45 protein-coding genes and 1 tRNA gene (1 of these 46 running past the window's edge) are annotated in these 57,671 nt (G+C 66.9%); 18 read left to right on the forward strand and 28 right to left on the reverse strand.

Going from position 1 to position 57,671, the window contains the following annotated elements; all coding sequences use genetic code 11:
* The 3 genes from ABZ552_RS32760 to ABZ552_RS32770 all read right to left on the reverse strand — a co-directional run.
* Positions 1–2,340 (reverse strand): amino acid adenylation domain-containing protein (locus ABZ552_RS32760; RefSeq protein WP_357441741.1); only part of this gene is annotated, 2,340 nt, incomplete at its 3' end.
* A gap of 294 nt (positions 2,341–2,634) precedes the next feature.
* Positions 2,635–3,618 carry a LuxR C-terminal-related transcriptional regulator gene (locus tag ABZ552_RS32765; RefSeq protein WP_281875653.1) on the reverse strand — a complete coding sequence of 328 codons (984 nt, stop codon included), beginning with the start codon at positions 3,616–3,618 and terminating at the stop codon, positions 2,635–2,637.
* A gap of 143 nt (positions 3,619–3,761) precedes the next feature.
* A complete protein-coding gene (locus tag ABZ552_RS32770; RefSeq protein WP_281875654.1) occupies positions 3,762–4,637 on the reverse strand; it encodes a M23 family metallopeptidase in 876 nt (291 codons plus the stop codon).
* Positions 4,638–4,842: 205 nt separating this feature from the next.
* Here ABZ552_RS32770 and ABZ552_RS32775 point away from each other — a divergent pair, with 205 nt between their 5' ends.
* The 3 genes from ABZ552_RS32775 (at position 4,843) to ABZ552_RS32785 (ending at position 7,014) form a co-directional block, all read left to right on the forward strand.
* A complete protein-coding gene (locus ABZ552_RS32775) occupies positions 4,843–5,889 on the forward strand; it encodes a nitronate monooxygenase (protein WP_281875655.1) in 1,047 nt (348 codons plus the stop codon).
* Between the two features lie 59 nt (positions 5,890–5,948).
* Positions 5,949–6,341 carry an SCO5389 family protein gene (locus tag ABZ552_RS32780; protein WP_159849904.1) on the forward strand — a complete coding sequence of 131 codons (393 nt, stop codon included), beginning with the start codon at positions 5,949–5,951 and terminating at the stop codon, positions 6,339–6,341.
* Between the two features lie 124 nt (positions 6,342–6,465).
* Positions 6,466–7,014: an HD domain-containing protein gene (locus ABZ552_RS32785; RefSeq protein WP_357441744.1), complete on the forward strand. Its 549-nt coding sequence runs from the start codon at positions 6,466–6,468 to the stop codon at positions 7,012–7,014.
* 15 nt (positions 7,015–7,029) lie between these two features.
* On the opposite strand, the gene ABZ552_RS32790 is transcribed toward ABZ552_RS32785, so the two are convergent.
* The 4 genes from ABZ552_RS32790 to ABZ552_RS32805 all read right to left on the reverse strand — a co-directional run bounded on the left by ABZ552_RS32790 (position 7,030) and on the right by ABZ552_RS32805 (position 10,815).
* The gene (locus tag ABZ552_RS32790; protein ID WP_357441746.1) at positions 7,030–8,667 is read right to left on the reverse strand and encodes a long-chain fatty acid--CoA ligase; all 1,638 of its coding nucleotides are present in this window, start codon (positions 8,665–8,667) and stop codon (positions 7,030–7,032) included.
* Positions 8,668–8,697: 30 nt separating this feature from the next.
* Entirely contained in the window at positions 8,698–9,201 is a 504-nt protein-coding gene (locus ABZ552_RS32795) for a hypothetical protein (protein WP_357441748.1), read from the reverse strand.
* 217 nt (positions 9,202–9,418) lie between these two features.
* A complete protein-coding gene (locus tag ABZ552_RS32800; protein ID WP_281916560.1) occupies positions 9,419–10,447 on the reverse strand; it encodes a cation diffusion facilitator family transporter in 1,029 nt (342 codons plus the stop codon).
* Positions 10,444–10,815, reverse strand: coding sequence for a metalloregulator ArsR/SmtB family transcription factor (locus tag ABZ552_RS32805; RefSeq protein WP_281881160.1), 372 nt, complete (start codon positions 10,813–10,815; stop codon positions 10,444–10,446). Before ABZ552_RS32805 ends, ABZ552_RS32800 begins: the two co-directional genes overlap by 4 nt.
* Before the next feature lie 557 nt (positions 10,816–11,372).
* Between ABZ552_RS32805 and ABZ552_RS32810 the strand changes: the two genes are divergently transcribed.
* The 4 genes from ABZ552_RS32810 to ABZ552_RS32825 all read left to right on the forward strand — a co-directional run bounded on the left by ABZ552_RS32810 (position 11,373) and on the right by ABZ552_RS32825 (position 15,119).
* Positions 11,373–12,515 carry an acyl-CoA dehydrogenase family protein gene (locus ABZ552_RS32810; RefSeq protein ID WP_357441750.1) on the forward strand — a complete coding sequence of 381 codons (1,143 nt, stop codon included), beginning with the start codon at positions 11,373–11,375 and terminating at the stop codon, positions 12,513–12,515.
* Between the two features lie 81 nt (positions 12,516–12,596).
* A complete protein-coding gene (locus ABZ552_RS32815) occupies positions 12,597–14,066 on the forward strand; it encodes an NAD(P)/FAD-dependent oxidoreductase (RefSeq protein WP_357441752.1) in 1,470 nt (489 codons plus the stop codon).
* A 74-nt stretch (positions 14,067–14,140) separates the two neighbouring features.
* Positions 14,141–14,950: a DUF1542 domain-containing protein gene (locus tag ABZ552_RS32820; RefSeq protein ID WP_357441754.1), complete on the forward strand. Its 810-nt coding sequence runs from the start codon at positions 14,141–14,143 to the stop codon at positions 14,948–14,950.
* Between the two features lie 93 nt (positions 14,951–15,043).
* Positions 15,044–15,119, forward strand: a tRNA-Arg gene (locus ABZ552_RS32825).
* 172 nt (positions 15,120–15,291) lie between these two features.
* Here ABZ552_RS32825 and ABZ552_RS32830 read toward each other — a convergent pair.
* On the reverse strand, positions 15,292–15,597 hold the full coding sequence (locus ABZ552_RS32830) for a hypothetical protein (RefSeq protein WP_357441755.1): 306 nt from the start codon (positions 15,595–15,597) through the stop codon (positions 15,292–15,294).
* A 751-nt stretch (positions 15,598–16,348) separates the two neighbouring features.
* Here ABZ552_RS32830 and ABZ552_RS32835 point away from each other — a divergent pair.
* The 3 genes from ABZ552_RS32835 to dcm all read left to right on the forward strand — a co-directional run bounded on the left by ABZ552_RS32835 (position 16,349) and on the right by dcm (position 19,595).
* Positions 16,349–17,206, forward strand: a complete 858-nt coding sequence (locus tag ABZ552_RS32835; RefSeq protein WP_357441757.1) for an HNH endonuclease — start codon at positions 16,349–16,351, stop codon at positions 17,204–17,206.
* A gap of 635 nt (positions 17,207–17,841) precedes the next feature.
* The gene (locus tag ABZ552_RS32840; protein ID WP_357441806.1) at positions 17,842–18,234 is read left to right on the forward strand and encodes a very short patch repair endonuclease; all 393 of its coding nucleotides are present in this window, start codon (positions 17,842–17,844) and stop codon (positions 18,232–18,234) included.
* A gap of 131 nt (positions 18,235–18,365) precedes the next feature.
* Entirely contained in the window at positions 18,366–19,595 is a 1,230-nt protein-coding gene (dcm, locus tag ABZ552_RS32845; protein WP_357441759.1) for a DNA (cytosine-5-)-methyltransferase, read from the forward strand.
* Here dcm and ABZ552_RS32850 read toward each other — a convergent pair.
* The 4 genes from ABZ552_RS32850 to ABZ552_RS32865 all read right to left on the reverse strand — a co-directional run bounded on the left by ABZ552_RS32850 (position 19,556) and on the right by ABZ552_RS32865 (position 28,341).
* Complete coding sequence (locus ABZ552_RS32850) at positions 19,556–20,416, reverse strand: phospholipase D family protein (RefSeq protein ID WP_357441761.1); 861 nt, start codon at positions 20,414–20,416, stop codon at positions 19,556–19,558. The genes dcm and ABZ552_RS32850 overlap by 40 nt on opposite strands.
* Positions 20,392–22,242: a hypothetical protein gene (locus tag ABZ552_RS32855; RefSeq protein ID WP_357441763.1), complete on the reverse strand. Its 1,851-nt coding sequence runs from the start codon at positions 22,240–22,242 to the stop codon at positions 20,392–20,394. Before ABZ552_RS32855 ends, ABZ552_RS32850 begins: the two co-directional genes overlap by 25 nt.
* Before the next feature lie 66 nt (positions 22,243–22,308).
* Positions 22,309–25,701 carry a helicase-related protein gene (locus tag ABZ552_RS32860; protein WP_357441765.1) on the reverse strand — a complete coding sequence of 1,131 codons (3,393 nt, stop codon included), beginning with the start codon at positions 25,699–25,701 and terminating at the stop codon, positions 22,309–22,311.
* Positions 25,702–25,875: 174 nt separating this feature from the next.
* Positions 25,876–28,341 (reverse strand): hypothetical protein, encoded by a 2,466-nt coding sequence (locus ABZ552_RS32865; RefSeq protein WP_357441767.1) that lies wholly within the window; start codon positions 28,339–28,341, stop codon positions 25,876–25,878.
* Between the two features lie 548 nt (positions 28,342–28,889).
* On the opposite strand from ABZ552_RS32865, the gene ABZ552_RS32870 reads away from it, so the two are divergent.
* Complete coding sequence (locus ABZ552_RS32870) at positions 28,890–30,077, forward strand: FAD-dependent oxidoreductase (RefSeq protein WP_281875662.1); 1,188 nt, start codon at positions 28,890–28,892, stop codon at positions 30,075–30,077.
* A gap of 194 nt (positions 30,078–30,271) precedes the next feature.
* On the opposite strand, the gene ABZ552_RS32875 is transcribed toward ABZ552_RS32870, so the two are convergent.
* The 3 genes from ABZ552_RS32875 to ABZ552_RS32885 are packed head-to-tail and all read right to left on the reverse strand — an operon-like array spanning position 30,272 to position 32,524.
* Positions 30,272–31,084, reverse strand: coding sequence for a class I SAM-dependent methyltransferase (locus tag ABZ552_RS32875; protein ID WP_281875663.1), 813 nt, complete (start codon positions 31,082–31,084; stop codon positions 30,272–30,274).
* Between the two features lie 9 nt (positions 31,085–31,093).
* The gene (locus tag ABZ552_RS32880; protein ID WP_281875664.1) at positions 31,094–31,549 is read right to left on the reverse strand and encodes a hypothetical protein; all 456 of its coding nucleotides are present in this window, start codon (positions 31,547–31,549) and stop codon (positions 31,094–31,096) included.
* A gap of 33 nt (positions 31,550–31,582) precedes the next feature.
* Positions 31,583–32,524 (reverse strand): alpha/beta fold hydrolase, encoded by a 942-nt coding sequence (locus ABZ552_RS32885; RefSeq protein WP_281875666.1) that lies wholly within the window; start codon positions 32,522–32,524, stop codon positions 31,583–31,585.
* Positions 32,525–33,362: 838 nt separating this feature from the next.
* Between ABZ552_RS32885 and ABZ552_RS32890 the strand changes: the two genes are divergently transcribed.
* On the forward strand, positions 33,363–34,442 hold the full coding sequence (locus ABZ552_RS32890) for an acyl-CoA desaturase (RefSeq protein WP_357441770.1): 1,080 nt from the start codon (positions 33,363–33,365) through the stop codon (positions 34,440–34,442).
* Between the two features lie 158 nt (positions 34,443–34,600).
* Here the strand turns inward: ABZ552_RS32890 and ABZ552_RS32895 are convergent, their stop codons facing one another.
* From ABZ552_RS32895 to ABZ552_RS32905, 3 genes are all read right to left on the reverse strand, one after another.
* The gene (locus ABZ552_RS32895; protein ID WP_357441771.1) at positions 34,601–35,824 is read right to left on the reverse strand and encodes an FAD-dependent monooxygenase; all 1,224 of its coding nucleotides are present in this window, start codon (positions 35,822–35,824) and stop codon (positions 34,601–34,603) included.
* Between the two features lie 241 nt (positions 35,825–36,065).
* A complete protein-coding gene (locus ABZ552_RS32900) occupies positions 36,066–36,308 on the reverse strand; it encodes a hypothetical protein (protein ID WP_357441773.1) in 243 nt (80 codons plus the stop codon).
* A gap of 13 nt (positions 36,309–36,321) precedes the next feature.
* Positions 36,322–41,124, reverse strand: a complete 4,803-nt coding sequence (locus ABZ552_RS32905; protein ID WP_357441775.1) for an FHA domain-containing protein — start codon at positions 41,122–41,124, stop codon at positions 36,322–36,324.
* 335 nt (positions 41,125–41,459) lie between these two features.
* Here ABZ552_RS32905 and ABZ552_RS32910 point away from each other — a divergent pair, with 335 nt between their 5' ends.
* Both ABZ552_RS32910 and ABZ552_RS32915 read left to right on the forward strand, forming a co-directional pair.
* Positions 41,460–43,187, forward strand: coding sequence for a WXG100 family type VII secretion target (locus ABZ552_RS32910; protein WP_357441777.1), 1,728 nt, complete (start codon positions 41,460–41,462; stop codon positions 43,185–43,187).
* A gap of 93 nt (positions 43,188–43,280) precedes the next feature.
* Positions 43,281–43,943 (forward strand): hypothetical protein, encoded by a 663-nt coding sequence (locus ABZ552_RS32915; RefSeq protein ID WP_357441779.1) that lies wholly within the window; start codon positions 43,281–43,283, stop codon positions 43,941–43,943.
* Positions 43,944–44,048: 105 nt separating this feature from the next.
* Here the strand turns inward: ABZ552_RS32915 and tuf are convergent, their stop codons facing one another.
* The 7 genes from tuf to hppD all read right to left on the reverse strand — a co-directional run bounded on the left by tuf (position 44,049) and on the right by hppD (position 51,120).
* On the reverse strand, positions 44,049–45,239 hold the full coding sequence (gene tuf / locus ABZ552_RS32920; protein WP_063024777.1) for an elongation factor Tu: 1,191 nt from the start codon (positions 45,237–45,239) through the stop codon (positions 44,049–44,051).
* A 100-nt stretch (positions 45,240–45,339) separates the two neighbouring features.
* Entirely contained in the window at positions 45,340–47,442 is a 2,103-nt protein-coding gene (gene fusA, locus ABZ552_RS32925; protein ID WP_159849877.1) for an elongation factor G, read from the reverse strand.
* A gap of 137 nt (positions 47,443–47,579) precedes the next feature.
* A complete protein-coding gene (rpsG, locus tag ABZ552_RS32930; RefSeq protein WP_014353063.1) occupies positions 47,580–48,050 on the reverse strand; it encodes a 30S ribosomal protein S7 in 471 nt (156 codons plus the stop codon).
* A gap of 1 nt (position 48,051) precedes the next feature.
* Positions 48,052–48,426 (reverse strand): 30S ribosomal protein S12, encoded by a 375-nt coding sequence (gene rpsL / locus ABZ552_RS32935; RefSeq protein WP_039801925.1) that lies wholly within the window; start codon positions 48,424–48,426, stop codon positions 48,052–48,054.
* Between the two features lie 342 nt (positions 48,427–48,768).
* Positions 48,769–49,326 carry a DUF3558 domain-containing protein gene (locus tag ABZ552_RS32940; protein WP_281875676.1) on the reverse strand — a complete coding sequence of 186 codons (558 nt, stop codon included), beginning with the start codon at positions 49,324–49,326 and terminating at the stop codon, positions 48,769–48,771.
* 10 nt (positions 49,327–49,336) lie between these two features.
* A complete protein-coding gene (locus ABZ552_RS32945; protein ID WP_281875678.1) occupies positions 49,337–49,858 on the reverse strand; it encodes a DUF3558 domain-containing protein in 522 nt (173 codons plus the stop codon).
* Between the two features lie 59 nt (positions 49,859–49,917).
* Positions 49,918–51,120, reverse strand: coding sequence for a 4-hydroxyphenylpyruvate dioxygenase (gene hppD, locus ABZ552_RS32950; protein ID WP_357441782.1), 1,203 nt, complete (start codon positions 51,118–51,120; stop codon positions 49,918–49,920).
* A 160-nt stretch (positions 51,121–51,280) separates the two neighbouring features.
* Here hppD and ABZ552_RS32955 point away from each other — a divergent pair, with 160 nt between their 5' ends.
* The gene (locus ABZ552_RS32955) at positions 51,281–51,805 is read left to right on the forward strand and encodes an Lrp/AsnC family transcriptional regulator (protein WP_281875682.1); all 525 of its coding nucleotides are present in this window, start codon (positions 51,281–51,283) and stop codon (positions 51,803–51,805) included.
* A gap of 10 nt (positions 51,806–51,815) precedes the next feature.
* Here ABZ552_RS32955 and ABZ552_RS32960 read toward each other — a convergent pair whose 3' ends face one another.
* Positions 51,816–52,928 carry a winged helix DNA-binding domain-containing protein gene (locus ABZ552_RS32960; protein ID WP_357441784.1) on the reverse strand — a complete coding sequence of 371 codons (1,113 nt, stop codon included), beginning with the start codon at positions 52,926–52,928 and terminating at the stop codon, positions 51,816–51,818.
* A 19-nt stretch (positions 52,929–52,947) separates the two neighbouring features.
* Complete coding sequence (locus ABZ552_RS32965) at positions 52,948–53,922, reverse strand: NADPH:quinone oxidoreductase family protein (protein WP_281916512.1); 975 nt, start codon at positions 53,920–53,922, stop codon at positions 52,948–52,950.
* A 145-nt stretch (positions 53,923–54,067) separates the two neighbouring features.
* Here ABZ552_RS32965 and ABZ552_RS32970 point away from each other — a divergent pair, with 145 nt between their 5' ends.
* The 3 genes from ABZ552_RS32970 (at position 54,068) to ABZ552_RS32980 (ending at position 56,501) form a co-directional block, all read left to right on the forward strand.
* Positions 54,068–54,397: a type VII secretion target gene (locus tag ABZ552_RS32970; protein ID WP_281875687.1), complete on the forward strand. Its 330-nt coding sequence runs from the start codon at positions 54,068–54,070 to the stop codon at positions 54,395–54,397.
* Entirely contained in the window at positions 54,394–55,518 is a 1,125-nt protein-coding gene (locus ABZ552_RS32975; RefSeq protein WP_357441786.1) for a transglycosylase SLT domain-containing protein, read from the forward strand. Before ABZ552_RS32970 ends, ABZ552_RS32975 begins: the two co-directional genes overlap by 4 nt.
* Positions 55,519–55,706: 188 nt before the next feature.
* Complete coding sequence (locus tag ABZ552_RS32980) at positions 55,707–56,501, forward strand: acyl-ACP thioesterase domain-containing protein (protein ID WP_281875689.1); 795 nt, start codon at positions 55,707–55,709, stop codon at positions 56,499–56,501.
* Positions 56,502–56,854: 353 nt separating this feature from the next.
* On the opposite strand, the gene ABZ552_RS32985 is transcribed toward ABZ552_RS32980, so the two are convergent.
* Positions 56,855–57,671, reverse strand: the 3' end of a protein-coding gene (locus ABZ552_RS32985) for an FAD-dependent oxidoreductase (RefSeq protein WP_357441788.1). The gene runs 854 nt beyond the window's last position; the window shows 817 of its 1,671 coding nt (coding positions 855–1,671); its start codon lies off the right edge, out of view; it ends in the stop codon at positions 56,855–56,857.

The following is a 57,671-nucleotide window of genomic DNA, read 5'->3' on the forward strand; positions in this document are numbered from 1 at the left end:
AGCGCTCATCAGATCGCGAGTCAACGGCCCCATGGAGAACCCGTCACCCGCGATGTGATGCACCACGCACACCAGCACGTGCTCGGACTCGCTCAACACGATCAACCGCACCCGCACCGGCGGCGCGACCGTGACATCGAAACCCTCACTCACCGCGGCGGCCACCAACGCCGCCACCTCCGACTCGTGCGCACGGCGCACCAGCACATCCGGCACCGCCCGCGGGTCATCCACGGGCAACACCACCTGCACACCCTCACCGTCCACATCCGGATAGACAGTGCGCAACACCTCGTGCCGCTCGACCACATCCCGCACCGCAGCCCGCAGCGCCGCCACATCCAACTGCCCCGACAACCGCACCGCGACCGGAATATTGTTCACCCCACTCGCGGGATCGAACCGGTTCAAAAACCACATCCGCTGCTGGGCATACGACAACGGCACCCGCTCCGGGCGCGGCCACGCCCGCAACGCCTGCCCCGCCGCGGACCCCGCATGCGCCTCCACCCGCGCCGCCAGCCCAGCCACCGTGCTGACCTCGAACAGCAACTGCACCGGCACCCGCACATCCAACGCCGCACCGATCCGCGCCGCCGCCTGCGCCGCCAGCAGCGAGTTCCCGCCCAATTCGAAGAAGTCGTCATCCGCGCCGACGCGGCCGTCCTCCTCCGGCACCAGCAACGCCGCGAACACCTCCGCGACGATCTCCTCCACCGGGGTCGACGGCGCCCGGAACGCCCGCGCCGCGAACACCGGCTCCGGCAACGCCGCCCGATCCAACTTCCCCACCGGCGTCAACGGAATCTCGTCCAGCACCACCACCGACGCCGGAATCATGTACGCGGGCAAGGACTCCCCGATGAACTCGGTGAGCGCGTCGATGTCCACATCAGCGCCCGGCCGCGGCAGCACATAGGACACGAGCGCGGTCGCGCCCGACGGCAGCGGCTTGCCAAGGGTGGCCGCGAAGTCGATGTCCGGGTGGCTGGTGAGCGCGTTGTCGATCTCCCCCAGTTCGATACGGAAGCCGCGGATCTTCACCTGGAAGTCCGAACGGCCCAGGTATTCGATGACACCGCCGTCCTGGCTCGCGGACTCGGTGCGCCGCACCAGGTCGCCGGTGCGGTAGAGCCGCGCCCCGGGGTTGCCGGTGTCGGCGCCGAACGGGCTGGCGACGAATCGCTCCGCGGTCAGGCCCGGCCGGTTGAGATAGCCCTGCGCCAGCGCGGGGCCGGACAGATACAGCTCGCCGACCACGCCGGCGGGCACCGGCCGCAGCCGCGAGTCCAGCACGAACGCGCCGACTCCCGGGATGGCCGTGCCGATCGTGATGGGCTCGCCCGGCGCCATCGGCGGCGTGCTGGTGGCCAGGATCGTCGCCTCGGTGGGCCCGTAGCCGTTGTAGAACTCGCGCTCGGCCGCCCAGCGGCCGACCAGTTCGGGACCGAACTTGTCCCCGGCCACCACCACGGCCTGCAGGTCGTCCAGGCCGGCCGGGTCCACCGACTCCAGGGCGCCGGGCGTGATGAGCATGTGCGTGACGTGCTCGCGGCGCAACAGATCGGCCAGCTCGAAACCGCCGAATACCGACGGCGGCGCGATGACCAGCGTCGCGCCGGAAGAGAAGGCCAGCAGCAGTTCGAGCACGGAGACGTCGAAGTTCGGCGAGCAGACGTGCAGCACGCGCGACTCCTCCGTCACGCCGTAGTGCTCGCGCTCGGCGGCCACCAGCCCGGCCAGGCCGCTGTGGGTGACCACGACGCCCTTGGGCTTGCCGGTGGAGCCGGAGGTGTAGATGACGTAGGCCGGGTGCCGCTCGTCCAGCGGGCGGACCCGGTCGGTGTAGGAGATGGGGTGCTCCGGGCGCGCGGCGATGCGCGCGGCCTGCACCGGGTCGTCCAGCTCGATCCAGTACACGCCGGTGCCGAGCACCGGGCGGTGCGCCGAGGTGGTCAGGCCCACCGTGGCGCCGGAGTCGGCGACGATGTGGTTGATCCGGTCGGTGGGGTAGGTCGGATCCACCGGCACGTAGGCCGCGCCGGTCTTGGCGATGGCCCAGACGGCGAGCACCGACTCCACGCTGCGCGAGATCCCGATGGCGACCACGTCGCCGGGCCCGACGCCGCGCTCGATCAGCTCCCGGGCCAGCCGCGAGGACGCCGCGTCCAGCTCGGCGTAGGTGAGTTCCCGATCGTCGGCCAATTCTCCCGTGGGGTTGAACCGGATCGCGACCTCGGTGGCGGCGGACTCGACCGCGGCGGTGAGCAGCTGCGCGAAGAGCGGACTGCCCGACCTGCGGCGACGGCTACCGCGAGCAGAGCGACGGGCGGTTTCCATTCGAGTGCATTCACCTCTCGCATCGAGCCAGGACCCGGGCCTAACCCTGCTCAGGGTTCGTTATCCGGGGCCAGCGCGGACCGAGCAATCATATAGGGGCTTGACTGCCCAACCCGCGCGCTGTATCGGATTGCCGCGGCTGCCGTCGGTGCGGTCCGCGTCCCCCTTCGGTGGTGCTGTCCTCTCCTCGGACGCCGCCCACTCCCCCATGGAATCGGTGTCTTGCTTACCGCCTGCCGTTATATCGGCGCCGAGCCCCTCATGTTGCAGGACTCCCTTGATCGGTGAGCTTGCTCACAACCAGCCGCGCCGGGTGGCTTGCACCCCCGCCTGGAACCTGGTGCTCGCCCCGAGCCGCTCCAACAGCCGTGCGGTGCGGCGGACCACCGTGCGCCGGGACATGCCGAGCCTGCGCGCGATCGTGTCGTCGGTGGCGCCCAGCCCCATCAAGGTCAGGATCGCGCGATCGCGTTCGTCCAGCGCTTCGGCGGACGGATTCACCGAGATGGGCGCGGCCATCGTCCACAGTACGTCGAAAGTCTTGATCAGCAGCTCGAGCGTGGGCGAACCGGTGATGCGCAGACCCATCGGGTCGGGCCTGCGTTCGTCGGCGTGCAGCACCAGGCTGGCCCGCTCGTCGTCGCTGATGATCAGTTTGAACGGCGGATCCGGCAGGGTTCTGGCCTGCGCACCGCTGGCGTTGGTGGACAGCGCGTGCCGCAGCCGCTCCGGATCCTGGTAGACGGTGTCCTGGTACAGGGTCTGGTAGCGGATTCCGTCGGCGAGCCTGGCGCGTTTGAGCTCGAACAGCTGGCGTTCACGTTCCGGATCGCTGAGATAGGGGCCGCGCTCGACGAGCTTGACGCAGCTGCGCGCACCGGTCTGCATCTCCTCGAAATCGGCCAGCATCTCCAGGCGCTCGTACACCGGCACGACCGCGCCGTTGCCGCGGGGCGAGCGACGCACCGAACGGAACGTCTCGCTCAACCGGGCTGCGGCGGCGTGCATCTGATTGATCTCCTGTTGCCTGCGCCGCGCCTCGGCTTCGGACAACGATTCCGGCGCGTGCGCGTCCCACAGCGTTTCGCCGTCGGGCGACTCGATGCGGACCGCGGCGCGCACTTCACACAAGACATCCAACGAATCCGCGGCGAGGTCTTCCGAAACGCCCAGGTAATGCGCGATATCGGCGAGACTCGACCGGGGATGGTGCACCAGCACGGCGTAAGCGCGGCCGTGCGGCGACCCAGGCTCGAAGATGTCGCCCAGCTCGATCACGGCCCGAGCCTAGCGACCGACCGGTGCCTATTGGGCGGTTCTCCAAGACCCGGGCGCGAACCGCTTCCCGCGTCACCGGGACGCGGGAAGCTTCGCTGCGTGCAACCATGCACTGCTCGGAATGTCAAGTCGGACAGGGGAAGTCAGTGCGCCGACGGGCCCCACTCCATGGGCACGCCCTTGGCTGCCAGGTACGGCAGCGGGTCGATCTTGGAGCCGGACTGGTCCCAGATCTCCAGGTGCAGGTGCGGACCGGTGGACTGACCCCGGTTGCCCACGGTGGCGATCACATCGCCGGCGTTCACCCGCTGGCCCGCGTGCACGAACATCTCGTTCACGTGGCCGTAGACCGCGGTGGTGCCGTCGTCCTGCAGCACGCGCACCCACAGGCCGAAACCGGAGGCGGGCCCCGCCTCGATCACGGTGCCGTTGCTGACCGAGTGGATCGGCGCGCCCAGCGCGTCGGCGAAGTCGAGGCCGTAGTGCATGGCACCCCAGCGGCTGCCGTAGCCGGAGCTGATGGCGCCGGCCACCGGGCGCACCGCGGGCGCCGGAGCGACCTGCTGCTGCACACCCTTGAGGGCCTCCTCGGCCTGGGCCAAAGGTGCGGCGATCTCCGGGGGAAGATTGGGAATGCCGAACGGAGCGGCGACCGGGGCCGCGATCTCGGCCGCGACCGCGGCGGGTTCCGGCGCGGGCTGCGCGACCGGCTCGGCGGCAGCCTTCGCCTCGGCAACCGGCAGGATGCTCGTACCCTTCACGGTGGCGGGCGCGGCCTGCTGCTCCTCGTCGGCGTCGTGCGAACCGGGCAACAGCGGCGCGGCGTAAGCCAGCGCGGGAGCGACCTGGCTGGCAGCACCGATCAGCGCACCCGCCGCGACCGCGGCGGTGGCGGCGGCCTTCACACGCTCGGTGGCGGACGGCTCGGCGCGGTGCCGCGTCGGACGGCCCGTTTCGCCGCCGTCGCCGAGGAGGCTCTGGACGGTAATGGAACTGGGGCCTACACGGTGCTGCGACAAAACTGAATCCTCGGTCGTACCACTGGGTCAGGGATGCCGGAGCCCGTGCCGAGCCGGTTCTATAACGATCCGGTGTAGCCGGGCGGATAACGGTTTGGCATCCGTCGTGACGGGAACTCTACCGCGTCGTGACCATTCCGCAACCTTCCGGCGGAAAACGCTGGTGAGGTCCGGGTCACACGTCCAAATGCGCGACAATCGGACCGTGATCCTCGACCGCTTGGACGTTCCGATCGTGCTCGCCCCCATGGCGGGCGGCCCCTCCACTCCCGAGCTCACTGCCGCGGTGGCCGAGGCGGGCGGTTTCGGCCAGCTGGCCGCCGGCTATCTCAGCGCCGCCGACACCGCCGCCCGGATCGCGGCGACCCGCGCGCTCACCGGCAAGCGCTTCGGCGTAAACCTCTTCGTACCGGGTCCGCCGACGCCCCTCGCCGATTTGGCGGACTATCTCGCCGAACTCGGCGCCGATCACCAACTCGGGGATCCGCGCTTCGACACCGACGACTGGGAGGCCAAGCTGGACCTGCTCGTCGCCGATCCGGTCGCGGCCGTGTCCTTCACCTTCGGCTGCCCCGACGCCGCGGACATCGAGCGGCTGCACGCCGCCGGGTCCGAGGTCTGGGTCACCGTCACCTCGGTCGACGAGGCGCGCGTCGCGGTCGAGGCGGGCGCCGACGTGCTCATCGCCCAAGGGGCGGAGGCGGGCGGGCACCGCGCGACGTTCGTGGATCGACCGGCCGACGACTCCGCCGACCCGCTCGGCCTGCTCGCGTTGCTGCAACTGCTCACCGCCGCGACCGACCGTCCGCTGGTGGCCACCGGAGGTCTCGCGACGGGCGCCGGCATCGCCGCCGCGCTCGCGGCGGGCGCCGCGGCCGCGCAACTGGGCACAGTGTTTCTGCGCTGTCCCGAAGCGGGCACCAACCAGGCGCACCGCACCGCGTTGACCGCCGACACCCCGACAATGCTCACGCGCGCGTTCACCGGCCGCAGGGCGCGCGGGTTGCGCAACCGATTCCTGCTGCGACACACCGCCACCGCGCCGGCCGGCTACCCGGAGATCCACTACGCCACCGCCCCGCTGCGGGCCGCCGCACGAGCGGCCGGCAACTCCGACGACGTCAACCTCTGGGCGGGTCAGACCCATGCGCTGGCACCCGAGCTACCCGCAGGCGAATTGGTCGCGACGCTGGCAGCCGACACGAAAGCCGCACTGGAAAAAGCACTTTCGCGGCGAATCCAGCATTATTGACAACGACTTTCGATTAGACTCGGACATCGCATCGACGTCCAGCATTGGAGGAGAGCGCCATGTCCCTTGATGTCCCCACCGCACTACTCGAACGCGCCGAGCGCGGCGAGGTCGACGACGCCGACTTCGTCGAGGTCGTGCGCACTTCCCTGCCCTACGCCTGGGAAGTCGTCAGCCGGGTGGCCGGTGAGCTGCGTTCCGGCACGGCGGAATTCGCCGACAACACGATCGCGCCGCCCGACGAGACGGCGCGCGGGCAACTGTTGCGCGCCATGGCCTCCGACGCGATCCGCGGTGGACTGGAGCGGCACTTCGGCGTGAAGCTCGCCTTCCAGAACTGCCACCGGGTCGCCGCGTTCCCGCTCTCCGCGGTGGGCGGCGAGACCTACACCACGTTCATCGGCACCCGGGCGCAGCTGCTCAACCAGAGCCCGGAACTGCGCAACTGCTGATCCACCAGCCGAACACCCGGCGCGGCAAACCGTTTCGCCCGCGCCGGGTGTTCGCGTGTCCAGGGCCGCGCGCCCGCGCGTCGCCGCCGTCCGCGACGGGCCCCTACGCGTAGGGTGAACCGCCATGAGCAGCAACGATCTTCGCGAAGAGGTCGAGGCCCGGCTCGAGCCGTGGCAGCAACAGCTCGGGGCGGACCGCGCCGCCTACACCAATCATGTCCTGCGGGTCCTGACGCTGTGCGACCTCCTGGCCGCCGATCGGCAACCTCCGCCGAGCACCCGTGAGGAATTCCTGACCGCGGCCACCCTGCACGACATCGGCATCTGGTCGGCGGGCAGCTTCGATTACCTCGCCCCCTCCTGCGACCAGGCGCGCGCCTGGTTGGCGAGCATCGACCGCGACGACCTCACCGGGCTGGTGGTGACGATGATCGACCAGCATCACAAGATCCGCCCGGCGGGCCCGCCGCACAACCCGGTGGAGATCTTCCGGCGCGCCGACGCGATCGATGTCGAACTGGGCCTGCTCGGCCGCTTCGGCATCTCTCGCCGGACCTATAGCGAGCTGGCGAAGCGCTATCCGAATCACGGCTTCCACCGCAGGCTGGTGACGCTGACCGCGCGGCGGTTGCGGACCCACCCCGCGTCACCACTGCCGATGCTGAAGTGGTGACGCGGGGCGACGGGGTCAGCCGAGCGTGGTGACTTCCAGGTCGCCGTCGGCGTACTGGCTGCGCAGCCGCTTCTTGTCGAACTTGCCCACGCTGGTCTTGGGGACCTCGGCGATGAACGTCCAGCGTTCCGGCAGCTGCCATTTGGCGAACTTGTCGGCCAGGAAGTCGCGCAATTCCTCGGGTTTCACCTCGGCGCCCTCGGCCAGCACCACCGCCACGAGCGGGCGCTCGTCCCACTTGTCGTCCGGCACGCCGATCACGGCGGCCTCGGCGACCGCCGGGTGCCCGATCACGGCATTCTCCAGATCCACCGACGAGATCCACTCGCCGCCGGACTTGATCACGTCCTTGGAACGGTCCACCAGCGTGAGGTAGCCGTCGGGGCTGATCTTGCCGACGTCGCCGGTGCGCAGCCAGCCGTCGTGGAACTTCTCCGGATCGACCACCGCGCCGTCCGGCGAATAGTACGAGCCGGTGATCCACGGACCACGCACTTCCAGCTCCCCCAGCGACACGCCGTCGTTGGGCACCACGCCGTCGTCACCGACCAGACGCGCCTGCACACCCGCCGGGAAACGTCCCTGGGTCACCCGGTATGCCCACTTCTCTTCCTCGGTCACCGCGGTGGCGGGCGGATGCGCGACGCTGCCCAGCGGCGAGGTCTCCGTCATGCCCCAGGCGTGCAGCACCCGCACGCCGTGCTTGTCCTCGAAGGTGCGCATCATCGACGGAGGAACCGCCGAACCGCCCACCACCACCGCGCGCAGATGGGTGATGTCCTGCGGATTCGCCGCCAGCGCCGCCAGCACCCCGCCCCAGATGGTCGGCACCGCGGCGGCGAAGGACGGCTTCTGCGCGGCCATGCACTCCAGCAGCGGCCCCGGCTGCAGGAACCGGTCGGGCATGAGCAGATTCGAACCGGACATCAGCGCCGCGTACGGCAGGCCCCAGGCGTTGGCGTGGAACAGGGGGACGATGGCCAGGATGGTGTCGGTTTCGAACAGACCCATGCCGTTGTTCGCGCTCACCTGCATGGCGTGCAGCCAATTCGACCGATGCGAGTACACCACGCCCTTCGGATCACCGGTGGTGCCGGAGGTGTAGCACATCGCCGCGGCGGCGCGCTCGTCGATCACCGGGAAGTCGTAGGTGTCCGGCTGCCCGCCGAGCAACTCGGTGTAGGAGTGCACCTGCACGCCCTCGGGCGCGGTGAGGGTCGCCGCGTCACCGTTGACCACGACGACGTGGCGGACGGTCGTCAGGTGCGGCAGGATCTGGCCGAACAGCGGCACCAGCGTGCCGTCCACGAGCACCACCTGGTCCTCGGCGTGATTGGCCACGTACACGACCTGATCCGGGAACAACCGGATATTCAACGCGTGCAGCACCGCGCCCATCGCGGGCACCGCGATGTAGGCGACCAAGTGCTCGTTGTTGTTCCACATGAACGTGCCGACCCGGTCGCCGACCCCGATGCCGAGCCCGCGCAGCGCGTTCGCCAACCGCGCCGATTCCGCGCCGACCTCGCGGTAGGTCATGGTGCGCACGCCGGTCCCGGTCCAGGTGGACACGGTCGAATCGCCGGCGAACGTCGATGCGTAGCGCAGCAACGTGGCCAGCGACAACGGCTCGTCCTGCATAGTGCTCAACATCGGAACTCCTTTTTCTTCGGTGACTTCCCGTCAGAAAGCCAAGTCGGTTTCGGCCCGCCGCGGGGTCCGGCGATGTGATCCGTCGAGCGAGCCCGCCGGGCGGGTCCCTTCGGGATTCCGAATCGGATCGCCGCTGGTGAGCACGGCGCACGACAGCGCATGTCCGGGATCGGCCCACGCCGCGTGATCGGCGCGGCCGAGACGACCGAGGGCACTGCGGGTTTCGGGTCCGGACGGGCTACCCACCCAGCGCGGGAGCATCGAACCGTACTTCCGGCCGAGGTCCGAGCCGGGCTCGATCCGGGACGGCGGTCCGGGAGCCGCGGCGACGGCGTCCGGCCGGATCACCTGCGAGCGGTCGAGTTCGCCGCGAAAGACCTTGTAGCCACGGTTGAATTCGGCGCCCGTGCGGATGGGGCGCGTGCGCTCGGCAAGGCGGCCTCGGGCCGGTGCCTCCGTCGACGCGACGGCGTCGGAATCCTCCGCGATGCGGCAGGGTGAGACTCGGCCGGGAAGCTGAGCGATGGTCGGCACAGGCGGCGGCATGGTTCAGCACGCACCGACCATGAGCCACATCACACGGGCGATGCTACCCAACGGTAGGCCGCCCCGGGCGACGGCTGCGGGCAATCCCGAGCGCAGCCATCCGATGGCGTGCGCCCTCAGTTACCGCTGGTCAGCTCGGCGCGAACTCGGCAACGGATGCGCTGCCCGCCGACCATCCCGGCAAGGCGACCTCGATAGCCGATCCCTATGCTCCTGCCGCACCCGGCACCGCGAGCTCGGTATGCGCCGGATAGGCGTGCACCACAGCTGTATCCAGCTTGGGCACCACGTGGGTGAGGGCGTGCTGGGCCTCGTGCGCGACCCGATGCGCGTCCGCGAGCGTGATCGTCGGCGCGACGTCCAGTTCGACGTCGGCGTGCAGCCGATGGCCGATCCACCGCATCCGCAGGCTGCGCACGCCCTGCACGCCCGGCTCGGCGGCCAGCGCCCGCTCCGCCGCGGTGACCAAGCCGGGCTCGACGGCATCCATCAACCGGCGCAGCACGTCCCGTGCGGCGGTTCGCAGCACCGCGAGAATCGCGATCGTGATGAGCAGGCCGACGATCGGATCGGCCAGCGGGAAGCCCAGCGCCACTCCCGCCGCACCGAGCAGAACGGCCAGCGAGGTGAACCCGTCGGTGCGCGCGTGCAGACCGTCGGCGATCAGCGCCGCCGAGCCGATCCGCCGCCCCACCCGGATCCGGTACAGCGCGACCGTCTCGTTGCCGAGGAACCCCACCAGCCCGGCCGCGGCGACCCAGCCCACATGCTCGAGCGGCACCGGATCCAGCAGCCTGCGCACCGCCTGATACCCGGCGATCAACGCCGACAAGGCGATCATCGCGACGACGAAGAGCCCGGCCAGATCCTCCGCCCGGCCGAATCCGTAGGTGTAGCGCCGGGTCGCGGCCTTGCGGCCGAGGGCGAACGCGATCCACAGCGGCACCGCGGTCAGCGCGTCGGAGAAGTTGTGCACGGTGTCCGCGGCCAGGGCCACCGAACCGGATGCGGCGACGATCACCAGTTGCAGCGCCGCGGTGCACCCGAGGACGACCAAACTGATCTTGACCGCCCGGATGCCGACCGCACTGGCCTCCAGCGCGTCGTCCATGCTGTCGGCGGCGTCGTGACTGTGCGGGACGAAGATCTCCCGCAGCACACCGACCGCGCCCGGCCGATGTCGATGATGCTGTCCGGCATGGTGGTGGTGCGGGTGATGATGCCGGTGGCTCATGACGCGCTCGCCTCGTCTCGGCTGGGGAAGTCGCGCACGGCGGCGGCGCGGTGGTGCGCGGGGACGCCCGGCCCGGCATGCTCGGCGTTGTACACCGCGTCCATCACCAACTGCCGGACGTGCTCGTTCTCCAGGCGATAGAAGATCGTCGTCCCGGACCGGCGAGTGTTCACCAACCGCGCCATGCGCAGTTTGGCCAGGTGCTGCGACACCGAGGACGCGGGCTTGCGGACCTGTCCGGCCAGGTCGTTCACCGACAGTTCGCGATCGACCAACGCCCACAGCACTTGCACGCGGGTCGGGTCGGCGAGCATGCGAAACACCTCGACAACCAGCCCGACCTGATCCTCCGCGAGCGGCGGCCGCATTTCCTGGTTATCTGCATTCATACGCAGATATTAGAACAGACGACGCCGCCGGTACCAGAGCTCCGGGCCGACGTGGCGGCGGCACCCCCTGCGTCGCCGCCGACACGCCGGTCGACCCCGAATCCGAACAGTTTTGTCTTAGCCGAGTGTGGCGTCGGTGCGCCAGGCGAGGAAGCAGTTATCACCCGAATGAGACAAACCAATCGTGCAGGCGCACACCCGTTTTCGGTCCACCTCCCAGAAAACGGCGCTGACCAGCACGAATGACCACGGGCCTCGGCAGGGTAACCGCGCACCTGTACACACAGCTGCACGTGCAGCACGACGGCGCGAGCGCCCGGCAACTCGATCGCGCGCGGCCGAGGAAGGACGAGCCGCTCCGATCGGGCCATTCTGCACCGAACTCGTCGCTCGTGCGGGAATCATCCCGAATCGTGATGTCCGGCTGCGCCCGGCCCGCCGCACACCGCCGCCGAGGGCGACCCCGAGGGGCACTCGGCATCGCCCGGTTACTGTGAATCCCGGGAAACACATCGAGCGACCGTGGAGTAGACGACATGCCAGTGGACCGAATGCTGCCCACCCCCGAGGCAAGGGACCTGCTGGAACTGACCCGCGACATCGCCGACAAGGTGCTCGAACCGCGCGTGGCCGAGTGCGAGAAGACCGGGATCTTCCCCGATGGCGTCTTCCCCGCGCTGGGCGCGGCGGGATTGCTGAGCCTGCCGTATCCGGAGGAATTCGGCGGCGGCGCGCAGCCCTACGAGGTGTATCTGCAGGTGCTCGAGGAACTCGCCGCCCGGTGGGCCGCCGTCGCCGTCGCCGTCAGCGTGCACAGCCTGAGCTGCCATCCGCTGTTCACTTTCGGCACCGACGAGCAGAAGCAACGCTGGCTGTCCGGAATGCTCTCCGGCGAGACCATCGGCGCCTACAGCCTTTCCGAGCCGCACGCCGGTTCCGACGCGGCCACGCTGCGCTGCCGCGCCACTCCGGTCGAGGGCGGCTACCGGATCACCGGCGCCAAAGCCTGGATCACCAACGGCGGCCGCGCCGACTTCTACACCCTGTTCGCCCGCACCGGTGAAGGCTCGCGCGGAATCTCGTGCTTCTTGGTCACCGCCGGCACCGAGGGACTCAGTTTCGGCAAACCCGAGGAGAAGATGGGTTTGCGTGCCGTGCCCACCACCACCGCGGCCTACGACGACGCGTTCCTGCCCGAGGAACGGCGCGTGGGCGCCGAGGGGCAAGGCCTCTCGATCGCCTTCAGCGCGTTGGACTCCGGACGCCTCGGCATCGCCGCGGTCGCCACCGGCCTGGCGCAGCGCGCCCTCGACGAGGCCGTCGCGTATGCCAAGGAGCGAGAGGCGTTCGGCCGCCACATCATCGACCACCAGGGACTCGGCTTCGTGCTCGCCGACATGGCCGCCGCCGTCGACTCCGCCCGCGCCACCTACCTCGACGCCGCCCGCCGCCGCGACGCGGGACTGCCGTACTCGCGCCAGGCCAGCGTGGCCAAGCTCGTGGCCACCGACGCCGCCATGAAGGTCACCACCGACGCGGTCCAGGTCTTCGGCGGCTACGGCTACACCCAGGACTTCCCCGTCGAGCGCTATATGCGCGAAGCCAAGGTGATGCAGATCTTCGAGGGCACCAATCAGATTCAGCGTCTGGTCATCGCGCGCCAGCTCGCCGGGAGCTGACGCCTCCGGGTGGCCGGAAATGCCGATTGATTGACCGCGGATGTCTTCCGACCTGCGGATACCGGCTCGTACCCTCGAAACATGACGACGCCGTCCATCATCATCATCGGAGCCGGATTCGGCGGGCTCGGCATGGCGCTGGAACTGCGGCGGGCCGGGGTGGACACCTTCACGATCCTGGAGCGCGCCACCGACCTCGGCGGCGTCTGGCGGGAGAACACCTACCCCGGCGCGGCCTGCGACGTGCCTTCCCCGCTGTATTCCTTCTCCTACGAGCCGAAGTCCGATTGGCCACGGCGTTTCTCCGAACAGCGGGACATCCACGCGTACATGCGGGGCGTCGCCGACAAGCACGGCCTGCGGCGCTTCATCCGGTTCGGCACCGAGGTGACCGACGCGGAGTTCGACGAGCGCACCGGCCGATGGACCGTCCGCACGGCCGACGGGGCGCAACTGACCGCGGACGTCCTCATCCCGGCGGTCGGGCAGCTCTCGCGCCCCGCGCTGCCCAACATCCCCGGCATCGACACCTTCACCGGTCCCGCCTTCCACTCCGCCGAGTGGGACCACGACGTCGACCTGACCGGCAAGCGGATCGCCTGCATCGGCACCGGGGCCAGCGCGATCCAGTACATCCCGCGCATCCAGCCGGACGCCGCCCACCTCACGCTGTTCCAGCGCTCGGCGGCCTGGGTGCTGCCGAAAGCCGACGTCGAGTACAGCGCCCTGCACCACGCGCTGTTCAAATACTTCCCGCCCAGCCGCCTACTCGAACGATTCGCCATCTGGTCCGTCTTCGAACTGCTCGCCCTCGGGCTCACCGACATCCCAGCAATCAAGACCCCCGTGATCGCGCTGGCCGACCGGCACCGGGAAAAGCAGGTCCCCGACGCCGAGCTGCGCGCGAAACTGACACCCGACTACGCGGCCGGATGCAAGCGCGGTCTGTTCTCCAACGAGTACTTCCCCGCGCTGGCGCAGCCGAACGTCACCGTGGAGACCACCGCCATCGAGGCGATCACGCCGACCGGAATCCGCACCGCCGACGGCGTCGAGCACGACGTGGACGTCATCGTCTACGGCACCGGCTTCAAAGGCACCGAGTTCCTGGCGCCGATGAACATCTACGGTCTCGGCGGGCGCAAGCTGGCCGACGTCTGGGGCGACGAAGGCGCCCGCGCCTACCTCGGCCTGTCCGTGCCGCAGTTCCCGAACCTGTTCCTGATGTACGGCCCGAACACCAACGTCGGCGCCGGCTCCATCATCTACATGCTCGAATCCCAGGCCCGCTACATCCGGCAGGTGGTGCGGTACCTCACCGACCGCCCCGGCCGCTATCTCGCCGCTCGCGCCGCCACCGAGCAGCGCTGGGACGACTGGCTGCAGCAGCGACTGAAGGACACCCCCTGGAACTTCTGCTCCAGCTGGTACCGCAACGCCTCCGGCCGGATCACCAACAACTGGCCCGGCGCCACCGTCCTCTACCGCCACAAGACCAGGACCTTCGACCCCGCCGACTACGACGAGGCGCAGGCGCCCGCCGCGCACTGACCTGAACGCTCAGCCAGACCTCAGCTAGCCGACAGTAAACTGACGTTGTCCGGGATCTGTCGGAAGAGGTGCCCATGTCGTGGCTGCTGATCGTTCTGGTGCTCGTAGTGCTGATCGCCTTGGTGGCATGGCAGACACAGCAGAGCAAACATCGTGGAGCCACCGAGCTGGCCGACGCTCTCGCCGATGCCCGGCAAGTGAACGAACGACTGGGCGGCCAGGTCTACAGCCTCTCCGGCAGTAACGACGCCGCCGTCCAAGCGCTCGCCGACGCCTCCGAACGGCATATCGCGGCCGGTGCGCAACTCGACCAGGCACGCACGCCCACGCAGGCACGGCTGGCGAAGCAGACCGCGCTGGAAGGGCTGTACTACATCAGAGCCGCACGGACCGCGATGAACATGGACCCGGGCCCCGCGATCGCCGCCCTCGACGGCCAGGACACCGCCGGGCAGGTCACCGAGAAGCGCGTAGTCGAGTACGACGGCAGGCAGATCGCGGCCGCACCCGATCCGTCGTCGTCGACGCCGAACTACTACCCCGGCGGCCGAGTGGCCGGACGACCGGTCCCCGCAGGCTGGTACTCGGAACCCTGGTGGAAGCCCGCACTGATCGCCGGCGCCTGGGGCGTCGGCTCGGCCCTGCTGTTCACTTCCCTGTTCTCCGGCATGTCCGGGGTCGCCTACGGCGCGCAAGGCTTCGAGAGCGGCTACGGCGAAGGCTTCCAAGACGGACTGGCCGCGGACGACGGTGGCTACGACCAGGGTGGTGACTACTCCGGCGACTACGGCAGCGGAGGCTACGAGGGCGGAGGCTATGACGGAGGCTCCGGCGGGTTCGACGGAGGCGGCTTCGACGGAGGCGGCTTCGACGGAGGCTTCTGACCCTCCGGTACACCCCTAGGACAGCGATGCGGACTCCGAGCCCGTGACCCGGTAGACTGCGAACGTCCCGGGCGGGCCGAGCCCACCCAGCAAGCCTTCGTAGCTCAGGGGATAGAGCACCGCTCTCCTAAAGCGGGTGTCGCAGGTTCGAATCCTGCCGAGGGCACCAACCTGCAACAGCGTTTACGCAGGCCACGGCGACTTTTTGGCGTTGCCGGTTCGATTCCTTCAGGGGCACCATTCGTCGTCCATACGCAATTTCGTGCCCAATGAAGACACACAGGTCAAACGACCGCGCTGGTACAACCTCCAGCAGCACGAGACCAGGAATCGCACTGGATTCAACACCGGTCGACGTCTCCCTGATCCGCCTGCCACTTCAACAGTGCAGCAAGCGCCTTCGCCTGGGCAGCGGCAACGCGTTCGCCTTCCACACCACCGACATACTGAACCTCGAAAGACACTGACAACCCAGAACACACCGCGTCAACAGCCCGCTCGCCAGCTAATCCGATCTGGCCACCACTAGATCCGCCAACTGCATCACTGCCGTCTCTACTTGTGACACTCACCGCGCCATGGCTCACCGGCACGTCCGACCCGGATATCGCCGAGTCAGTGGGATCGACCCCTTTGTCACCATCCACGCGGGAGATTCTCGATCCGATCACACTCCAGTCCTGGCAGGCGCGCGCATGAAGGCCTATCCGCCCGAAGCGGAAAGGGCAGCACCTCCACGGCACTTAGACGGCACCACCCCCTCTGTACAGCCCAGGACCAGGCAAACAGCGCGCGCGAAACACCTTCTGGTACTGCGTAATTCGAGACAATGGGCACACATGTTCGACATCCGGCCGATGTTGCGCTCATTGTATTGCTCGCGATATCATTGCTAGCTGCGTGCCGGTGAATATGGAGCGTCGCCGCTAGCCGCCAAGGGGGCGCGCCGTGACGGCAGTCACGTGGATAGCGCTGGGCGGAGCCATCCTGAACCTCGGGTTACTACGCCGCCTCATCTGGCGAGGCCAGGGGCAATGACTTACTGCCGGTCCGACACCACGAATCGAAGTAGACCGCGCGCCCTTCGGCCGCGTGGCTCTGATGTCTGATGACCTACATTGTGTTCCCGCGACCTCTACCGTCAAAAGCGCCTACGGCGTCAACCGCGCTGATGACTATCGCCGCCCTTTGACCGCAGAGCCTCCACGCGAGGGGGGCACCTTGGAACGCAGTCATTATGAGTTGTCCGTGCGCCTTTCAAAGCCCTGATGCCGTGACGGCCAGTGCCCGCGAGGACCGAGAGTCCGACCGATGCGCAAGTCGGTCGAGCACCACGTTCGGACGGATTTGCGGCCGCGAATAAGGGGGCGTGTCGGTGTTCGCGCATAACATCGGACCATGCGCTCAACGAACACTCAAGATCGAGAATGGTTCTCCCACAACGGCCATCGCACCTTCGAACTCGCCAACCGGCTCTATCACATGGCCTCCGCCGGCCTGCCGACAATCGCCCGCATTCGCGACCAGCAGTCGGAGCCCCAGTTCATCAGGACTTGGTCTAAAGACACCCTCGTTCATCGCCTCACAGAAATGGCCATCCACGACATGTTCTACGACGAGGCGGGTGCCAAGCCTTCCACGTGGGAGGTTCACAACAAGGCGACGCCGGGGGAGTACCGCACGGTGCGGTACATGTCGGTGACTGTGGCGCTGCGCCATTATGGCCTCGAACGTGCATGCGACAGTTTCGAGGTACCCAGCACACCTAATGCCGCCGACATATGTCATGACTACTTTGTCAACGATGTGATGTGGAGCGCGCCTTACGAGCAGCTCGTGCAGACGATGGCCGATGAGGTCTTCCACACCGTCTTCCCGTACCGCACCATGCTCTACAATCTTAACTGGATCGCCGCCACTCTAATCTCCGAACTCGACGTTGGAATGTACAGCGACAAACCCGAGATCGACAAGCTCTTCGCACGGCCGGGACGGCTCAAACGAAAGAATATTCCGGATTGGGTTCAGCGAGCCGTTTTCTTTCGGGATCAAGGGCATTGCACCTACTGCCGACGTGACCTGACTGGGCTGATGCACGCGATGTCCAGGGAGAACTACGACCACATGGTTCCCCTCGCGGAGGGCGGCTTGAACGACGTCACCAACCTTCAACTGCTGTGCAACGATTGTAATTCGAAGAAATCCGCCAAGATCATCGAACCCAGCAACCAGTACATCCGGTGGTTCACCTTGTAAGGAACTAGTCAGCTTACCAAGCCTGACCCAGACGAGCCCGCTACGCACCTGGACCGCCGGTCACGTCCTCAGGCCGACCGCGACGTGCGCAGCAGCGCACAACCAACGGATTCCGTCCAAAGATTCCAACAATCTTTTTCGCAGGTCGGACACACGCTGCTACTGGTACCAACAATCACCGAGAGCGGCAGGCTTAAGACTGTTCTCACGCCACCATTAATACCTCAACAGTTCACCGTGGGCTTCGACAACGGAGGAAACTACGACTAGCACGAGATCGGAGCGGCACGAACTTCGACCACATGATCCCTCTCGCCAACGGAGGACTCAATGACGTCACCAACTTCCAGCTACTGTGCGGGACGGCAACGGAGCAAAATCGGATAAGCCTTCGATGCTGGCGAAAAATACCGCCGGTGGTTTCCTCAATGATCACCAATGCCGCTAAGTGCTCATCGCCAGCACGATGGTCCAGCTGGCGACGACGTACGATCGCACGCGGACGACCGCCTCGGGCCGCGATGAAGAATCGCATGGACCGCCAACGACTAGGAATCGGCGTGTCCGGCGGTGTACGGTTTATCATCGTGTCGGACGATGGCGAGTACTTCATCGATCCCGTTGTTAGCAAGCGAATGCGAGCAGTCCGCAACCGGGATACGCGCCCCGAGATGCAGATCCGCTCTGAGCTGCACCGGATCGGACTGCGGTACCGGGTGAACCGGCAGCCTGTCCCCGGGGTGCGCCGGTCCGCTGACATCGTGTTCGGTCCGGCTCATGTGGCGGTTATGGTCGACGGCTGCTTCTGGCACGGTTGTCCGAGACATATGCGGCCCGCGCGCCGCAACCACGACTTTTGGGCGGACAAGATTGTGGCCAACCAGGTCCGCGATCGGGAGACCGATCAGATGCTCACCAAGGCCGGGTGGCTCGTGCTGCGGATCTGGGAACACGAGGATCCCGCCGAAGCCGCCGCCCGAATCGCCTCGGTGGTCTCAGCTCGGCGTGCACCACCACATGCCACCTGACCCCGTCTTTCGGCCTGGCTGTCGCACCTACTCGGGGACAAGTCACTGTCAGACCTCCCTAGTGCGCTGATGACTTGTCGGCCGGGCGCTGTACGATCCGTTCGTTTACGACAGTAGGAGAGGACCACGCCGTGCCCACGTCCATCGAGTTGTTCGCTGGCGGAGGTGGTTTGGCCCTGGGGTTGCACGAGGCTGGATTCGAGCACGAGCAACTGGTTGAACTAAACCCCGCAGGGTGTGCTATTCTTCGAGAAAATGCGCGACGAGACCCAAATCTCTGGAAAGAAGAAAATATCCGGGAGATGGATGTCCGGAGATGGTTGGCGGAAATCCCCGATCTGGGACTTCCAGATATTGATTTAATAGCTGGAGGCCCTCCGTGCCAGCCGTTTTCGGCCAGCGGAAAACGGGCCGGCGTCAACGACAAAAGGGACATGTTCCCGTCAGCGATCGAGGCCGTGCGAATAATCCGCCCCAAGATGTTCGCTTTCGAGAACGTCCCCGGCCTTCTCCGAGCGGATTTCAAACCATACTACGATTACATCGTCGACTTCCTTGCGAATCCAGACGTCAGTCCACTTGAAGATGAGCGGTGGGAAGACCACCACGCCCGAATCAAGTCAGCTAGTTTGACCGATGTTCGGTACCACGTTTTTAGGCAAGAGATGAACGCGGCCGATTTCGGAGTAGCGCAGATACGCAAGCGAGTCTTCATAATCGGGTTTCGATCCGACGTACTGGACGCGGAAGCATGGAAGCCGATCCCGAAGACTCACAGCGTGGAATCCCTTCTCCGCTCACAGTGGATCGATTCCAACTACTGGCCGACTCACGGCATCGCCATACCGTCCACCACGCCGGAGCAATTCAGGCCGCGGATCCAGTCACTCCGCAGGCGGATGTCCGCTCAAGATCCGGAACTCGAAACCCTGTTATCGCTCGAGCGATGGCGCACGGTGCGCGACGAGATCAACGGACTTCCGGAGCCAATCGACTACGTTGAACACCCAGACGTGCCGAATCATTGGGGGATACCGAACGCCAGGATCTATAAAGGTCACACCGGCAGCGCGATCGACTGGCCAGCGAAGGTTCTCAAAGCGGGATCTCATGGGGTGTGCGGCGGCGAGGCGATGATTCGTTTCCATCATGCCGTCCGAAAGAAAGGGAACAAGCTTAGATATTTCACGATACGAGAGGCCGCCAGAATGCAATCTTTTCCTGACGACTATCTCATTCCTGGGTCTCGAACGGCAGCGATGAAAGCACTGGGAAACGCCGTCGCGGTCGACGTTGCGGCGGCGGTCGGCAGACATCTCCTTCAGTTGTCGGGCCTTCCGACCAAGGGATCGGCACCTTGAGTCGGACTCGTCCGATTCAATTCTTCGGCGACGGCTTCCATCCACCGGGCGAGCTGACGCACCCGGCGGCCCCGGAGAAGAACGCCGATCTCGGCGTGGTCTGCCATTCCACCAGGAGTGAGGTTCGCGGAACCAAGATATGCCCACTCGTCGTCGGCAACCAGCGCTTTGAAGTGTATGCCGAGACCGGGGCCTTCCCACGAACGAATTCTCAAGGTGCCGCCGGCCGGGCTCGCGGCCCGAAGCCGAGCGACAGCCTCGGCATTCGGCCGGGATTGTCCTAGGGACAAGGAGCTGATCGCACGGGTGATGACGATGACCTCGCCTCGGGCGCGCAGGATACGTCTAACTTGCGTGGCGAGGGCGTGGGTAACCTCCCCATGGAGATACGGCGCTGCGATGATGAGGCGATGGCGCGCTCGGACCGCGATCTCGGGAATGGCTAACTTGGTCTGACGCAGGCGTGCTGCGGGCCCGAAGCGATCCACGAACGAGGAGTGGGTGCCTCGAAGGAACTCCGGCACGGTCGCCACCAACTCCCAGCTGTCGGAGGCCGACATCTCCTCGATGACTTGCAGCTGGGCGAGCCGTGCTGCGGCGGTATCCGCCAGCTCACCGTCATCGGTCACGATCCCGGCGTAGGACAACGTCGAGTGGACCAGGCGAGCGTCGGCGATCTCGGCCGCTATAGCGGCTGAGATCGCACTGCCTTCGGCACCCGCGCAGACCATGCGAGACAGAACGGTCGCCAGCGCAACCGGATCGTCCGCCTGTGCGATCAGCGCGTGCAGCGGTCTCAGTGATTCCAGTACGCCTGCCACCGGATATCCTCGTAGCCGCTGTTGTCCTGCTCGAGATGTCCGCCCTTCTGGGACAGGCTGCCGAACAACAGGTTGCGGTCCAAGACGGTGTTGAATCGCGCGCATGCCACCTCCGACACGTGCAGACATGCCGCGCATGCACCGCCGAAGGTCTCCCGGCAGGGTGGGTCGAAGATGCACCGGGACTCGGCGTCCAATTCGCGCAGGGCGTCGATGAGTGAGAACCGGTAGACGTGTTCGAGCCCGCCCAGCGTAAATTCCGTGCGCGTGTTGGAGTAGATCAGGAACGCGCAGTTGGCCGGGAACAGATATTCGGCAAGCGAGTCGACGTTCAGGCCACATCGAGCCGCGAGGGCCTTCATCACCCTGTGGGACATCGAATGCACCAAGCCCAGGACCGCCTTTGAGACCAGATCGTTAGGCGCGGCAAAAGGGTTGGTGACCGGATCGAGCCGTTCGAGGAACCATCGCTGGGCTTCGTCGTTCGTCGACACTCCTGGATCATCGATGACTCCTGAGGCTGTCAGCCATTCGATGACCCGTAAACGGTTAAGCTCGAATAGCAACCCCTCGGTCTGGGTCTTGACGCCGTAGATGGGGAATTTTGAATCTCGCCCTTCGAAAAACCGGAAGGACGGTTTGATGGTCCGGTATTTATTGACCAGCTGCGCCTTTGGGCTCAATCTCGTATACCCGGCGACGAGGTATGCGATCGGCAATTTCCGCAGCAGGGTCACCTCGGAGAGCCCGTACAGGCGATACCAATCCGGGTATTTCGCGTAGTCGGGTTCGAGGGGAAGCCCTTCAGCGATCTCCCGCAGTTGCGATGTTGTGAGGGCATCTTTCGTATCTCGGGCGAGGGTGAGCTGGAGGCACTCTTCACCGAGCTCGTCGACCGCCTCCGGCGAGCGCCCGAGCGCGTCGACCGCTTCGGACCATGCCGGTGCGGAACCGTGTTTTTCGCTGGCGCGCTCAAGGAGCTGATCGTAAAGCGGGTCGCCGGGCCCGAGGCCCATCGTCGCCGCCATCTCCCGCACCTTGTCGGTGGCGTCACCACCGGGGTCACCGCCACTGGCGATGCGAAGACCCTCGATCCCCAGAGGCAACTGGCCGAGGCATTGCGCCACGGCGGCCCGGTGCACCTGGCCATGCGCCAGGGCGGCGAAGTCCTTTCGCGAGGGCGGGTTGAGAACGGTGATCTGCTGCGGATAGTGCAAAGGAGATTGAGGAATGCGCTTGAGCTCGACTCGGCTGTTTCGGCAGGTCGCGCACCAATTAGTTACCGGTCGGCTCGACCGTTCACCGCATTCACATTTCCAGTACCATTCGCTCGTGTTGAAGGATGTGGTGTTGAGGAGCCGCATCGTAGTTCTGCGGCATTTGTCGCATCGCGGTGGCACGATGCCGCGGATATGGCCGCATTCGTGCACCTCGGTCCACGCGAACTGGCGCATTTCGCCATGGCCACGCGAGCAGGTGGGGGGACGCTGCCCTACGGGTGCGGTGCGGAAGCTATTACATGTCCCGCACATGAACGTATTCGGGAACCGCTCAGCTTGCAGATCTTCGGCCTTCACCAGGATGAACTGTTCACGATCGATCACATCCAGGGACGTGGTGGTGCCGCCGTTTGTGTTTGCCGAAAATGGTTCGATCAGGCGTCGAAGTTGCGGTACCACCCATCGCTCCGGAAGATCGAGTGACGTGGTCTGCCGGGGTGTGAGGCCGATGACCGAAGGTTTGTTCATACCCCAGTTGTAAGGCTGGCCAGGCATGTACCGATACAGCGCCTGGATGTTGGTTCGATTGATCCTGTCGTAGGCCATTATCGATTTCCTGTCAAATGTCCGTAAAGTCAGATGATGGGGTGCGCTTCAGCGAGCGCCGCGAGTCTAGAGCTCGCCGTGAATGATTACGGGCTCTTCCACGTCTCGCAGGGAGCGAGGGACGGGCGGGTACAGAAGATCGGGCAAGCGCGTATTCGCGTGCCCCCGCATCGGAAGGCTGGTCAGCTGATCGTCAACCCAGGCCGCGATGGCGTCGCGGTGCATTCGATGAAATTCGCTGGAGGGGTCGATTCCGAACCCGTCGGACAGATCAGAAACCAAGGTGTCTCGGTTCAGATAGCCGATTCTGACGGCTTCGGCGAAGGCTGTCGAGTCTGCGAGGCTCTTCCGTCGCCGGCCTCCGGTGATCCACTGACGATCGTGCACCTGTAGCAGCCAAGCCATCAGTCCGCCGGACAGGAGACGCTGCAGGACTTGCAGTGATTCTCGGTTCACTGGAACGTTGTGGACCATGCGGTCGAGGTAGCGAATCCATTCCGGGTAGTACCGGAAGACGCTGGAATCGCGATCGCGCTGCGGATTGGCGACGGTAACAACCAAGCCCGGCGCGCGCCGCCCTACCCGCGCGGACGCCTGGATGACTTCCGCCGCTTGTGTCGGTGTCCCCACCACCGTCATGACGCCCAGGCGGGCAACGTCGAACCCGTGGCCGATCGCCTTCGTGGCGGCGACCAGCTTGACGCGTTCCGTGCCATTCGGCCGTTGGAGGAGCTTGACCGTGTCCTTGATCTTGCGGATGTCCGTGTCGCCGTTGATGACGGCGAGGTTGATCTGACGATCGATCCCGCCGACCACCTTCTCTTCGCGGATAACCGTGTTGAGATCTTCGTTTCGAAGGCAGTAGGCCAGCATCACCTCGTACTCTCCGCGGCCAGCCGCACGGGCGGCCTCGACGAGTGTCGAATCGGCAGGGTCCAGGCCAGCTGCTCGGACGACGGATTCCGGGGAGTTAATCAGGTCCTTGACCCAGTTGCGATGTTCGGCGATCACCTCCGTGGCGGCCGTCACCATCGTGCCGACCCGGGGGCGTACGCCGACGTATTGGCGCATCGGCTCGTCCTCGTCGGTCCTGGCCCAGAACGTCTCGCCGACGTCCGGCCCGTTCTCGGGAAAGCGCCGAGCGTTTCGCTGGTAGAGATGGCGCACTTGGGTCTGATAGCCCTCGATCGTGGCGGTGGCGCCGACGATCTGAATCGGCTGGTTTCCAAGTCGTTCGCTGATCCGTTGCAGGAGCGTCTCGTACATGCCGTCCAATGCGCCGAGCCCCTCCTCGAGGAGGTGGAGTTCATCCGCGATCTCGAGGCGAACGTGACCGAAGCCTCGGGCGACCGGTTGTGAGCGTTCCTCGCACCCGTACACCGGGCACCAATTGGGATCGGCGCGGTATCCGTGACGGGGGCAACGTGAGTGCGCTCGGCCGAGCAGTACCTGGAACTCTTTGCTGAAGCCCAGTGCCGCAAGCCTGTCGACGGTCCCCACGAGTACGGCTGGCGCGTGGCGGTAGATGTCGTCATCGACTCCCCAGACTGGCAGAGTCCCCTGCATCGGACAGCCAGCGTTCCGGCAGACGTGGCGCATGGTCCAGGCGTCATGGTCGAATTCGACGTCAACGTCCTGGGCGCAAATCGGGCAGTTGACGAGGACACGACACATTTCCGCGGTCGCGCCGGCGTGAGGGTCGGCCCCGCGATAGAACCGTGACCCGGCAGCATAGAGCTTGTTCGGGGTGTTACCGCCGCCGGCGAAGAAGCCAACGCCGAACGGATCGCCAGCCCGGATACGTGGGTCCGTACGACGCAGCAGCTCGGCGTGCAGGACCATCGAGGCAAAGCGTTCGGTCTGCTGAAGCGCGAGCAGCCGCAAGGGAAATCGCGCCCATACCTGGGCACCGGCGGTAGTCCCCGTGTAGCGCCCGTAGAACAGTGTCACGAGCATCAGCCCGAGGTACGCTTCGGACTTGCCGCCACCCGTGGAGAACCAGACGATGTTGACGTCGTCATTCGACCGTGGGTCGGCCATTCCGGGAAGACAGCCGATGATCCAGGCGACCTGGAACGGATACCACGAGGTGATCGGATTGTCTCCCCTGCTGGCGCCAGCGTCCCGCATCGTCTTGTTCGCGGCGATGAACGCGTCCTGGACGGCGGGATCACTACGCAGCAGTTCCATACCCGCCCGGACCCACTCGACTTCACGGCGGGCACGCTGGGCGTCCTCGTCGGCGTCGCGGCGAGAAAGTTTATCCCAGCCACGTTCGTCAGCCAGTGCGTCGAGATTCTCCGCGCTCCATGCTCGGTCGACCCATGCGGAGAAGTCGCTCACCAGCGCCTCGGTCGTCGCGACGGGGTCGCTGATGAAACTCTCGAATGAGGTGTCGACGGTCTGCCGTGGCCGGACCCGATGGGTCGTCTGCCTTGCGATGAACTCCGTCCGCAAGCGTGTGTTCCCGCTATCGGGGTCGTGCGTCGTTACCGAGCAAGCGTGTCCCAGTGCCCGGACTCTCCGCTCGTAGCGATGGGAGCCGCCAACCTGTTCGAGTTCGTACGGCCGCACTTCGGCGGTGGTTTCGGCGGTAAGGATCACCTCGTAGAGGTTGGGATCCAGTCGGCGATCCTCGTAAGGCTGGCTGCCCGTGATGTTCTGGTCCTTCGGAGCGGGTGTCCGATTCACCACCGTTACCAGCACTTCTGACAAACCGTTCGACTGGGGGCTGACGTCGACATGGATAACCGCGCGATGCTCGGGAAGAACGATCATTTCGGGCCCGACCAGGTTGTTGGCGCAGTACCGGTTCCATGACAGCTCGTCCATGAGGTCGGCGTCGCGGGGCAGCCGGGCAGCTGGGTTACCGCCCTTCCGCAACGGCCGATACGGTTCGGCGTTCGATGGGAGGGCGCGCGCGTGCGCCAGCCTGCGGGTGATCTCATCTTCGTGGAATCGCGTAACCCCCGCCTCGCGCGTGTCGATCGTGATCGGTAGGGTGAACGGTTCGACCGCGACCTTGGTCCAGCGGCTCGCGATCGATCGAGACGTTCCACTACCCGGTTCCAGGGTCAACCTGCCCGACTCGGAGTCGAGCAACGGCTCGACCTGCTCGTCGTATGTCGGGTGCAGCGCCAGGTAGAAGGCGCACTCCAGGGTAATCTTGAGCGTGACCTCGCCCGTGGTGGTACGGAACGAGAACCCTTGTGCAGCAGGCAATGTCCTGCTGACCGTGTCGATGCCGGCTTCGACGTCACGTCGCATGACCGGCTCCGACCCGAGCATGCCGAGCCACAGGCGGCCACGATCCTCTTCACGGCTGAGGCGCTTGCCGGGGCGATACCTGGAACCCGTGGCCTGAGCTTCGATTCGTTCGACGAGAGACCCGAGGAGCTGGTCCTGCTCCTCGGAGGTGAGGGAACGTGCGGTAATGACGGGATGACTGATGGCAGTCATAGCAACTCCCGGTGGTAGTTGGTCGCTTTCAGAAGGTCGGCGAGTCGACCGCTTGAACACGTCCGGGAGAACCCTCGCGCGCCCTTCAATAGTGGTGATGGGAGTGGATCTCAAGTGCCTGAATTCACTTGGCACGGAAGCGTAGCCGACGGGACCGACAACTTCCAGACTCGGTTACGCTGTGGGCATTCGAGCTGCGGTTCGACTGTCGACCAGAGTGCCGACCAGGAGCGTCGGAGCTCGAACTGTTCGGTCGACCTGGAGCACCCGGTGCGTGGTAACGGCATCCATCAAGTCCGACACATGCATCTTCTGCCCTCCCTCGATCACGAGGTGCTCGTCGATAGCCCTCGCCCCGGCGAGACGCCTCGAAAGCCAACCACCCGCGCGGCGGTGAACGCCGTGAACGGTTTCCAGCGCGTGGGCGATCTGGTCCGCGTGATTCCGTAGCTGGTCGTCTCCGATAGCGCGAGCGAAACGATCGACATCGGCGGGGTCTCGCGGCCCATCGACGACCCCGCGAACCCAATTTCCAAGGGTCTGCTCAGCCGTGACGCGGGTACCGATCGCTTGCATTCGCCGCAGGATCTCGGCGTAGGTCTGTCCGGAGGTACTCGCGCGAGCGGCACGGGCCTTCCAGAATTCGATCGTGTACTGAAGGGTCGCGTACTCGGGGGTCTCCGCGAGACGTTCGATGACGGTGTCGAGCAGGTCGCGGCGAGCACCATGGTCGACAAGGAGAACGACATCGTCATGACGAAGGGCTTTGGCGGCGACACGTTCGATCGCGTCGCCGGAACGACGCGCGACGAGATCATTCGGTTCGACGACCAAGACGTCGCGACCGTCCGGCCCATGGTCGAGGTGGACCGTGATCGCGATGATCGTGCTCGCGCCGCCTGCAGTTCGGATCGTACTGACGGTCGCCGCGTCGTCGCGTGGAAGGACACCCGAATCGATGTTTCGCCGCAGTGTCGCCATGATGTCGGGATCGAACGGCTCCCACGGTCCGCCGTCGGCCTCTAGCGAAGCCCGTGCGGGAGGGACAACGGCCGTCTTGACGCCACTGTTCACAATCTTGATGCTGCCGACGACGTCGGCACGGATACCGGCCGGTGGCGGTAGCCCCAACGTACGAGCCGCAGTCTCCGTCCTAGCCTCTAGCTCCGACATCGTTGTTCGCGCAGCGAGGGCCTGGGCAGCGGAACGTCGGGCATCGAAGTCGCCTGCAGCCACGACCGTCAGCGCGTGTCCTGGTGGCAGCGCGTACAGACCTGCTCGGCGCCGGGGTAGCGGTCCGGGTAGGCAGATGGAGGGCGGTTCCTCAGAATGTCCATGCCCTGCCGACAATTCCGCGACGGTCATCACGGTGACCAGGCCATCGTGATCCCAGCCGAGTGGCGAGTAGGGCGACTCATCGAGCGCCTCCCGAATCGCCGATGCAGCGGCGCGGTTGCTGGCCACCAGTACGCCGCGGCGGCCGGAGTCAATGACGCCCTCGAGCCACGCAATTACACCCGACCAGCGACCGCCGCTGTTGGCCGTCGCCAACACGTTGCGAAACGACTCCGCGAAGCCAGTCCAGGCCCGTGCCAGCTCCCCACCAGCGTTGCGCGCGAATTCCAAGGCGATCCTCGGTACGTCGCCGAGCCTGGTCATATACGGACTGCCGCCGGCCCACAGGTCGTAATTGCGAGGAGGAACGGGAAGCATCGCCAGCGTGTTGAACGCACCCCACGCCCACCACAGCGCCTCCGGCGGGTGATTCCCGACTCTCAGGTCCGGCATGACCTTCACCAGCAGACCAAGCGATCGCCACGTATCCTCCAGCGCCGAGTCCAAGCGCGCCGAAACATCGTCGCCGCACGTGACAACCTCGATCGCGCACCGGCCCGCCGACGACAAGAGGGCAGGATCCGCGACAAGCGCCCCTGCGGTCACGCGGGATGAGAGTGATGAATCCGAACCTGTGACCGCGAGGTCGGCCACACGGCTGGCCGACCACGCCCACAGCGTCCCGCCAGCCCTTTCGATCGCCGGCAACGCCGTGTCGTACGGATTTGAGGTTACGTAGACGATCGAGTCGGGTCGACGTGGATCGGCCAGCACATCCCGGACGGACTCCATGCTGGCAGCGGAGCCCTCGATGACCAGGGATGATAGCGGCTCGGAGATCGAATGCAGCCGCTCTAGCCGTGAAACGATGTGCAGGCGACCACCCCGGTCGTGACGCGCCTGACCAATCGTCCGCACCTCTTCATCTGGATCCACCACCGTGCGGGGAAGGAAATCGGCGAGTCGTTGATCATTGAAATACAGGCGATCATAAAGAGCCCGAGATTGGAGGTTCCGGCCGACCAGCGCGCCCTGCACACGCAGGTCGCCGGTGCGCCGCACGGCGTTCATCAAGGAGGCAGCTCCGACCAAGATCGGTGCCGCAGTACCGGCCAGCGGAAACACCAGGCCAAGCGGAATACCACTCGCTGCGGCCGCATCGACCACATCGAGCACTTCGACATCGAGGGCGGACGGCGAGAATCGACGAACCTTGTCGCCTAAGACATGGCGCCGCAATGTTCCATCGAGGACCAACCCCGCCAAACCGCCCCCGCCCCAGCGGCGGGCATCCGCCGAACTCACCAACTCACAGTACGACAATCAGTTCGCCGTCGACAGCAAACAGAGAGTCTGGGCCACCTCGCCAACTTCGCATCGTCCCAATCTGTTTCGACCGGGCCGTGCGAGGGAGTGGCATCTGCTAGCGACTGGCATCGCAGCGACACGCGCTCAAGCCGTGCAGAAGGTTCTAATGCAGCCGTGGGCCCGAGCCACGGCCCGCTGGTCGGTCGCACGGTACCGGAGTTACGTCACCCCCGTCGTCTATCCACGCCAGACGCTGCGGTTCTTCCACATCGATTTATCCGCAAAGGTATGTACCCACGATGACCAGGCGTTTTGCAGTTGCCCATGTTTTGCGGTTCCTGCCGAGGGCACAAACTGTGACGCATTTCCGCAGTTCAGGACACCCTTCGGCGTCGCAGGCTCGATTCCTCAGGCATCACAAGCTGGCGTTCGCCGATCGCCAGTCCCCACCCGATCTATAGTGACCCACATCACATTTCACTCCTGTCAGCATTCGTGCGGCTGTCCGGTTCAAGTTCCGACCCCACCGAGACAGGAGCAACACCATGAAGCACCGCATCGTCGTCCTCGGAGCCGGGTACGCCGGAGCCACCGCCGCCGGCCGCCTGGCCAAGCGACTGCACCGCGACGACGTCGAGATCACCCTCGTCAACGCCGACCCCGACTTCGTCGAACGGGTGCGCCTGCACCAGCTCGCCGCCGGGCAGGACCTGCCGGTTCGTCCACTGCGCAAGATGTTCGCCGGCACCGGGGTCGAGGTGCGCATCGCATGGGTCGATTCGATCGACGCGGACCGCAAGACCGTCGGACTGATCGGCGATCAGGGCGCTGAGACCCTCGCCTACGACACACTCGTCTACGCCCTGGGCAGCACCGTCGCCGATTTCGGCGTGCCTGGCGTCGCCGAGCACGCTCACCATGTGGCGAGCAAGCACGCCGCGCTGCGGCTGCGGGAGCGCCTGAGCCAACTGGCGGCGGGTGAGACCGTGCTGATCGTCGGAGGTGGTCTGACCAGTATCGAGGTAGCCGCCGAAATTGCCGAGGCGCGCCCGGATCTGGACGTCGCGATCGCCGCGCGCGGTGGCGTCGGCGACTGGCTCGACGAGAAGGCGCAGAATCACCTGCGCAGCGCGTTCGAACGCTTCGGGATCACCGTCCACGAGCACGCCGACGTCATCAGGGTCACCGCAGATGGCGTGACCACCCGCTCGGGAGCGGAGATCCTTGCGCAAGTGACCGTCTGGACAGCGGGATTCGCCGTGCACCCGATCGCGGCCGCCAGCACGCTCACCGTTTCCGAGTCCGGGCGGATCGTCGTCGACGCCACCCAGCGCTCGGTCTCGCATCCGGATGTATACGCCGTCGGCGATGCCGCACACGCCGCGGGAGTGGGCGGCAGGACGTTGCGCATGGGCTGCGCCACCGCCTCCCCGATGGCCTGGCTGGGTGCCGATGCCATTGCCGCTCGGCTGACCGGACGTGCGGTTCCCGATGCCCCCATCGGCTACAACAGCCAGTGCATCAGCCTCGGTCGCCGCGATGCCATCGTGCAGAAGGTGACCAAGGAGGATCAGCCCACCTCCAAGGTCGACGTGGGTCGCAAGGCCGCGCGCGTGAAGGAGCTGATCTGCTCCATCGCGGCCTGGTGCGTGAAGCACCCGACGCTACTGGCGCCGAGCCGGCGTCGCCGGGTCGTCGCGATCGGCGCGGAGGCTCCGGTCGCGACCGTCTGAGCGCGTGCGCAACCGGCAAGGTCCGCCCCGGCCAGACGGCTGGGGCGGACCCGGGATACGGCAGACGATGGTGGAGTGGCCTGCTGCGCGATCCCGGGCGGACACTCCACATGGACATGAGTCAGGTCTCGACGGCGGCATCCGCCTGGTGTGCGCTTCCCGAAGGGCTCGCTCCGGTGTGCGGATGGAAGTAGTCAGAACCGGTAGCGGAGTACGCGGTTGCCTTGCCGGGACAGTGCGGTGCTATGGCTCATGAGCCGGGTGGCCGCGCGCAGTGGCTGGGGAAAGTCGGCGACTTCCGGGGCGCGGGTGAGTAGTCGCTCCTCGACCATGGTCAGGCCGGCGTTCCAGGTCTCGGGCTCGTGCGGGTCGTCGAAGCCCTGAGCGGCGGTGATGCCGATGGCCTTGATCGTCGGGTGGTACTTCATCGACCAGGCGGCGAAGCGGGTGTAGCCGTTGATGGCGAGTTCGCCGGTGTCGAAGTGCGCGGTCAACTCTCGGGCCATCCGCTGGAAGGTGTCGCCTGGCAGGAACGGCAGCAGGCCCTCGGCGACGATCATGGCCGGCCGGTCGCGAGGCAGCGGGTCGAGCCAGCCCGGTGTGGTCAGATCGGCGCCGATGCGCAGGGACCGGTCCGGGAGGAACTGGGGCCGCAGGTCGACGATGTCGGGGAAGTCGACGTCGTACCAGTCGACGCCGGCGGGCGGGTCGCAGCGGAGGACGCGTGTGTCGAGTCCGCAGCCGAGGTCGAGCACGACGGCGTCAGGGTGGCCGGCGACGAACGTCCGGACCGCATCGTCGAGATGCTTGGCGCGTAGAGCGGTGCCGCAGACGAGGCTGGGCTTCAGGTCGAGCTTGGCGAAGTCGTAGTCGATCAGGTCGGCGATGCCGGCGGAGTGGGTGTCGCCGAGGATCGGGTGGGGAAGCTTGGTGTCCAGAGCCCTCGCGTAGAGGGTGAGCAGCGAGGTTTCCCGGAGCGGGTCCAGGTCCAGTCGCAGGCGTTGCACGAGAAGTCCTTACGTTGTCGGAGGATTGCGGGCGGCGATGTCGCGGAGCCAGGTCAGCGACTGTTGGGCGGCACGGATGCGTTCGGTGTGAGCCCCACTGGCGCCGGCGAGTTTCATGCCTTCGTCGGCGATGTCGCCGAAGGCGCCGAGGCTGTCGAGCTTGCGCTGGATCACCTTGTGCCAGGCGTCGTCCTCGATGCGGTAGTAGGTGGTGCGGTCACCTGGCACGCGAACCTTGCGGACAAGGCCGATGGCGGCGAGGAAACGCATGTTCGAGGTCAGCGAAGCGCGGCTGGCCTGGATCATCTCCGCGATCTGGCCGGCGGAGCGCTCGGGCGGGTCGCAGATCATCAGCAAGCCCAGGATGCGCCCGGTGATCGGCGCGAGCGCCCATTCCTCCACGCAGAACGTGGCCACCCGCTCGACCCACCGCAGCACCTCGTCCTGGTTGTCCTGATCGGGCATAGCGCTCCTCCTCGGCTGACTTGATCGGAGCCGTCACTGTGTCATAGCGGCAACCGACTCGCGGGTGGGCGTCGGAGTGACAGTGGCGAGCCGGGTCTTGCGCAGGTAGCGGTCGAACCAATCCACGGCCAGCGCCATCGCCTCGTCCAGGCCCGGACCGGTGTAGAGGCCGAGGACGTCATAGGGCAGCACCTCCAGCCGTTTCGGCTCGCCAGCCCTGGCGAACGCGCTCTGTGCCTCCTCGAGCATGTGGTACGGGTCCCACCCGCCGTTGGCGATCATCAACAGCGGGGTTGGCGCCAGCCGGTGGATGAGATCCTCGGGCGCGAAGGTGAGCAGGTGCTCGGTGGAGTCGAGTGTCTTCTCGTTGCGGTAGCTGGGGAACATCTCCGCAGCCAGGTCCGGCGTGTCCCGTACGGTCTCCCCGTCCAGGCTCAGGTGCGGGACCCGGGCACTGGCCCCGCCCTCGTAGCGACGCTGCCAGTCCTCGTCCAGCCGGTCCCGCAGCGCCTGCACACCGGCGCGGCCGACCAACCGCTCCAGGTACCGCCACCCGTTCCACACGCTGGGGCTCTGCACCACGACACACTTCACGCGCCGGTCGAGCACCGCGGCCTGCACCGCGACAGAGCCACCGACGCTGACCCCCCACAACCCGATCCGTGCCGTGTCCACCTCCGGTCGGCTCTGTAGGTAGGAGATCGCGCTTCGGAAGTCCTCCACCTGCCGCTGCGGATAGTCCTGGCCCCTAGGTTCGCCCTCGCTGGCACCGACCGTGCGGTAGTCGATCGCCAGCACGGCGAACCCGGCGCGCACGAAGTGCGGCGCGAACACGGCCAGCGCCTCCTTGACCATCACCCCGCTGTGCCCCAGCACCAGGCCGGGAACCGGGGCGTCCGCCTCCGGCAAGTACAGGTCACCGGCGCACGAGGTGCCGAGACTGTTGAACATCACCTGCTCACGACGCGTAGCCATCGCCGCCACCTTCCCTAGGAAATCAAGCTAGTCATTTCAGTCTCGACTGAAATGACTAGATACGTCAAGCCCGGGCCTTCTCAGCGTCTTGCGCGCCCGTTCGCAACTCCAACGCTCGGGATGCCGGGCGGTCGCGTTCACCCGGGAAGAGCGGGCCGTTCCTCATGTCGGGCATTCCTCCGGCGGCTACGTGGCCACCTCCCTGGCCGAACCGCGCCAAGACCTGGTGTCGGCGATCATGCTGATCGACTCCGGTCCCCGCCTGGACGCCGTCACCGACAACGATCCGGTCGGCAACCTGCTGTTCGTTCCGGCGATCGGGCAGCCGCTGTGGCCGCTGCTCCCGGACGTCGTCCTCCGGCAAGCCATGAGCTCCGCGTTCACCCGGGATGTGCAGATCCCCGACCGGTTCGTCGCCGACCTGCGCGGGATGACCTACCGCAGTCTCACCGCGTTGGACGACGACCTGCGGAACGGACCGAAACGGACCGGCTCACCGACCTCGGCGTGCCGGCCGTGGTGCGCTCTATGGCGCTCAGGACAAGCGTTGGCAGCCGGGTTCTTTCGAGGACTACCGCCGCGTCCCGGGCATTCGGATCGCCAGCCTCGACTGTGGCCACACGCCAATGGTCATCCAAACTGGTCAGCCGCCTCGGTTCGCGGCAGGCATCGAATATCACTCCGCAGTCCGATTCCATGTCATACCAGAGGGTTACGGGCAACGAGAATCCGGCCGATAGCTTCGGGGTATCGCAATCGGCGCCCCGCCCCGACATCGACCGGCCGGCATCGTGGACGGATGGAGGTGGCGTCTCCGACTCAGTTCTCAGGAAGATCTATGACGACACCTGCCTTGGTCCCCGAGTCATCTCCACGGTCACCGCGGCGCGGCGCCGACGGTGATTACGCCCGTCTGTTGCGCCGGATCTCCGACGCGGGACTGATGAACCGGCGTCCCGTGTACTACGCCGTCCGGCTCAGCCTCGTCGGACTCGCGTTCGCAGCCGGCTGGGCGGCGTTCGCCCTCGTCGGCGATTCGTGGTGGACGCTGCTGGTCGCGGGGTTCATGGCCGTGACGTTCGCTCAAATCGCGCTCGTCATGCACGATGTCGCGCACCGCCAAGTCTTCCGGCTGCGGCAGCCGACGGAGCTCGTGGGACGACTCGTCGGCAACGCCGGCATCGGCCTGGGCTACGGCTGGTGGCAGGACAAGCACACCCGGCATCACGCCAATCCGAACCACGAGGAACTCGACCCCGATGTCGCGCCCGACATTCTGCTCTGGTCACAACAGCAGGCACGGTCCAGCCGCGGCCTGCCTCGTCTCATCGGGAGGGCGCAGGCGTTCCTGTTCTTCCCCCTCCTGTTGCTGGAGGGCGTGAACCTTCATGTGGCCGGTGTACGTGCGCTCAGAAATCGATCGATCAAACACCGGGCATTCGAGGGCGCGCTGCTGTTCGTCCACTTCGCCACCTACCTGGCCGCGCTGTTCGCGGTTCTGCCCGCCGACAAAGCCTTCGCGTTCCTCGCTGTCCACCAAGCTCTGTTCGGCCTGTACATGGGCTGCATCTTCGCCCCGAACCACAAGGGCATGCCGACCTTGACCGGCGACGAACGCCCCGACTACCTCCGTCGCCAGGTGCTGACCTCCCGCAACGTGCGGGGTGGCGCGTTGACCGACCTCGCCCTCGGCGGGCTCAACTATCAGATCGAGCATCATTTGTTCCCGAGCATGCCGACGCCGAACCTGCGTCACGCCCAGGTGATCGTCCGCGACTACTGCACCGAAATCGGCGTGCCCTACCACGAAACCGGGCTGATCTCCTCTTACCGCGAGGCACTGAGACACCTGCACCACGTCGGCGCTCCCCTGCGCACCCCCGATCGAAACCCGGGAGTGCCACAACGCGATCACTGAACACAAAGCCGGGCACCACGACGCACGGAACCGTCGACGGCTGCGATGTGGGCCGCTCATCAGCAACCGCGCGCGTCCGCGACGACAGCCACACCTCCGCGCTGGACAGCGGCGGTGGCCTGCCGAAGTGTCATCCCTCTCGGCAATTTATCTGACGCCTACGGCTTGGCCGACGATGTGATCGGCGGTCCGGCCGTAGCTCCGGAGTCCGGCACCCCTGCGTAGTCGGGCAGCTCGACGCCGTTGATCGCACGCTCGAGAAGTTCGGTGAACCATTCGCCGGTGAAATCGATGCTCGGCTCGGCGCCCGGCCCGGGGACCTCGCGGCTGCGCACGTGCAACCGGCCGATTTCCTGGTTGGCCTCGACGAACGAGCGCATCCGCCGCTCGTAGCCGGCGAACCCGGCCTCCGGGTCCCACCCGGCAGCGGCCAGCTCTCCGGCCAACAGGTAGGCGCCGACCAGCGCCAGCCCGGTGCCCGCCCCGGACATCGGCGACGAGCTGAACGCCGCGTCCCCGAGCAACCCCACCCGTCCGCTCGACCAGCGGTCCATCACCACCTGGGCGACCTGGTCGAGGTAGAAGTCCGGGGTGTCGTCAAGATGGGCGAGGATGCGCGGGGTCAACCAGCCCATACCGGCCATCCGCTCACGCAGCAGGCGCTTCTGAGCCGCGACGTCGCGGTCGTCGACGTCGAAGTCCCCCGAGGGGAAGGAGAACATGGCCATCGCCTGGCCGGCGTCCCGGATGGGCCGGAGGCCGGCGGAGCGCCCGGACTCCTGATAATCGATCAGCCAGCGGTCCAGCCCGAACTCGTTGGGCACACTGTAGAAGGCCAGCACTAGCCCGAGGTGGCGGACGAACCGCTCGCGTGGCCCGAAGACCATCGCTCGCAGCGCCGAGTGCAGCCCGTCCGCCCCGACCACCAGGTCGAAGCGCCGCCGGTCGCCACCCGCGAAGGCCACATCGACTCCGTCCGCGTCCTGGATGAGCTCGGCGATCCGGTCTCCGAAGACGTACTCCACACCGTCGCGGGTGTCGTCGTAAAGCACCCGGGACAGGTCCCCGCGCAGGATCTCGATCTCCGAGATGTACCCGTCGCCGCCGTCGTCGTCCGCGCGGAAGGTCTCCAGCACGTTCCCGTCCACGTCAACGGTGTACGCGCCGGCGGTCTCGGTGCGGGCCGCGCGCACCGCCGCGTCCAGCCCCATCCGCCGGATGACCTCCTTGGCCACCCCGCGCGCGTCCACCGCCTGCCCACCGGGACGCAGCTCGGGGGCCCGCTCCACCACGGTCACCTCGGCCCCCCGCCGACGCAACCAGTGCGCCAGCGCGGGCCCCGCGATGCTCGCCCCCGCCACCAATACCCTGGTATTGCTCACCGCGCCCACTGCTCACCCAGCCGGATCGTTTGCCGCCGCACGGCGTCCTCGACGCTCATCAGTGCCTCCCTGTGTTTCCCTGCCCACGCTGGAACGCAGGCTCACCGCTGTCGGTGTTTCCACCGGTATGGACGACGGATACACACAGAATTCATCGGCGCAACCGCGATCCCGCCCAGCTCCCGCGAACCCTGAACTCGGCATGCGGGAGCAGTCGGTCGGCCCGCCGAGCTGCCCGCAACTACTCGTTTCCGAGGTCCATTCCGTCCAACCCGGCTTCACGCAGGATGCGGGCCAGGGTGTCCTGGTCGACCGGGCGCTCCGGAGCCTCCGACTCCGAAACCGGGTTTTCCCGTGCCACCGGGAGCATTTCGTCGTAGCCCGCGTCGCCGGGATGGAACTCCTCGAAGCCGCTGTAGTAGACGCCGTCCTCGGTCCGGCCGCGCAGCGGCAGCAGGATCGTCTCACCATCCTCGGCCAGCATGGGTGGGCTCGTGTCATCCGAATACGCGGTCAAAGTAATCCTTCAATTGCTGGGCGATCTGGTCGTTACCGAGGGCGAATTTGCGAAGCTTAGCGGTGCCGCCGTGCATCCAGGCCGTGAAAGCTTCGGCGAAGGCCTCGCTGCGCCGGTCGTAATAATCGTTCCATTTGCGATGTTTTCCGATGGTCTGCATCATCGTGGCGTGCAGATCACGCCACTCTTGGGCGTCGCTGAGCCATCTCCCACCGGTACCGTACGCCGCGTCGGCGGCATGCCCGAACTCGTGGAAGACCACCTGCTCACTGCCGCTGCGCCCGCCGGAGTTGATCACCAGGCGGCGCGGCCCACCCATGTACACCCCTTGTACGGTGTCCCAACTGGTTCCCGGCTTTCGGCCGTACGGGGTGCTGCCTGCCAGGCTCTCGGTGCCGGGCAATTCGAGCATGGGGCGATTGCCGATGACGATTCCACCCCCGGGAACCGCGTTCATGTGCTCGCTGACCCGCGCGTAGATATGGCTGGGCACGTGAGCGAGATCCTGGACCATCCGCAAGGTCTCGGGTGTCCGGTCGATGATGTTCACGAATGCGCCGCCGTCGGGAGGCGGATAGGCGACGACGAACTCGAACGAGTCCGCGAGCCGCACGCTATCGCCCGGATGCAGCATGACCTTCGTTCCCGGCGCGATCTCCGTCCCGTTGACATGGGTGCCGTTCGTCGATCCTTCGTCACGGATCCAGACCCGGCCGGAGGGGTAGACGCCGACACTGGCGTGCCGCCGGGATATCTCATTGGTGCGGGTCAGCCCATCGGGTAGTTCTGCGCTGTCCCGGCCGAGCAGCAGTGGCTCGCCACCACGTGCCAAGTCGAGGGACACGTCGCCGTGAACGTTGTTCAGTTTCACCGGCAACGCTCTCGAAGCGCTTCCCCGGAAGCCGTCCTCGAATCGAGCCGCGCCCACCCAATCACCGAGACGAATCTGATTGCCTGGGCGCAACCGCACCGGCCGGTCCGGATCGACCTTGACATTGTCGACCCACGTCCCTCTCGAGGAGTTGTTGTCGCGCAGCCACACGTCTCCGTACTCGTCGCGGTAGACGGTGGCGTGCCGGTGCGACACCTTCTGGTTGTCGGCGAGGTGGCTCGCCATCGGTGACTCCAGGTCACGGCCGATCAGCACCTCCTCGCCGCGACGCAGCAGGAGGGGAGGCACACTCTCGTCGTCGGCCAATCTCACCTGCAACGGCGCTTCGTTACCGACTTGGAGTCTGCTGGACACCTCGCCGAAGGAGACCTTGTCTCCGGGGTTCAGGTACCGCTTCTCGCCGGCCGGGATGATCTCGTCGTTGACCTTGGTTCCGACCCAGCTGTCTCCGTCCGGGTCGCGCACCCAAACACGACCGTCGAGATCGCGCCCGATGACGACTTCCCTGCCCGGTCTTCCGATCACCATCGCATGACCGTTCAGTGCACTGGTGTCGACGGCCACCTCCTGGCCCGGTGCGAGGCGTATCGGGAGCTTGCGCTTGAAGGGCTCGAAATGCAGTTCGGCGGGTGGGTGCTGCGGTCGTATCTCGCCGCCGAGCCGGGCGGTCCCGACGTAATCCGGACCGATCCCCAGATTGTCGCCTTCGGCGAGCGTCACTCTTTGGTTCGGAGCGATCCTGTCCCCATTGATCCACACTCCTTCGGATCCCGAATGATCGCGGATCCACAGTCGGCCGTCGTGGTCCAGGCCGAGCGTCGCATGGCGTTCGCCGACATTGGGGATCCCGCGCAACTGAGACGCGAACGGCGAACTCTCGTCGGTGCCGATCACGACCGTTTCTCCCGGCGCGAGCCGCACCGGTGTCGCATCCGCGCCGCTCCCGATTCGCACGCGGACCGGATCGACCCCGGTTGTCGCATCCGTAGGCACGAATTGCGCCGTACTGTCATACCAGCCGAGGCGCAAGTCGTCCCCTGGCTCCAGTACCCGGCGCTCCCCCCGGCCGAGCCGATCGCCGTTGACTTGGGTGCCGTTGCTGGAACCGACGTCCCGGATCCATACCCGCCCGTTCTCATCCATGCCGACGATCGCGTGGCGTCGCGAGATACTGTCGCGCCCGGGCGCTTCCGGGTGCACCATCGCACGACCGATCTCGATCTCCTGGCCGCGATGGAGCTTCAGAACCGGTCCGTCGTTGCCGAATAGCCGCACTTCGGCCATCTGACGCTGGAACGTGACGCCGAGTTCCAGATCGCGACTGAACATGACGTCTTGGCCGTCGTAGATCCGCACCCAGCGACCGCCGGTCAGCTGTTTGCCGTCGACGAAGGTGCCGTTCGTCGAGTTGTCGTCTCGAAGCAGGACATGGCCTTGCTCGTCCACCGTTATCGTCGCGTGGCGACGCGAAACTCTGTCGCCGGCCATCTGTTCCAACAGCGCGCCGTCACCACGACCGAGCACGTACTCCTGGCCTGGAATCAGGCGCAGCTCAACGCGCGCGTCATCCGGACCGGTCAGCACCATGTCGACGTAGCCACCCTCGGGATGGCGGTAGAACTGGGTGAATCCGGCGGGAGGCGGAGCACCCGCGAGCACGTACCCGTCCTGACTCGCCGGTTTCTCGTGTTCCTCGACCCGCGGCTGCGGTCGTGTCGGCGGGCCGTCATACGTCGGTTCGTCGGTCCGGGCGCGAGGCGTCGGATCCCTGGGCGTCACCGGAGACTCATCGGCTGCCGACTGCCGCCCGGCCGGATCCGCCTCATCGAGCGGAGGACGCGGCCGCGACTCCTCCGGGACACGCGAATCGTCCCGGACCGGTGGCCGACCATCCGAGGCCACCTCGTCGACCGGGACCCGCGGCGTCAGCTCCTCCTGCCGCACGAGCGGGCCATCGGCATTCCGAGGCAGCGGCGGCGGCTGGTCCCTGCGGCCTCGTGGCGCGACAGCCGAGCCGCTGACCTCGTCGCCGCGCGGTGTGGGTGGTCTGCCGTTGCGCCCATACGCGTCGGTCCCGGGCGGCCGGTCTTGTCGTGGCGTGACGGACACCGCCCGGCCGTCACCAGGGACGATTCCCGGCGCCGAGCCGGGGGACTGCGGTGACACGGGCGGCAGGACCCCACGCCCGGCGTCACCACCACCCGCGGCATGCTCCTCCAACGCGGTCATCCGCTGGAGCATGCCGTCGTACCAGTCCCGGCGGCCCGCGGCGTGGAAGACCGGGCTCAGTTCTTCGACCCGCTGCCGGATCTCGTGCAGTTCCGGGCGAGTGAGAGCGTGGTCATTCCACAAGATTTCGAGGTTGTCTCCGTAGCGCAGAAAGTTCTCCGCGAAGGGCCCGACGACATACTGCGCGTCGGTGAAGTTCTCGAATGCGCGGCTGTGGTCGATTCCCCACACGTTCCCAGCCGGATCCACCATCCAGTTGTCGCCATTGCGGTCGGGTATGCGTATCAGCACGTCCATGACGCCCTGGCGCATGCCCGCAGGACCGCTGAGGACCTCCGGCGGGAACGCGCTTCGCGGATACGTCTCCGCCGCCACCGTACCGGGCACGACCTCCATGTAGACGTGGTCGCCGATGACATGCACCGCGGGCACCCGTGCGCCCACCGCGTCGCCGACCAGCGAACTCAGGAATTCCGCGTGCGCGTGCTGCGGATCGGAGACCACCTTGTGGATCACCTCGGTGCCGTCATGGAAGACCAGCCGCTCCACCACTCTCGCCGATTTGCCTTCGGTGCTGAAGCGCTCGATCGCCTCCACCCGCAGTGGTTCACCCGAGCTCAACAGCTCGTTGACGCGTGAGGCGAATTCCCAGTGACGCAGCCCGAGTCGAGGCGCGTCGCTGTCCGAACGCACCGCGTTACGGCCTGCGGCGTGGACCCGGATCGCGGAACCCGCGGCACCGACGAACCCGCTGCCGAAGCCAGTGATCGCGGATTCGCGCACCATCTTGAACAGATCACCGAGGCTGTGGATCTCGTCCAGGTGGATCAACACCGAAGGCACCGCGCCGGCCAGACCGCCCGCGAGGCCGCCCGCGCCGCCGAGCAGCATCGTGCCGCCCAGATGCGCGGCAAGCCGGCCGGAGGGAGTGACCGCTCTGCCGCGCGTCCAGCCCAGCACGCGCGGCGCGAGCCTGCGGCCGACCTCCGCACCCGCGACGCCGCCGACCACACCACCCAGGAGCATTTCCAAGAAGGCGCCCACGTCGAACTTGTCGCGCACGCCGGTCTTGAGGTCCCACAGCTGTGCGCCACCACTGATCGCGGCGCTGGTCAGAAGGCCGATCTTCGCCGCGTGGACGGCGGTGTGCAGCGCGGCTCGTTGCGCCGCGCCCGCGACCGCGCGCTCGCCCACCTCCGCGGCCAGTCGCGCAGCCGCGGCAGCCATCGCCTGCTCGGCCTCGATCCGGTCGATCAGCGCCTTCGCGCCACCACCTTGGAAGAAAAGCAGCGCGTCATAGGCCAATTGAGCCGCCAGCGCGATCCCCATCGCGATCAGCAGATGTTGCGTCTGCACAGCCGAGTCGGCGACGTCGTGGCACTGCTTGCCCAGGCTCTGACACACTGCCGCCTGATCACGCATGGATTGCACGACTACGCGATGACGTTCGGCCAGCGCCGTCGACGTCGCGCCCTCAACAGCTTGCTCGGTACCCGCCGCCTCGACCTCGTACCGGTCGGCCGAGTTGTTCAATTCACCGGAAGCAACCAGGTACGCGTCCCCGTTACGACGCATTCCCTCGACGTCGGTCTCCGGCCAATGACCGAGGACCAATTCCCGCACAGCCGAGGGCACCTCGGCCAGCAAACCGCTCGAATCCATCGCAGCTTGCCTCCCGGCACCCTCACAGTCGCTGCGAGACCATCTAGACATACCGCAGCGCGTTCAATATTCCCAACAGTGGCGACACCTCTGACCAGGAGAGGCGGTGGCCGATAGGAATCGCGACAGGGCGATGAACTGTTGAGAATGCAACTACTGGATGGGGCGGGGATTCGTACCCACATCCCCGAATCCGGCATTCCGCCAGCCAATGCTTTTCGGGGCGTCGGAAAGGCGGCCTGGAGCCAACGCTTCGTGGGCGGCGAATCTCCCCGTCGGCGAGAAATGCAACCGTGGCTGCCGCGACAATGGATAGCAGTGTGTAGGGAGTAGGTGTGGGCGAGAAGTTTTCGGTCGACCCGGACAAGCTGCGCGACCACGCACCGCGGTTCGACCTGATCGGGGCGGATGTGGCGGCCACCGTGCAGAAGCTGCGCGCTGCTCTGGCCGGGGCGGGCGAACCGTGGGGCAAAGACGACGCAGGCCGCGCGTTCGCCGAATCCTACGTTCCGGAATACCAACGGACGATGACCGACTTGGACAGCCTCGTCGAGGTACTGCAGCAGGCCGGCACGGATCTGCGCCACCTCGCGGAGAACTTCGAGATCCAGGACCAGGCCGTCGGGCAACGTATCGACAATGCCGCCACCAAATTTCAGAACGACCCGGCACCGATTCCAGTGCGGGTCGACGCCGGTCCCGCCCATCGGCTAGGCCCCGACGCTGCGGACGTACCGACCGCCGCACAGCCTTTCGCGGGATCTCCCGTGCCCACTGCGGCCGTCACCGCGGCAGCACCGAGACAACCGGCTTCCGCCGCTGCCGCACCGGCCGATCGGTCACCGCTCTCATCGGCGCCGCCTGATCGAACCCAGGGCACACCCGACAACGGGCCCGCCTCCGGTCAGCGGCCGGGCCAGGCCGAGGGGAATCCGAACGGCGCCGACCATCAAGGCGCGGAGCAGCCGGGCTTGCCCGGCCCCAGCGTGGACCCGACTCGCCAGGCGGATGCCGCGCTCACCCGTCCCGCGCCGGGCAATCGACCGTCGTCACCGTGGACGAAGGCCAACGCCGAAACGACGCCGGCCGCTGCCTCGCGAGCCGCCGCCACGCAAGCCGCCGCGAAGCAGGCCGGTGCGGCGGGACCGAGCACGCCGTGGTCCAACGCCGCCGCAGGCCGACCGCCGAGAGTATCCGCCCCCGACGCGGGCACACCCGGTTCTCCGCCGCGCATGCCCGGCCGACCGACCGCACGACCGGACCAGAAAGACGAGAAACCGGACCGGAAGGTGAACGCTTCCGCCGAGTCGGTCGCGGCCCGTCTCGCCAGAGAACTGGCCGAGCGCCACGGCGTGCGAGCCTTCGGCTTCGACACTCCGGGCGTAGCGGTAGAGGTACTGACCGAGATCGTCGCCGCAGTGGACGACGTGCTGCCGCGATACCCGCAGATCGCCCTGCGCGCGATCGGAATCGAGGAACTGGCGGATGGCGAAACGGCTCGACTGCACTGGGATTCGGCCGCGGCGCCTCGCGAATCGCGCGATTTCACCGATGCCGAGCGCGATTCCGAGGCGTCCGGAAAACGCTCGCCGGGCGCGGCCCACCAGATGGTGTCCACCGCACGTATCATGCTGGCGCTACCCGTCGCGACCGACCCGAAGCAGTTGGAGCAAGCCGTGATCGCGGCCGACAACGCGGGCCTGGTCGCACCGGGATGCGCACGACGGCCCGTATATTCGGCGATCGTGCGGGAACTCGGCAGGGCGCTCGACGGAGCAGGCGGCTTCCACGCTCGCACCGGCGCACAGCGGGCGCTGCTCTCGGCTTACCTGCCGCAGCTGAGCCCCGAGGACAAGGGATCGCTGAATCGCACGGTGTCGGGCTTTCAGGAATGGCGAGCACAGCTGGGTGGCCACAGCTTCGACCGCGGACGGTTCCATCCCGCTGCCGCTCTGGCCGAGGCGTTCACCGACGTGATCCTGAACGCCGCGCACGCCACGCCGCCCGCGCAGGTGCTGCACCGCCTCCTGGTCACCACCGCGAACTCCCGCACGCCTACGTAACCGCTGCGTCTCCGCGCGGTTGCGCGGAGCACGGATACACGATGTCCAGTCGTGAAGTGAATGATAGTGCGGCGCAAGGATACTGTGAGCGGTATGCGGTGGCTGGTTGCGGTGGGTCTGGTGTTCCTGCTGGCTGGATGTGCACAGATCACGGCGGGGAAGCCGCAGCCGGTGGCGGGCTCGTCGCAGGCGGGAACCGGGCCGTCGCAGACGGGGACGCCGGATAAGAATGGCGATCTGCGAGATCGGATCGAGTGGGTTCGGCAAGGTTCGCCGGTCGATCTCGCTCGATTCCACCAAGTGCAGCTCGCCGGGGGCCCGGCGACAGATCTGGCGGCCGACATCGCGTTCGTCAGCCCGACGCACAAGATCAGCTGCATCACCGGCGTCGAGTTCGGTTTCGACGGGTTCGACTGCATGGTCGAGTTGCAGGAACCGGCGCCGGCGCCGGGTGAGGGCTACGGCCAGTGGTTCGGCGGCTACGTGACCTACTCCGGGCAGCGCTTGACGGTGGGCCAATTCCGGGGTGACCCAGGGCTTTTCATCAACGGCGAGGGCCCGACGTTGCCGTACGACAGCACCGTCGCCTTCGGCGAATACCTCTGCCGCCTCGCGACGACCGGTCTCACCTGTGTGCATCCCGCCCAGCGCACGGGTGTGCAGTTGAGCAGCGCGGACGTCGTTCCGCTCGGCTGCCTGCGCGAGGTTCCGGAGGCCGAGCGCGAACCGGCCGTCGGCCGCGCTTACGCCTGCTGACCGCAAGAGGGCCGATGGCGTGGCGTTGCACTCGCACGTTCGCCCCCGAAAACGCGAACGGCGCCGCCCCTTTCGGAGCGGCGCCGTTACCAGCGATTCAGCGAATCACTTGATGATCTTCGTGACGCGACCGGCGCCGACGGTGCGGCCACCCTCGCGGATCGCGAAGCGCAGACCCTCGTCCATGGCGACCGGCTGGATCAGCTTGACGGACATCTCGGTGTTGTCACCGGGCATGACCATCTCGGTGCCCTCGGGCAGGGTCACAACGCCCGTCACGTCAGTCGTACGGAAGTAGAACTGCGGACGGTAGTTGTTGAAGAACGGGGTGTGGCGGCCGCCCTCGTCCTTCGACAGGATGTACGCCTGGCCCTCGAACTCGGTGTGCGGGGTGGTGGTGCCCGGCTTCACGACGACCTGGCCGCGCTCCACGTCCTCGCGCTTGATACCGCGAACCAGCAGACCGACGTTGTCGCCCGCCTGGCCCTGGTCGAGCAGCTTGCGGAACATCTCGATACCGGTGACCGTGGTCTTGGTCTTCTCCGGGCGGATGCCGACGATCTCGACTTCCTCGTTCACGTTGATCACGCCACGCTCGACGCGACCGGTGACGACGGTGCCACGACCGGTGATGGTGAACACGTCCTCGACCGGCATCAGGAACGGCTTGTCGGTCTCACGAACCGGGTCCGGGATGGACTCGTCGACCGCGGCCATCAGCTCCAGCACCGACTCCGACCACTTCGGGTCGCCCTCGAGCGCCTTCAGACCGGAGACCCGGACGACCGGCGCGTCCTCGTCGAACTCCTGCGAGGCCAGCAGCTCGCGGACCTCCATCTCGACGAGCTCGAGGATTTCCTCGTCGTCGACCATGTCGGCCTTGTTCAGCGCGACCAGGATGTAGGGCACGCCGACCTGACGGGCGAGCAGCACGTGCTCACGGGTCTGCGGCATCGGGCCGTCGGTGGCGGCGACCACGAGGATGGCACCGTCCATCTGCGCCGCACCGGTGATCATGTTCTTGATGTAGTCGGCGTGACCCGGCGCGTCGACGTGCGCGTAGTGGCGCTTCTCGGTCTGGTACTCGACGTGGGAGATGTTGATCGTGATACCACGAGCCTTCTCCTCCGGCGCCTTGTCGATCTGATCGAACGCGAAGCTCTCGTTCAGATCCGGGTACTTGTCAGCCAGCACCTTGGTGATCGCTGCGGTCAGCGTGGTCTTGCCGTGGTCGACGTGACCGATGGTGCCGATGTTGACGTGCGGCTTCGTCCGCTCGAACTTCGCCTTCGCCACTTCTTGGTCCTCCTGGACTTGTTGGTGCGTGCAGTTGCAGCAGTGCGGGGATCATCCCCGCGGACACGGGGATAGGGTCTTACAAACGGCCGGGAGCCATTTACTCGCCGGTCGCCTTGGCGATGATCTCCTTCGACACGTTGGCCGGAACCTCCGCGTACGAGTCGAACACCATGGAGTAGTTCGCCCGGCCCTGGGTCTTCGACCGCAGGTCACCGATGTAACCGAACATCTCCGAGAGCGGAACCAGCGCCTTGACGACACGGGCACCACTGCGTTCCTCCATGGCCTGGATCTGACCACGGCGGGAGTTCAGGTCGCCGATCACATCGCCCATGTAGTCCTCGGGCGTGGTGACCTCGACCGCCATCATCGGCTCGAGGATCACCGGACCGGCCTTGCGAGCCGCTTCCTTGAGCGCTTGCGCGCCCGCGATCTTGAACGCCATTTCCGACGAGTCGACGTCGTGGTAGGCGCCGTCGAGCAGCGTGACCTTCAGGTTCACCAGCGGGTAGCCGGCGAGCACACCGTACTGCATGGCGTCCTGCGCGCCCGCGTCCACCGAAGGGATGTACTCCTTCGGCACGCGGCCACCGGTGACCTTGTTCTCGAATTCGTAGTGCGCGCCGTCCTCGCCGACGAACGGCTCCAGCGCGATGATCACCTTCGCGAACTGGCCGGAACCACCGGTCTGCTTCTTGTGCGTGAACTCGAGCTTCTCGACCTTCTTGGTGATCGTCTCGCGGTAGGCCACCTGCGGCTTACCGACGTTCGCCTCGACCTTGAACTCGCGCTTCATGCGGTCGACCAGGATGTCGAGGTGCAGCTCGCCCATACCGCCGATGACGGTCTGGCCGGTCTCCTGGTCGAGCTTGACCGAGAAGGTCGGGTCCTCTTCGGAGAGGCGCTGGATCGCGGTGCCCAGCTTCTCCTGGTCGGACTTGGTCTTCGGCTCGATGGAGACCTCGATGACCGGATCCGGGAAGGTCATGGACTCGAGCACGATCTGGTTCTGCGGATCGCACAGGGTGTCACCGGTGGTGGTGTCCTTGAGGCCGATGACCGCGTAGATGTGGCCGGCCGAAGCCGCGCCCACCGGGTTCTCCTTGTTGGAGTGCATCTGGAACAGCTTGCCCAGACGCTCCTTCTTGCCCTTGGTCGAGTTGATGACCTGGGCGCCGGAGTCGACCTTGCCGGAGTACACGCGGACGTAGGTCAGCTTGCCGAAGAACGGGTGCACCGCGATCTTGAACGCCAGGGCCGCGAACGGCTCGTCGGCGCTCGGCTTACGGGTGAGCAGTTCCTCTTCCTTGCCGGGCACGTGGCCGGTGGTGGCCTCCACGTCCAGCGGCGAGGGCAGGTAGTCGATGACCGCGTCGAGCATGGGCTGCACGCCCTTGTTCTTGAACGCCGAGCCACACAGCACCGGGTAGAGCTCGGAGGTCACCGTCAGCTTGCGGATGGCGCCCTTGATCTCGTCGATGGTCAGCTCTTCGCCGCCGAAGAACTTCTCCAGCAGCGCCTCGTCCGACTCGGCGACGGTCTCGAGCAGCTCCTGGCGGTACTGCTCGGCCCTCTCCTTCAGGTCGTCCGGGATCTCGACGACCTCGTACTGCTCACCGAGCTTGGTCTCACCGCGCCAGACCTTGGCGTTGTTCTCGACCAGGTCGACGATGCCCTCGAAGGTGTCCTCCGCGCCGATCGGCAGCTGGATGACCAGCGGCTTGGCGCCGAGGCGGTCCTTGATGGTCTGCACGGTGAAGTAGAAGTCCGCACCGAGCTTGTCCATCTTGTTGACGAAGCAGATCCGCGGCACGTCGTACTTGTCGGCCTGACGCCACACCTGCTCGGACTGCGGCTCGACGCCTTCCTTGCCGTCGAACACCGCGACGGCGCCGTCGAGCACGCGCAGCGACCGTTCCACCTCCACGGTGAAGTCGACGTGCCCGGGGGTGTCGATGATGTTGATCTGGTTGTCTTTCCAGAAGCACGTGGTAGCCGCGGAGGTGATGGTGATACCACGCTCCTGCTCCTGCTCCATCCAGTCCATCGTGGCAGCGCCGTCGTGGACCTCACCGATCTTGTACGTGATGCCGGTGTAGAAGAGGATGCGTTCAGTTGTGGTCGTCTTGCCCGCATCGATGTGGGCCATGATGCCGATGTTGCGGACCTTGTTCAGGTCGGTGAGCACGTCCTGTGCCACGGAAATCTTCCCCGCTCGTAGCTAGTTGGGATTATCGGGGACGACCCTGTGGTCGCCTCTATGTCAACGCCGGACGCGGCCGGTGAGTGCCGCGTTCCGGCTGTGCCTCCCGACCCAGACGACGGGCCGGGCAGACGTCACCAGCGGTAGTGCGCGAAGGCCCGGTTGGACTCGGCCATCTTGTGGGTGTCCTCGCGGCGCTTGACCGAGGCGCCGAGGCCGTTGCTGGCGTCGAGCAGTTCGTTGGCCAGGCGCTCGACCATGGTCTTCTCCCGGCGCGCCCGCGAGAAGTTGACCAGCCAGCGCAGGGCCAGGGTGTTGGCGCGGCCCGGACGGACCTCGACCGGGACCTGGTAGGTGGCGCCACCGACGCGGCGGGGCTTCACCTCCAGCGACGGCTTGACGTTGTCCAGCGCGCGCTTGAGGGTGACGACCGGGTCGGTGCCGGTCTTCTCCCGGGCCTGCTCCAGCGCACCGTAGACGATGCGCTCGGCGGTGGACTTCTTGCCGTCCAGCAGGATCTTGTTGACCAGCTGAGTAACCAGCGGCGAACCGTAGACCGGGTCGTTGATCAGCGGACGCTTGGGTGCGGGGCCCTTGCGTGGCATATCAGCTCTTCTCCTTCTTGGCGCCGTAACGGCTGCGGGCCTGCTTGCGGTTCTTCACACCCTGGGTGTCCAGCGAGCCGCGGATGATCTTGTAGCGGACACCGGGGAGGTCCTTCACACGACCGCCGCGCACGAGCACCATGGAGTGCTCCTGCAGGTTGTGCCCCTCGCCCGGGATGTAGGCCGTGACCTCGACCGAGCTGGTCAGGCGAACACGCGCGACCTTGCGCAGCGCGGAGTTCGGCTTCTTCGGGGTCGTGGTGTACACGCGGGTGCACACGCCACGACGCTGCGGGCTCCCCTTCAGGGCCGCGGTCTTCGTCTTGGCGACCTTGTCGCGGCGACCCTTGCGGACCAGCTGGTTGATGGTTGGCATAGACCGGCTTTCCTTATTAGTTAACGCGGTGTGTGGACTTCATGTCTGTTTTAAGTTCGCGGCGCTCCCGGGGCCCTTCGTGGCGGCAAGCCTCCACTGCCGGGCCCGTCGTTCACACCGCTGTCATCGAGCTTTCACTCGCACGTCCGGCCACGTTTCTCGCGTCCCGAGGTCGGGCGTGTCGCGCGCGGCGCGGAGCCCTGATTCCGGGCACGCTGGAGTCGTCGGCCGCTCTCGCTGGCCTACGGTCACGCACGAACTTGCCCGCATGCTTCCGGGCACAGCGATCCACGATACCCGTGGCCGGGACACAGGGTCAAAGCGGGTCGGTCCGATGATCGTCTACCTGGCCAGGTTCAAGGTCATTTCCATCAGCTTCTTCGCCGCGTCGCACGGATCGGGGTGCACCGAGCCGGGCCGATAATTGATCCACCAGCCGATCACGCCGTTGTCCGGCGCACTGGCCGTCACACCGCAGGAGTCCGGATCCTTCGGCCTGCGGATCTGCAGCGCGAGCGAGCTCTGGATGGTGATATTGGTGGTCTCGTAGCCGAGCTTGTTGTTCGTCTGCTTCTCGTTGCTGAGTGTTCCGTTCTCGTACCAGTTCAGCGTGGCCATGCCGTTGCCGCCGGGCGCGCCGAGCAGGTCCCACATGCAGACCGCCCCGAAGAACGACTCGCTGACCGTGACGCTCTCGCCGATGGCCTTGCCGATCTGATCCTCGGAGAGGATCTGGCATTCGCGCAGCAACTTGTCCAGCCTGGTGTTGACCGGCTGGCTGCCGCCCACCGGCTGCGGGTTCCCGGAGATCTCCTGGCCGCACCCGCCCACGGACAACGCGAGGGCCACGGCGACGGCCGCGGACGCGCCGCGCCTGCGCATGTCTCGGCCGACGTTCACGCGCCACACCTCACTGGATCCGTTGCAGAGTCAGCTCGGCGAGCGCGCGGCTGCGGTCGCAGGGGTTGCCCGAGGCGAACGGGCCGGTGTTGGTCGACCACTCGAAGAAATCGTCGCCGAGCTGCACCGCGAGATCGCAGATCGTCCCACCCGGGTCCAAGGCGGCGAATCCGTCCCGCCCGGAAACCTTGATCGGATCGGGCGCGCGGCCGTTGACGGTCACCCACGCCCGTTCCCGTTCGATGGGACTGCCCCGGTAGGACGCGAAGGTGATACTGGCGGAACCGATTCCGGCCGACTGCCAGTTGCAGCCGACCGCGTTCCGGAACACCCCGGAGATCTGGCCGAGGCCACCGAGATTGCGCACCTCGTCGTCGGTCACGTGACCACACTCCCCGACGAACGGGCCGAGCGCCACCACTTTCGGCGCCGGGCGCGACGGACCCGAGTCCTCGGTCTCCTCCCCCGAACCGCAACCCGCCAATGCGAGCACCAGGGCTGTCGCGATGCCGACTGCCGACTTGATCCGCATGGCAAGAACTCTACCGACGCGCCGGCCGGAGTGGCTCGACGAGATCGCCCGCCCCGGCCTCACAAATTCCCCCGGGCCTCCTGTTCTCGTTCGATCGCCTGGAACAGCGCTTTGAAGTTCCCCTTCCCGAATCCGAGGGACCCGTGGCGCTCGATGAGTTCGAAGAAGACCGTGGGGCGGTCGGTGAGCGGCTTGGTGAAGATCTGCAAGAGGTAGCCGTCTTCGTCCCGGTCGACCAGGATGCCGCGGCGCTGGAGTTCGTCGACGGGAACGCGGACCCGGCCGATGCGGGCGCGCAGTTCCGGGTCCTCGTAGTAGGCGGCGGGTGTTTCCAGGAATTCGACGCCCTCCCGGCGCAAGGCGTGCACGCAGGCGAGGATGTCACCGGTGGCGAGCGCGATGTGCTGGACGCCGGGACCGCGATAGAACTCCAGGTACTCATCGATCTGCGAGCGTTTCTTGCCGACGGCCGGCTCGTTGAGCGGGAATTTCACCCGGTGGTTGCCGTTGGCCACCACCTTGCTCATCAGGGCCGAGTACTCGGTGGCGATGTCGTCGCCCACGAACTCGGCCATGTTCGTGAAACCCATGACCCGCCGGTAGAACTCGACCCACTCGTCCATCTGCCCGAGTTCCACGTTGCCCACCACGTGGTCGATCGCCTGGAACAACCGGGTGGGCGCCCCGTCGCGCCGCTGGTAGCCGGAGCGGCGGGCGACATAGCCCGGCAGGTAGGGCCCGTAGTAGCCGGAACGATCGATCAGGGTGTGCCTGGTCTCGCCGTAGGCGGCCAGCGCGGCGGAGCGGACGGTGCCGAAGTCGTCGGTCTCGTCGTGCGGTTCGACCAGGATGGTCGCGCCATGTGCGCGCGCCCACGCCACGCAGCGGTCGACATCGGGCACTTCCAGTGCGATGTCGACCACGCCGTCGCCGTGCCGGTCGTGGTGCGCGACCAGCGGACTGTCCGGATGCACCGCTCCGGTGATCACGAAGCGCGCCGCGCCGCTGCGCAGGACGAACGCTTTGTGATCACGGTTGCCGGTCTCCGGACCGGAGTACGCCTCCAACCGCATTCCGAAAGCGGATTCCAGGAAATGCGCGGTCTGCGTGGCGTTGCCCACCACCCAGACCAGGGCGTCCCACCCGATGACCGGAAACGGGTCACCGCTGGCGTCGTGGTCGACCAACCCCACCAGCGTGCGCAGCTCGCCGTCGCTGGGAACGGCGCCGGATCGGGTCTCCGGCAGGTGCTCGATGGTCATGGTCCAAGGAAATCGCCGGGTCCGCCGAGTAGGCAACAGCGCCAACTCGCGGTAGACAGTGTGGCGATTTCGGCTAGCAACCGGGGGGTAATGCTGGACAATTTGAATAGCATCAGCGGGACGGGCAACAAGCCCGCCCGGTGCTCGAACGGAGGCCGTCATGGCGCGCACATCGGCGAAGCTCGACGAGCTCGATCTCGCCATCCTCACCGCGATGCACGAGTACCAGAAGGCGGGCATCCTCGAACTGTCCCGCCGGACCAGGGTCGCCAGGGCCACGGTGCAGTCGCGGATCGCGCGCATGGAGGAGTCCGGCGTGATCGCCTCCTACGACCCGCAGATCGATGTCACCGCCGCGGGGTTCGACGTGCAGGCGTTCGTCACGCTGGAGATCGCCCAGGGTGCGCTGGACGCGGTGGCGGCCGAACTCGACGCCATTCCCGGCGTGCTCGAGGCCTATGCCACGACCGGCACCGGCGACGTGCTGTGCCGGATCGGGGCCGACTCGCACGCCGGGTTGCAGGCCGTGCTGCTGAGCATCGACCGGACCTCCTCGGTGGTGCGCTCGCACAGCGTCATCGTGCTGTCCACCGTGGTCGCCCGCCGGGCGCTGCCGCTACTGCGCACGCTGAGCCCGACCGGGACCACCAAGGCGCCCGCCTATCGCCCCGCCCGCGACCGATAGCCGATCCGGCTCACGGCCGCAGGTCGGCCCCCGCGTCGAGAATCTCCACACTTCCCTGCTTGCCCGCCTCCAGAAAGGCGAGCAGCGCGTGTGCCTCCGACTCGACCTCCGCGCGCTCCGCCTTCGTCCACGTCCGGGTCGGGCTGATGCGGAGCCGGGCGGTCCCGGAGTTCGCGAACACCTTGTACAGACCCGCGAGAAAGCCGTCGACCAGCACCGGGGATACCTGGGCCGCGAAGGCGCGCAGCGGAGGGACAGCGCCGTCGGGCACGATCCGGGTGCGGTCCCGGTGCGACAGCAGGGCGTTGTCGTACCACCCCAGCAGCCGCACCGGGGCGGGGATGTCCGGATCGGCCAGTTCACCGTCGGCGACGTCGTAGAGCGTGCGACCGCGTTCGTCGGTGTAGGTACGCACCCGATCGCCGAGTTCCGCGACGGCCTGCTTCATGCCGGGCAGCTTCGACCAAGTCTGCATGTCCATGGTGCTCGCCGGGCCGAAGGCCCGCAGGTAGCGGAAGATCAACTCCGCCAACGGATATGTGGGGTCCAGCGGCGCGCCCAGCCAGGGCTCGACCCGCGACCAGATCGGCCTGCTGTTGTCCTTCCATTTCCCGCGCGGCGGAGTCTGCAAGACCGGCAGCTGATACAGCCAGGTTTGCACCACCGCACCCGGATCGCGGTCGGGATAACGCTCGGCGGCGCGGGCGCGCAGGTCCGCTGCGGACATCGGCTCGTCGCCGAGCACCGCTTCGCCCTGCCCGCGCACCTCTTCCGGGTCGAGGCCCACCATGGCGCCGTAGTTGAAGCCCTTGCGGAAGGGCACTTTCTCCAGTTCCGGCTGCACGTGCGGCGCGATCCGCAACGCGTCGGGGGGCGTGACCAGATGAATGGTGCCGCGCATCAACGTGATCCGGACCAGGGAGCGGTCCTCCAGCGCGTCCGACACCGTCGCCGGGTCGAAGGCCGCGACGCGGCTCCACAATCCGACGAACGGCGGCGGCGAATCCTGCGCCTGCAACCCGACCAGATGGTCGCACATCTCGTGCACCGTCCACCGCGAGCGGGCGAGCAGATGCTGACGAGCCAGCAGAGTCCGGTTCAGTACCCGGTTGGACAGTTTCATGACGGGGGCGTGGGATACGTCAGCGCAGCGTGACCACGACCTTGCCGGTGGCCGTCCGGTTGTCCAGCGAGGCGACCGCCTCCGCGGCCTTGTCCAGCGGATACAGCACCGGCTCCGGCGGCGCGATCTTGCCGGAGGCAAGCAGCGGCTCCACCTCGGCCCACTGCTCCTGCAGATAGCCCGGGTGCGACATCACCCATTCACCCCACGCCGCGCCGGTCACCTCGACGTTCTTCAGCAGCAGCCGGTTGACCTTGACGGTCGGGATCTCCCCGGCGGTGAAGCCGACGACCAGCAACCGGCCCGCCGAGGCGAGCGAACGGATGCTGTCGGTGAAGCGGTCGCCGCCGACCGGGTCGAGCACGATGTCGACGCCGCGACCGCCGGTCAGCTCCTTCACCGCCGCCAGCCAGCCGTCGGTCAGCACCACGTCGGTGGCGCCGTTGGCGCGCGCGACCTCCGCCTTCGCCTCGGTGCTCACCACGGCGATCACCCGGCCCGCCCCCAGCGCGGCCGCCAGCCGCAACGTCGAGGTGCCGATGCCGCCCGCGGCGCCGTGCACCAGCACCGTCTCGCCCGCGGCCAGCCTGCCCCGGGTGCGCAGGCAGAAGTGCACGGTCAGGTCGTTGAACAGGATGCCTGCGCCCGCCTCCAGCGAGACGTTGTCGGGCAGCCGGAACACCATCTGCGCGGGCGTGACGGCCGTCTCGGCCATCGCGTTGCCGAGCATGGTGAGCGCGACGACCCGGTCACCCGGCCGCACGTGCGCGTCCTCGGGGGCCTCCCGGACGATGCCCGCGACCTCGCCGCCCACGACGAACGGCAATTCGGGCTTCATCTGGTACAGGCCGCGCGTCATCAGCACGTCCGGAAAGGCCACGCCGGCCGCGTGCACGTCGATCACGACGCCGCCCGGGAACGCCGCGGGCTCCGGAATGTCCACGATCTGAACCGCTTCCGGTCCTTCCAGCTTGCTGACCTGGGCTGCGCGCATGTGCCGACCTCTCTGTCCTCGCACCGGCATGATCCGCGCCGGCGCCACACCGACAACATAACGGGCGCCGCCCGAGGACGCCCGTCCGGACGCCCGATTTTGCTATGCTGGCCGCGACCTCGCGGTCGGGAGGGAAGGGGGATTCATGGTCGAGCAAAACCAGCCGCTACCTGCGACGACGATGCAGGTCGATCCGGCGGCGCTGCGCTCGTTCGCGCAGACGCTGCGCACCGAGGCCACGTCGGTCGCCGAGCTCGGCGGCGAGGGTTTCGGCGCCCTCGCCGGGGCGCTGCCCGGCACCGAGTTCGGCCCGGTGGCCGAGCGTGCGAACGATGCCGTGCATCGCTGCCTGGAACGGGTCGGGTCGCGGCTCACCACGATCGCCGACAACCTGCACAACGCGGCGGGCAAGTACGAGCTGGCCGAGGACGACTTCGCGGCCAAGCTCCGCGCGATAGGGCTCCAGCTGCCATGACCCTCACCATCCCAGACGTCGAGAACTGGCAGCCGGAGCAGCTTTCGGCGGCGGGCGCGCTCGCCGGACGGATGTCGCAGGGGCTGGACACCGCGGTCGCGAAAGGCGCCGACGACACGAAAGCCCTGTCCGACGCCAAGCAGTGGTCCGGCTCCGCGGGCGACGCCGCGAACGCCAGGATGCAGACCGAGAAGACGCGCGCCTCCGCGGTGAGCGCCGCCCTGCTCGAGCTGCAGACCGCGCTCACCGCGCTGGTGCAGAACCTGACCGACGCGAAAGCCAAGGTGCTGAGCCTGCGCGACGACGCGCTGAACCAGACGCCGCCGTTCGATGTCGCTCCCAACGGCACCGTGGACGCCAAGACCCGGATCGACTATCTCCGCGGGCACGCGGACAAGGCCGACGTCGAGGGGCTCGTCTTCCAGGAGGCGCTGCAGGCCGCCTCGCGCACCTGGGAGCTGACCAACGCCCTGAAGAGCGCGGAGGACGTGGCCGGCCAAGCCACGACCCAGCTCGAGGGCGCGGTCGGGAAATTGGAGGCGGCGTTCGCCGGGCTCGGTGAGCCCGGTGCGAACGTGCCCGCGGCGCCCACCGCACCCGCCGCCACCGCACCGGCCGCCGCGCCGGGCGCCCCGGTCGCCGCGGCTTCGCCGGACCGCTCCAGCCAGCTGATGTCCGGGCACAACAACTCGCACGGCACCTCGTCCGGCACGACGTATCAGGGTGGTCCGAGTTCGTCCGCGCCGACCGGCCCGCTGCCGAGCGGTGACGTCGCCCGATGGATCGCCGAGGCGAAGCAGAAGCTCATCGCGATGGGCTACGACCCCGCGCAGATCGACGAGCGGGCCATCGCGCTGATCATCGAGCACGAATCCGCGGGCAACCCCTACGCGGAGAACCGCTGGGACAGCAACTGGGTCGCGGGGCACCCCTCGAAGGGCCTGATGCAGACCATCGACAGCACCTTCAACGCCTACAAAGCGCCCGGTCACGACGACATCTGGAACCCGGTCGACAACATCATCGCCGGAGTGCGGTACTCCATCGACCGCTACGGGTCGCTCGGCAGCGTTCCCGGGGTCGCCGCGGTGAACTCGGGCGGCGCCTACCAGGGCTACTGAGCCGATCGGAGCTACTCCCGGCCAGGTCGCGCGCGCAAGACCCCGTTTCTGCTGGCCCAGGTCCCGGCAGACGGACTATTAAGGAGGTACGGACGGCTCGACGCGAGGGTGTGACGTACGCCCCGTAAAGTCGTCACAACAGCACCGCATGAAGAAACGCGGCACACCGTGCAGCGCGAGGAGCACAAGTGTCACTCGATCAGCCACTCGCCCCGCTTCCCCAGGAGGGCATGGGCTTTGCTTCGGCGTGGCCCGTCCGGGCTGGTGATGTGGATCCCTATGACCGGTTGCGGTTCGACGCCATCGCCCGCTACCTGCAAGATATCGCCTGGGAAAACCTCCATAGCACGTTCTTCCACCGGACCGATCCGAACTGGATCGTCCGGCGCACGGTCATCGACGTCATCCGGCCGATCCTGTGGCCGGACGAGGTGCGGCTGCTGCGGTGGTGCTCGGCGATGTCCACCCGGTGGACCAACATGCGGGTACGGATCACCAGCGGAAACGGCGGACTGATCGAGACCGAGGGTTTCTGGATCAACATCAGCGAGTCCACCGGCATGCCCGCGCGGATCAGCGACGAGGGCCTCGCCTACCTCGCGCGCACCTCCACCGAGCATCGCCTGCGGTGGCGGCCGTATCTGACCGACGCCACCCCGCCGGAGTCGGACACCGACTTACCGTTCCCGGTGCGCGCCACCGATATCGACCAGTACAACCACGTCAACAACGCCTGTTACTGGCAAGCGGTGGAACAGTTCCTGGTCGAATATCCCAAACTGCTCGCGGGCCCGCACCGCGCGGTGATCGAATACGTGGCCCCGGTCCTGGCGCGCCAGCACGTGAGCGTGCGCAGCCGGTACGAGCCGGGGGATCGCACCGGGCAGCCGGTGCTGCGGCTGTGGTTCGTGGTCGGCGGAACCACGACGACCGTCGTCCGCATCATGCCCTTACCGGGCTCCCCCGCCTCTCCGGGTTTCTAGGCCGTACAAGTCAGGAGCGCTAGAGTTACGTTCAGGTCCTGCGTTGGTTGCGACTCGGGTTTTGGGCGTTCCCGGTGAGTTACCCATGTGCTCGCGAGATCAGTCGGCCAGTTCCGCTGAAAACATTCCGGGGGCGATCGCGGACCTGCCGCCAGGTTCTCTCAGGGCCACGCGGCCAGCTACGGAGCGAACGGTCCGGGCAGCGGTCGGGGATTCGCCGCCGGATGCTTGGGAATCAGGCGGCCGGGTTGTGTCCGTCAGCCGGACTTCCGCGAAATCGTCCGAACGGGCGGCGGGCACAGCTGTGGCTGGAGGCCGGTCGGATCCGGGTGATCCGACCGGCTCGGTGGGCGTCAGCCTCGGGCGGCTTTGAGCAGGTCCTCGCGGGTGGTGAACTTGACACGTGGGCGGCCCGCGGACTTGCCCGCGGATTTCTCCGCTTGGTCGATCGCTCGCCAGCCCGCCCGGTCCACCAAGTCGGCCTGGCGCTCGGCGAGCAGGGCCTTCAGCGCGGCGCGGTCGGCTTGCGGGGCAGCGAGCTTGCCCGCGGTGAAGTCGGCGAGCAGCAACTCGACCGTCTCCTCGGAGTCGATCCGGTTCGATCCGATGACGCCGCGTGGTCCCCGCTTGATCCATCCGCTGACGTAGACGCCGCTCAGCATCGTCCCGTCGTCGCCGATGACCCGGCCGTGCTCGTTCGGCACGACGCCGCGCCGCTCGTCGAACGGCAGCTCCCCGATCCGCTCGCCGCGGTAGCCGATCGACCGCAGCACCAGCGAAGCGTCGATGCTCTCGGTGCGATCGGTCGGCCGCGCGACCAGCTGACCGTCTTCCTCGAACAGTTCGTTGTGCACGATCTCGACGGCCTCGACCCGCTCGCTGCCGGTGAGCGCGGTCGGCGAGGTCAGGTAGCGGAACACGATCCGCTTGTTGCCCTCCACCCGGCGTCCGCCGGCGTATTCCTTGGCCAGCGTGTATTTCAACGCCAGCGACGGCTCGACCTGCGGGTCGTCCACGATCGCCTGGCTGGCGTGATCGAGTGCCAGGTCGGTCTCGTCCACGATGACGTCGACGCCCTTCAGATGCGCCAGCGCGAGGAATTCCGGCGAGGTGTAGGCCGCCTGCAGCGGGCCGCGCCTGCCGAGCACGACGACTTCGCGAATATTGCTC

The sequence above is a fragment of the Nocardia sp. NPDC019219 genome (assembly GCF_040632645.1).
Lineage (GTDB): Bacteria > Actinomycetota > Actinomycetes > Mycobacteriales > Mycobacteriaceae > Nocardia > Nocardia sputorum.

Bases quoted from the DNA above. Each gene is read 5' to 3' on its own strand.
- ABZ552_RS32780 (WP_159849904.1), top strand. From the start codon at position 5,949: ATGTCCCTTGATGTCCCCACCGCACTACTCGAACGCGCCGAGCGCGGC.
- ABZ552_RS32785 (WP_357441744.1), top strand. From the start codon at position 6,466: ATGAGCAGCAACGATCTTCGCGAAGAGGTCGAGGCCCGGCTCGAGCCG.
- ABZ552_RS32790 (WP_357441746.1), bottom strand. From the start codon at position 8,667: ATGTTGAGCACTATGCAGGACGAGCCGTTGTCGCTGGCCACGTTGCTG.
- ABZ552_RS32800 (WP_281916560.1), bottom strand. From the start codon at position 10,447: ATGAGCCACCGGCATCATCACCCGCACCACCACCATGCCGGACAGCAT.
- ABZ552_RS32805 (WP_281881160.1), bottom strand. From the start codon at position 10,815: ATGCGGCCGCCGCTCGCGGAGGATCAGGTCGGGCTGGTTGTCGAGGTG.
- ABZ552_RS32810 (WP_357441750.1), top strand. From the start codon at position 11,373: ATGCCAGTGGACCGAATGCTGCCCACCCCCGAGGCAAGGGACCTGCTG.
- ABZ552_RS32815 (WP_357441752.1), top strand. From the start codon at position 12,597: ATGACGACGCCGTCCATCATCATCATCGGAGCCGGATTCGGCGGGCTC.
- ABZ552_RS32820 (WP_357441754.1), top strand. From the start codon at position 14,141: ATGTCGTGGCTGCTGATCGTTCTGGTGCTCGTAGTGCTGATCGCCTTG.
- ABZ552_RS32835 (WP_357441757.1), top strand. From the start codon at position 16,349: ATGCGCTCAACGAACACTCAAGATCGAGAATGGTTCTCCCACAACGGC.
- ABZ552_RS32840 (WP_357441806.1), top strand. From the start codon at position 17,842: ATGCGAGCAGTCCGCAACCGGGATACGCGCCCCGAGATGCAGATCCGC.
- ABZ552_RS32855 (WP_357441763.1), bottom strand. From the start codon at position 22,242: ATGGCCTACGACAGGATCAATCGAACCAACATCCAGGCGCTGTATCGG.
- ABZ552_RS32860 (WP_357441765.1), bottom strand. From the start codon at position 25,701: ATGACTGCCATCAGTCATCCCGTCATTACCGCACGTTCCCTCACCTCC.
- ABZ552_RS32870 (WP_281875662.1), top strand. From the start codon at position 28,890: ATGAAGCACCGCATCGTCGTCCTCGGAGCCGGGTACGCCGGAGCCACC.
- ABZ552_RS32880 (WP_281875664.1), bottom strand. From the start codon at position 31,549: ATGCCCGATCAGGACAACCAGGACGAGGTGCTGCGGTGGGTCGAGCGG.
- ABZ552_RS32885 (WP_281875666.1), bottom strand. From the start codon at position 32,524: ATGGCTACGCGTCGTGAGCAGGTGATGTTCAACAGTCTCGGCACCTCG.
- ABZ552_RS32890 (WP_357441770.1), top strand. From the start codon at position 33,363: ATGACGACACCTGCCTTGGTCCCCGAGTCATCTCCACGGTCACCGCGG.
- ABZ552_RS32900 (WP_357441773.1), bottom strand. From the start codon at position 36,308: ATGCTGGCCGAGGATGGTGAGACGATCCTGCTGCCGCTGCGCGGCCGG.
- ABZ552_RS32905 (WP_357441775.1), bottom strand. From the start codon at position 41,124: ATGGATTCGAGCGGTTTGCTGGCCGAGGTGCCCTCGGCTGTGCGGGAA.
- ABZ552_RS32915 (WP_357441779.1), top strand. From the start codon at position 43,281: ATGCGGTGGCTGGTTGCGGTGGGTCTGGTGTTCCTGCTGGCTGGATGT.
- rpsG (WP_014353063.1), bottom strand. From the start codon at position 48,050: ATGCCACGCAAGGGCCCCGCACCCAAGCGTCCGCTGATCAACGACCCG.
- rpsL (WP_039801925.1), bottom strand. From the start codon at position 48,426: ATGCCAACCATCAACCAGCTGGTCCGCAAGGGTCGCCGCGACAAGGTC.
- ABZ552_RS32945 (WP_281875678.1), bottom strand. From the start codon at position 49,858: ATGCGGATCAAGTCGGCAGTCGGCATCGCGACAGCCCTGGTGCTCGCA.
- hppD (WP_357441782.1), bottom strand. From the start codon at position 51,120: ATGACCATCGAGCACCTGCCGGAGACCCGATCCGGCGCCGTTCCCAGC.
- ABZ552_RS32955 (WP_281875682.1), top strand. From the start codon at position 51,281: ATGGCGCGCACATCGGCGAAGCTCGACGAGCTCGATCTCGCCATCCTC.
- ABZ552_RS32960 (WP_357441784.1), bottom strand. From the start codon at position 52,928: ATGAAACTGTCCAACCGGGTACTGAACCGGACTCTGCTGGCTCGTCAG.
- ABZ552_RS32965 (WP_281916512.1), bottom strand. From the start codon at position 53,922: ATGCGCGCAGCCCAGGTCAGCAAGCTGGAAGGACCGGAAGCGGTTCAG.
- ABZ552_RS32970 (WP_281875687.1), top strand. From the start codon at position 54,068: ATGGTCGAGCAAAACCAGCCGCTACCTGCGACGACGATGCAGGTCGAT.
- ABZ552_RS32975 (WP_357441786.1), top strand. From the start codon at position 54,394: ATGACCCTCACCATCCCAGACGTCGAGAACTGGCAGCCGGAGCAGCTT.